The sequence below is a fragment of the Pseudomonas canadensis genome (genome assembly GCF_000503215.1).
Taxonomy (GTDB): Bacteria; Pseudomonadota; Gammaproteobacteria; order Pseudomonadales; family Pseudomonadaceae; genus Aquipseudomonas; species Aquipseudomonas canadensis.
In genome coordinates, this window is sequence record NZ_AYTD01000004.1 from 1 (window position 1) to 55,473 (window position 55,473).

The following is a 55,473-nucleotide window of genomic DNA, read 5'->3' on the forward strand; positions in this document are numbered from 1 at the left end:
AAACTCGCGCCACCGGCCAAGCCACGCTCAAGAATGACGTGCTGCTCGTCGTACCGATAAACCTCGCTTTCGCCTACCGCATTGGTCGCAGAAACCAACCGACCCGCCACGTCATAGGCGTAGGAAACAACGTTCTGCTCCGTCACCCAGACAAACGGACCGTCATCGACGGCCCGCTCAATCTGGTAGTCCACCGCCACAATGCGACCCAACGCATAGCGCAAAAACAACGAGCGCCCGACGCCGTTATCCAGCCGCTCAATCTGCCCCAGATAATTCCGGGAAATGCGCAACCGGTTGTCATACGCATCGCTGATCGCCGTCAGCACACCGTCGCGAAAATGGTAGAAGCGCGCCCCTTGAGACAGGACTAACTCATCGGGCAATGACCCCAAGTAGATCGCCGCTTCGGCCAGGCTGTTGGTAATCGCCGGTCGAGAGTTAGAAGGCAGGGGCAGGGTAGTCGACCGATTCTCATGATCCGTCCACACCACCGAATCCCCGGAAACACTCAACCGATGCGCCAGCGAGTGACTCCAGCCAAACCCCAACCCACAATCCACTTCCACCGCGCTGGTGCGATACAACCGGGTCCACTCAAACGGCAAGATCCCGTCCAGCGCGCCATCGGTGAGCGTCAGCAACTCCTCGCCCGTGACCATCGACACCGGGCAGCCGTTAGTGGCCGTCTTGTCCGACGACGCCGCCGCATCCCCAGCCGGATTCTTCCCAACAGCAGGCGCATCATCCACATGTTCATGGCGCACCAACACCGTCCGCTGGGTCTTGTCCCGCACCACCGGCACCGCGTTGGAAACCACCTGATCCCCAGCCTTCAACGGCACATCCGGAACCGTCCGAATCGGCGTCGCCGAGCTACCCAACAACATGGGCTTGGCCGTTTCGACATGCACGTCCAACCGAGGCCCGACCAACTGATCGGCCAACATCGCCAGCCACTTGCGCACCCGACCCGACTTGATATGCCCCAACACCTGCATACCCAGCCGAACCTGCACTCCCATGCCCCGTGTCGCCCAGATCAAAAACAGATTGATCAGAATCTCGCCGGTAATCTCGCCCACCAGTTCATACATATCCGGCGGCGGTAGCATGCGTGTCCAGGCGACCATTGCCGACAGATAGATGAACAGCAGCGGCTCATCGCTGAGCACCAGCAGGCCATGGGCGATGGCGTCCTTGCCCAGTTTCAGTAGCTCGTCCAGCTCGACCTGGGTGATGTACTTCAGCAACTTCTCGCTATTGGCCTCGAGGTCCGCCAACAGGTCGTACAGCTGTGTGACGTTATCCCAGAGGTTATAGAGCGCCTTGCCAATCCCACCCGCCAACGCCACGCCTTGCATCGCACTGCGCTCGAACGGCGTGGCGTTGGCGAAGTCCTTCCATCGCGGTTTGAAGGTCTTCGTCCATTCATCACGCAAACGCTCTTCCAGCCCGGCGATCACCGACTGATAAGACGCATACAGCGCTTTGACGTGTGCCTTGGAAACGTTGGGGTAAAAAGTGATCTGGTAACGCTGGTCGCGGATGCAATCGTTGACTTCAAGAATGCCGCTGGCGTCGATGGTTCGACGGATAGGGTCACCGAATGGCGTGCCGTCCGACCCGATGGTTTGCAGCATCACCGGCGTATTACCGATGGGCACAAACCGCGTACTTTCAAACATATGCACCAGGGTCAACGAGCCCTGGGCCTTGCAAACGGCCACGGTGCGATTGGGTTTTTTGGAAGACGCGGGAGCGACGAGGGAAACTTCCTGGCCGACCTTGAACACCTGCTCCACGTCCAGCGCCGAGCCGCTCCAGAAGCTCTCGGCCCATTCGTCAAATGAGCTCAAGCACGCGCTGAAGTCACGAAAGACGCTTTCCACGTCCGGCTTTTCGGCATTCATGGGTGACAGGACGAACTGCGCGATAACCGGAATCATGAAACGACCCCATTGGGTGGGGCACTGATAGAAAGGTGCATCGGCGGTCCCTCGCGCTGATTGGTCAGGCGAGAGACTTTGGAGAGGTTGGCTGAGAAAAGAAGTCGGCGTTATTCGCCGGGAGGGCTAGGAAGTTTCGCCAAAACTTCGGGCAAACCGAGGCTATGTTGTAGGCGGTGGATTACAGGGTGAACAGTCCTACAGCTTCAACTGCCCAATCGCTTTGCTCAACTCCCCGGCCAGTGTGGCCAGTTCATTGCTGGTGGTCGCCGAGTCAACGGTCTGTTGCACGGTGTTTTCGGTTACGTCGCGAATGCTGACGACCGCGCGGTTCATTTCTTCGGCCACGTGGCTTTGCTGTTCGGCGGCGACAGCGATCTGGGTGTTGCTTTCGCGCATCTGCGCCACGGCACCGGTGATTTCGGCGAGGGCGGCGCCCGCTTCCTGGGCCTGCTGCACGCAGTCGTCGGCCTTGAACGAGCTTTCCTGCATGAAGTCCACCGCGTCGCGGGTGCCGGCTTGCAGGGCCGAGACCATGCGGGTGATTTCGTCGGTGGAACTTTGCACGCGCTTGGCCAGGTTGCGCACTTCGTCGGCGACCACGGCAAAGCCACGGCCCATTTCCCCGGCGCGGGCGGCCTCGATGGCGGCGTTGAGGGCGAGCAGGTTGGTTTGCTCGGCGATGCTGTGGATCACGCTGACCACGCCGTTGATTTTCTGGCTGTCCTCGGCAAGCTTCTGAATCATTTCGGCGGTTTGTTGCACACCGGTGGACAGGCCGGCAATCGAACGTTGCACGCGGGTGACCACTTCCTGGCCGCTACCGGCAAGGGTGTCGGCGGTCTGGGACAGATCCCTTGTGGCGCCTGCGTGCTGGGCAATGTGATAAACCGTTGCAGTCATTTCGTTGATGGCGGTGGCGGCCTGGTCGGTTTCGCTTTGCTGGCCGAGCATGCCGTGTTGCACCTCGTTCATGCTGCTGGCGAGGCGCGCGGCGCCGTCGTCCAGCTGTTGGGCAGTACGCGCTACGGTGCTGACCACTCTCTGGTAGCCGGCCTGCATTGCGTTGAACGCGCTGGCCATCTGGCCGACTTCGTCCTTGCACGCCAAAGGCACGCGGGCCGACAGGTCGCCGGTTTTCTCTACGTGCAGCATCACGTCCTTGAGAGTGTTGAGTTGGCTGAGCAGGAAGCGGATCAGCAATTGCGAGGCACCGAGCATCGCCAGCATCAGGATCATGACCGCCACCGCATAGTTGGCGAAGCGCTCTTCGAACACCTGGCTCAGGCTGGGCGCGTAGGCAAGGACGGCAGCATATTGACCATCAGGGCGGGCGACGACTTCGGCGCCCACCAGCGGGTTCTCGCCGAAAACAGGCATGTGATTGAGCTCGATCCAGCCCGTGGCGCTGCCAAGGGCTGACAGATCCTGGTCGGCCAGTTGTGGGACTTGGCCGCGTTTGAACGTCAGCCAGTGCTCGCCCTTGGGCAGTGCTTCCCCAGCCGGCCAGGCGCCAAGCAGCCGCGCTTGTGCCTGCGCCGAGGCGTGGGAGGCTGTGCTGCGCGCCTGTTGTTCAAGCTGCACGGCATACAGCACCAGCAGTAGGGTCGTAATGAACGCGACCGCGTTGACGGCCCAGAATTTATATTTCAGCGAGATATTGCTAAGCCAGGCACCCATGGAAGGTTTTCTCTGATAGCGGAAACAGCATTGGCAAGGTGCCATTATTGTGCCGCTATTCAGGGAGACGGTTTTGACGTGGGTCAATGCGCCGCATCAAACCACTTCAGGCAGCCCAAAGAAGCGGCGGGCGCATGCCGTGCTGTTACGGGCGAGGTCTTCCATGCTTTCGTTGCGGTGCAGGGCGACTTCGCGCAGGACTTCCGGCAGATATGCCGGCTCATTCCGGCCATTTTTCGGCTTGGGGCGCAGGGTGCGCGGCAGCAGATAGGGGGCGTCGCTCTCCAGCATCAGACGGTCACGGGGGATTTCCCTGACCAGTGGGTGCAGGTGTGTCCCACGGCGTTCGTCGCAAATCCAGCCGGTGATGCCGATGTACAAGTCGAGGTCGAGGTAGCTGAACAACGCCGCCTGTTCACCGGTGAAGCAATGCACCACGGCGGCGGTGAGGTGGTCGCGGTAGTCCTTGAGAATTTCCAGCAGGCGCTGGTTGGCGTCACGTTCGTGGAGAAACACCGGCAATTTCAGCTCGACGGCCAGGGCCAAGTGTTCTTCCAGGACTTTTTCCTGCTGCGGGCGCGGGGAAAAGTCCCGGTTGAAGTCCAGCCCGCATTCACCCACCGCACGCACGCGGCTTTCGCTGAGCAAAGCGCGCAGACGCTGGGCGCTGTCGCCGTTCCAGTCGCTGGCGGAGTGGGGGTGGATACCGGCGGTGCTGAACAGGCGTTGGCCGCTGTCATCGAGTTTTTCGCACAACGCCAGGGCCTGTTCGCTGCCCTCGATGCTGGTGCCGGTGAGCACTAATTGCTGTACGCCGGCAGCATAGGCGCGGTCGAGTACCGCTTGGTGCTTCTCGTCGAAACTGGGGTTGGTCAGGTTGACGCCGATATCAATGAGTTGCATGGTGCTATCTCCGCCTGCGGCCGGAAAGCATATCAGAGCTGTAGATTTATAAGAAAAACGAAGAACTACAACGAGTTATAGCTGTCTTTGAACGTCGCAAGTGACATTGTGGTCGGCCAGCCGCCTTTCACCCTGCCACCGTTGCGCGCCTTGCCAGCGCATAAAGCGCTCTGTTTCTGACTCCCACCGCCTCGTTTTTCGCGAGGGCGTTGGCCAGTATTCTTTTCCGGAGAGCGGATGATCCGACCCTCGGCGTTGCTTATGTTGTGCCTGACGTTGCTGCTGCCCATGGCGGCGGTCGCGCGTCTGGACGGGCCGCTGGAAGTCACCAAGCCCAGCAAGGTTCGCGACCTGGCGGAGATTCGCTCCAGCCGCACCCTGCGCGTATTGGTCAACCAGAGCCGTAACAGTTCCGGCGAGGTCCAGGGCCAGGCTATTGGTGTCGAATACCATCGCCTGCGCGCTTTCGAGCAATACCTCAATGGTCATGCCCGCGATGGCCAGGAAATCAACCTCAAGATCATTCCCAAGGCCAAGGACCAGTTGCTCGGCGCGCTGGCCCGTGGCGAAGGCGACCTAGTGGCGCCGGGTGAATTGCTCGATGTGAAGGCTGCGCACAAGATCAGCGCCAGCGACCCGATTGTCAGCGATGTACCGCTCTGGCTGGTGGGTGTGAAGGGCGAGCGGCGGTTTACCAAATTGGAACAACTGTCCGGTCGCACCCTGGCATTGACCACCGGCAGCGCGGCGGCGGACGCCATCAGCCAGGTCAACCAGAAACTGGCCCTGCACAAGCAACCGCCGGTGAAAGTGGAGTGGGTGGACCCGACACTGGCGGTGGAAGACGTACTGGAAATGGTCCAGGCCGGCATTTTTCACCTGACGATTGTTGAAAAACCGATTGCTGAACGCTGGTCGAAAATCCTGCCCAAGTTGCGCTTCGATAAGCAGGTGGCGATCAGCGAGCCGGGCGACGAGTACTGGTTCGTGCGCCAGGATGCCTCAATGCTGCGGGCCAGTATTGATCGATTCCTCAAGACCTACCGGACGCCTTCCGACCAGGATGTGGCTTTCCAACGTATCTACCGTCGCCTCTATCAAGTACGCAATCCACTGGCCCGCGTCGACCGTCAGCGCCTGGAAAAACTGCGCCCGGTGTTGCAAAAGCACGCCCGTGAGCAGGGCATGGATTGGCTGAACCTGGCGGCACTCGCTTTCAAAGAGTCGGCGCTTGATCCTGGCGCCCGCAACAGTGGCGGTCCCACCGGCCTGATGCAGATCACGCCCTCGGCAGCGCAGCGAGTGGGAGTCAACAATATCGAGAGCCTCGACAGTAACGTGCAGGCGGGCGCGCGCTACTTGGCGATGATCCGCCGCAAGTTCTTCGCCAGCCCCAAGCTCAACGAGCGCGAGCGCATGGCGTTTGTGCTGGCGGCCTACAACATGGGGCCGGAGCGGGTGCAGGGTATGCGCACCGAAGCCAAGCGCCGGGGGCTGAACCCCAATCAGTGGTTCTTCCAGGTTGAGCGTATTGCCATGGAGCAGGTAGGTATGGGCGGCGTCAGCTATGTTAATAGCGTCAACAAGTACTATTTGGCGTTCGATCGGGAGCGGGAGTCTCTGGAGCCGCCAACGCCGAAAATCGCCTCACGGAAGTAATCGATTTTATCGATGTTAATCAGGCATTTTTTCGGCTTTTATCATTGCCTAAACTGATTAATATAGCGGCCAACCAACCCCTACTTAGAAAAGGATTATCACGATGAGCCCACTGATCAAAAGCATCCTGTCCACCCGCGCCGGTTACGGCCTGACCATTCTACGCATCGTTGTCGGCATAATCTTTGCCGCCCACGGTTCGCAAAAACTCTTTGGCTGGTTTGGCGGCTACGGCCTGGCGGGTACTGCCCAGTGGATGGAAAGCATTGGCCTGGCGCCAGGTACCCTGATGGCATTGCTGTCGGGCGGCACCGAATTCTTTGCTGGTTTGGCTCTGATCATCGGCCTGCTGGCTCGGCCTGCGGCATTGGGCCTGACCATTCTGTCGCTGGTGGCGATCTTCTCGGTGCACATCCATAACGGCCTGTTCATGGCCAACAACGGTTATGAGTTCGCCCTGGCCTTGCTCGGTGGCTCGCTGGCGGTACTGCTGGAAGGTGCCGGCAAGCTGTCTGCGGATCGCGCCATCGCCAACTGATCCCCGTAGAACCTTCAAGAGGCCCGCCCTGTGCGGGCTTTTTGCTGATCGGGATTCTTGACACCGCCCCACCGGCTTCTCTAGGATGCCGCTCATGCGCCGATTTAAACAGCTAATTGCGGGGCGCCATGGGTGATCGTTATCGGTCCCGACAGAAGCATGTTCCATGCTTCGAAATTCCGCTAAAGCGCTGGTTCGGTGTTGCCTCTCACCTGCCCGCAGACTTTTGAGGCAGAGACACGACACAATGAATGCACTACGCCCCCTGATACGCCTGGCCCCGATCACCGCGGACCTCACTCAACGCAATCCTAAAATTCTCTTGGGCGGCAAACACCAGCCGACGCTGTTGCGCTACCTGGACGGCTGGCCGCGTCGTACGGGCCGACCATCCGCGTTCCTGATCCAGTTTGTCGAAGATGGCGATTCTCTTGCGCGGTTTGCCAGCAACAGTTTTGACCTTGCGGTTATCCAGGCGCCCAGTGCTGGCGACGCCGATGAGGTCATCCGTCAGTTGACTCGCATTGCCCGGCAAGGGCTGATCGCCCGTCGTTGAGCGTTCAGTGAATGAGGTTGCCGGCTTTCAGCCGGCGACGGCGTTGGCCCAGAAAGACCAGCCAGGCGATCAGGCATAAGGTCACGGGTATCGCAAAGGTCACCGTCAGTTTTATAACCCACTCCAATCGACGCACCTGGGCATAGGCTTCGTGCTCCAGGGTATGCAGTTCCATGGGCAAGCGCAGACGTTCCTTGTTGAGTGCCTGCAGCTGAGTGGTGGTGTCCACTGCCTGGGTGCCAAGGGCGGTTGTCCACGGACTAAGCCGCTGCCATTCCTGCTCAGTGCGTTGCAGGCGCCGCTCCAGCTCGCCGGCTTTCAGACGATAGGCCTGTTTCGCGACGTTGCGCATGCGCTCCAACCTGTTTGGCGACGTTTCCTGAGGCGCGCGCGGGCGAATGGCGGCGAGTGTGTCGGGGACGGACAGATTGTCGAGGGTATTCAAGACAAACAGCGCGTTGCCGTCGGGCGCCGAATCGTTGACCTTATCCATGAGCATGTCCGTATCGGCAACCACTACAGCATGAATCTGTGCCGCTTTCTGCAAACCGGGCGGCTGCCCCTTGATGCCATCGGGAAACACCGAATAGCTCGGCCCCTCGATACGCGCAGCAATCACATGCTGTCGTTCCTGCTTCGATGCCTCTTCAATCAATGCGTCGATCGCAGCCGCGCTTGTGAGGCCATTAACGTCCAACAGGACAGACTGTTCGGAACTGTGCAGGAGCGGGGTGAAGGTCGTGCGGCTCTTGCTCAAGGGGGAGAGGGCGCCACTGCTCGATACCGTCACCCTGCTGAGGTTCCATGTGCTGATGTCATGGGTGTTCATTGCCTGGCGAGGCAGGTTCAATCGGACCTGATTGGGCGCACCCTGTGTCTCCCTTGGCGTGTAGACGTCGTCCACCACCAGCTGGTCCGCCGGCATCTGGATACCCCAGGCGGCCAGTAACTCGCTCAGCCGAGTGTTGCCTGAAGGGAGGTTTGGGCGTTGTTCAGTCAAAGGGTCGATAAACATCATCAACCTGCCGCCCTTCAATACAAATTGTTCAATGGCATACACAGTTCGCTCAGGCAACACCTGAGGATGCACGACCATCAGTGTTTTGATCTGCTGGGGGACGGATGCGGCAGCCGGTTCCAGATTGACCAGGTCGAATTCCTGCTGCAGTTCCTGCAACAGCCGGCTTGCGGATTTGTCCATCGCTAATCCCGACAATAGCGCGATGACCGGGCGCTCGGGGTGCTGCAATTTATACAGCAGATGGCCGATTTCATACTCAAGCAAGGGCTCCTGGTCGAGGCTGAAGGAGCCAATACGTCGTACACCGTGACCAACACGGGTGCCGATAAGGCCGAGAAACCCAGCATTGTCGTCTAGCCCGGACAGTCGGGCCTTGTAGGCATCCTCCGAAAAAGGGGCCGGCTCAATAAGGTGCAGGTTAATCATGCCGTTGGCCGTTTTCTCGTACTCCTTGAGCAGGTCTTCAATACGCTTGCTGTAGCGTTGCACCGCGTAGCTTCTTTTCGGGTCGTTGCTGGAGTTGAAGTAATACAAGTCCACTGGGTCTTCCAGCGTAGTGAGCAGCTGTTTTACCGCAGGCGCGAAGGTATGAATTTTGTGTTCAGAAAGATCCCACCGTATATCAGGAAGTTTGCCTATCCAAACCAGGTTGAACGCCAGGAAAAGCAGGAAGGTGACGGCGAGTGTCATGCTGGTGCGCAGCGAGGACCGCATTGAGGATTTCCCTTCTCAGCTGTGTGTATAGTTGAGTTTGACTATCGTCGCGGTGAGAAAGGCGAGGATCATACTGATGAAGTAAAGCGTGCCACGAAGTGTGAGTTTCCCATCATCGATGCTGCTGAATCGCAAAGAAGGGCTGAGGGCGGCCAAGCTGTCGATCAATCCGATAGGCGCTTGATGTTCAAGTGAGTCCAAGATGGAAGAAAGACCACTGGCTGTCAGAAGCAGGCCCAGGGTCAGTACGAAGATAACTGTGCGCTGGCGTACAAGCGTACAGATAAAACAACCGACCGACAGATAACTGCCCGCCAGCAACCAACTTGCGAAAAATTGCGAAGCAATAACACTGTTATCGATCCTGCCCAAGTAATTGGCAATGATGACGAGAGGAAGCATCAGCAATAGGGCTGTGCCTACCACCAGCCAGGCAGCGAGGAATTTTCCAATCACCCATTCATAGGTAGTGATGGGCATGGTTTTCATCAGCCCGAGAAACCCTGCACTGCACTCATCCGCCCAGAGTCGCGTGGCCAAGGCGGGAATCAGCAATAAGTACAACCAGGGGTGAAATTGGAAGAATACCTGCAAGTCACTGCTGTTCTGTTCCGGCCACGGGCTCACGTATCTTGCCAATGTCACTGACAGGATGAGAAAGGCGGCGATGTGCAGGTAAGTACTGGGTGTGCAGGCATAGCTGGCGAGCTGGCGCTTTAAAATGATGGGCAGTAGTTTCAAAGGGGCGCCTCCTGGCTCAGGTGGTGGACCACATCATTCAGGCGACCTGGTTCCAGGCTCAATGAGTTGATTTTCCAGCGGCGACTGGCAATCAGCGTGTTGATATGGGGATAGATGGTGTGCCCCGGCATGGCGAGTACCGTCACTGTACCGGGTGCATGTCGATGCTCTTCGATGCCAGCCACGCCGGGCAGTACGGCCAAGGCCAGCAGATCCAGTGGAGTGTCCGCGGCCAGGGTCACTGCCTGGAAATGCCGTGAGTCGCGTTGTAGATCGGGCAGTGGGGTGTCGGCGACCAGGCGACCGCCCGCGATGACGAGTGCGCGTTTGCACAACTCGGACAGTTCATCGCAGTGACGAGAGGCGATGATCACTGTCATTTCTTGCGTCAATGACTGGATAAGTGCCCTGAAGGAATGCTTCTGTTCAGGTGCGAGCCCTTCGGTTGGCTCATCCAGCAGCAACAAGGCAGGGTTATGCAGGACGGCCTGGGCGATGGCGACTTTGCGTTTCCAGCCGATGGAGAGGGCATCGAGGGGGGCATCGAGCACCGGAAACAGATCCAGTCGCGCGACAGCCTGCTCCAGCCGCGCGCGTTTTTCGGCGCCGTGGAAGCCGCGAACGGCGGCGATGAATCCAAGGAACACTTTGACGGACATCGTGGGATGGCCAAGGTCCATGGACAGTTGATAGCCAACGAGTTGCTTTGCTTTAAGTGCACGGGTTTGGATATCCAAACCCTGGATGTTTATATAACCGCTGGACGGCTGCGTTGAACCTGCCATTAGGTCGAGCAGAGTTGTTTTGGCCCTATGATCCTTTCCGAACAATCCCAGGCATTCTTGTTGATTGGCGCTGAATGAAAGGTCGCTGAGTATAGTTGTGTTACCCGTGTGTTTTGTCAGATTGCTTATTTCGATCATTTTTTTACCGAAAAAGTTTGGCATGACGTAGGGGGCGTTAAAAAAGGGTACGGGTAATGGCCGTTTTTGGGAACGCCGATAACTCTTAATAAGAGAAGTCCTACGCGCCAGTTGGGCAGTCCGCTGAAACAATGTGATAGGTTGCGGAATGTCAAATTTTTGAATGTTTATCTGTTATTTAGATAAATTTCTGCCCTGCTCAGTGAGGTCTAATAGCATGATGCTGCTACGTACCCTTGTTCTTGAACGCGATGGCCAAGATGCTCCGGTTAACGGTGCATTGCTCTGTGGCTTTGCCATAGGTCAGACGGCCTCCAACTTTCTTGTCTATAGTCTGGATGAGGAAGTTGAACCGGAAAGTTCCAGGGTTTATATCGCCTCGTTACGTAAGAAAGTTGACCGATACTTCCTGGGTGGAGTTGAGTCAAGAGAAGATTTGCAGTTGGCATTGCATGTGTTTAAGCAAATCCTGACGTTGGCCGCTTCGGGGATGAAGGCGGGCGGAGTGACGGAAACCCAGGTGCTCTATCATTTTGTCGATTTGAAAGGCTGCAAGCTGCCGCCTGCCAGGCCCGAGGACCATCATTCGGTAATCATCAAGAAGGCGCTGGTGATGAAAGTGATCACCCTGGGCATGTCTGCGCCGACACAGCCGGCGATTGAAAACGCCTCAGTGATCGTGCCGTCCATTCGTTTCTCGTCGCAAATGACCTCTCCTCCTGCTAGACGGGGCAGCGCATCCGAGACTCCCCATATGCCTGTGGATGAACATCCCGTTGAGGAGATTCGACAGAGGCCTGTCGAAGCGCCCATCGTCAGGGCGCACGCCTCACCCGCTATCCAGCCTGAACTCGATGTACCTGCGCCACCGAAGCGCTCGCCAGCCGCGGACCACAGCACGTTGTTCGAAGTGGACAGCACGTTGACCAACCTTGCCCGTGTAGCCCAAGAGTTGACCCAGCAAAAACTCGCGGCAATCGAACGGGAGACGGCACTTGAGCAATGGCAGGCGCGATTGCAGCAGGAGCAAGGCCAGTTGGAAGAGAAGGTTCGAGCACTGGAGCAGCGCATCACTCAACTGCAAGAACAGTCGCTCGCGGTCAGCCAGAGAACAGAGTCTTTGAAGGTGATGACGTCGCACGTGTCGGGCTTGCGACAGAACCTGCGGGGCATGCTGCTTGAGCTGGACCAGGTGTTGGATAACTAGACTGGTCTGGCTACTTTCACGGGTTCATTTATCATCAACGCCAGCCAGCCGAAGGCCGGGTTTGAAATCCGGGCGTATCGGCACCTGTGGACACTGCCTGGGGATGTGAGCGTTTGAGTACCAAGCTGATTACCAAAGAAGGTCATGAAGCGCTGAAGAAGGAGCTGGATTACCTGTGGCGCGAAAAGCGCCCGGACACCACGCGCAAAGTGACCTGGGCGGCCTCGCTGGGAGACCGCAGCGAAAACGCCGATTACCAGTACAACAAGAAACTGTTGCGTGAGATCGACCGTCGCGTGCGTTACCTGCGCAAGCGCCTGGAAGACATGCGGGTGGTGGAGTACATGCCCGAGCAAGAGGGCAAGGTGTTCTTCGGCGCCTGGGTGGACATCGAGAACGAGCAAGGTGAGACCAAACGTTTTCGCATCGTCGGATATGACGAAATTTATGATCGCATGGACTACATCTCCATCGACTCACCCATGGCCCGCGCGTTGTTGCGCAAGGAAGTAGACGATGAGGCCATCGTGCAGACCCCGGGTGGAGAAGTGTGCTGGTGGATCACCGGCATCGAGTATGTGAAGTGAGCAAAATCGGTCCGCGTTCAGTGATGAACGCGGACCGACTGTTTCATCCTTCGCGTAGCACGGTCAGCGGGCTGGCGTTGAGTGCGCGGCGAGTGCCGAATACACCGGCACCGCCGATCAATACGGCACCGATTACCGGCAGCAACAACAGCCACGGATGAGGCTGCCAAGCCAGGTCAAACGCATAGCGATACAGTACAAAGGTCACCAGTTCGGTCCCCAGCGCTGCGAGCAGGCCGCTCACGGCACCCAGCAAACCGAACTCAATACGCCTGGCCTTGACCAGCAGCTTGCGTTCCGCGCCCAGTGCACGTAACAGCGCCCCTTGGCGGATACGCTCATCGAGGGTGGCTTGGAGGCCGGAGAACAGCACCGCCATCCCCGCCGCCAAGACAAACAGCAGTACGTATTCCACCGCCAGGGTCACTTGGGCGAGGATGCTGCGCAATTGTTCCAAGAGTGCTTCGACTTGCAGGATGGTCACCGCCGGGAAAGCACGGGACAGGTCGACGATCTGCTGGTCGTGCCCAGGCGCCAGGTAAAAGCTGGTCAGGTAGGTGGCGGGCAGGTCCTTCAAGGTGCCTGGTTGGAAAATCATGAAGAAGTTGGGCTGGAAGTTATCCCAGTTGATGGTCCGCAGGCTGGTCACCCGCGCTTCACGGTTTTCGCCGCCTACCGTGAACACCAGGTGATCATCGAGTTTGAGCTTGAGGCTTTGCGCCACCTTGGCCTCGACCGATACGCCGGGGATTTCATCGGTGGGTTGCTGTGACCACCACGAACCGGCGGTCAGGGCGTTGCCTGGTGGCAGGTCGGCAGCCCAGGTCAGGCTCAGGTCACGTTGTACCGCGCGATCGCCGCTGGAGTCCTTGCTGACGATTTCCTGCACGGGCTCGCCATTGATACTGATCAAGCGACCTGGCACCACCGGATACAACGGCGCGGACTGTGCCTGCAGTTCCAGCAGGCGGGCGCCGAACGCGTCCTTGTCGGCCGGCAGGATATTCAAGGCGAAATAGTTGGGAGCGTCCTTGGGCAGTTGGTTTTGCCAGGTGTCGAGCAGCTCGCCACGCAGCAGGGCGATCAAGCCCATGGAGAGCAGGATCAAACCGAATGCCAGGGATTGACCGGCTGCCGCCAGTGGATGACGCAACAGTTGGCCCAGGCCCAGTCGCCACGGCAACGAGGCGCGCGCCAGCAAGCGACGCAGGCTTTGCAACAGCAGCAGGAGCAGGCCGCCGAGTACCAGCGCAGCCACCACGCCGCCGCCGAGCAGGGCGAAGGTCAGCACCAGGTCGAGGCTCAGGCGCCACATGATCAGGCCCAGGGCAAACAGCGCCGCGCCATAGACCATCCAGGTACTGGAAGGGATCGGCAGCAGGTCGCGCCGCAAGACCCGCAGCGGTGGCACGCGACCCAGCGCAGCCAGGGGCGGTAGGGCGAAGCCGGCGAGGGCGACCAGCCCGGTGCCGATCCCGGCGATTGCCGGTAGCAGCCCGCCGGGAGGTACGTCTGCCGGCAGCAGGTCATGGAGGAAATAGAACAGGCCAAACTGCGCCAGCCAGCCGAGCAGGGCGCCGGTGAGGCTCGCCAGCAGTCCCAGTACGCTCAGTTGCAGGCTGAACAGCAACATGGCTTCACGTCGCGACAATCCCAGGCAACGCAGCAAGGCACTGGCGTCGAAGCGTCGGGTGGCGAAGCGATTGGCCGACAGCGCCACGGCCACACCGGCCAACAGCACTGCCACCAGGCTGGCCATGTTCAGGTAACGCTCGGCCTTGCCCAAGGCACCGCCGATCTGCTGGTTGCCGTCCCGCGAGTCCTGCAAGCGTTGGTTTGCGGCGAGCCCCGGCTTGACCAGGTCACGATAGGTTTGCAGCACGGTGCTGCCCTGTGGCCCGCGCCACAGTTCGCGATAACTCACGCGGCTGCCGGGCTGCACCACACCGGTGGCGTCCAAGTCTGCCAGATTGATCATCACCCTCGGTGTGAGGCTGTAGAAGTTGCCGGCACGGTCCGGCTCGTAGGTCAGCACGCGGGCCAGGCGCAGTGTCTTCATGCCCACATCGATGCTGTCGCCGACCTTGAGGTCCAGTGCCGTCAGCAGTCGCGCTTCCACCCAGGCTTCGCCGGGTTTCGGTCCGCCGCCTGGAGTTTCATCACCAAAGGGCGCAGCCGCGCTTTTCAGTTCGCCACGCAGCGGGTACTGCTCGTTGACCGCCTTGATGCTGGAGAGCTGGATGCCGTTATCGGTGGCAATGACGCTGGAAAATTCCACGACGCGGGCGTGATCCAGGCCCAGTTCAGTGCCTGAGCGGATTTGCTCTGGCCGTGCTGGCGAGCTGCCTTCAAGTACCAGGTCGGCGCCGAGGAACTCGGTGGCGCGCAACAGCATCGCACCATTGAGGCGCGCACCGAAATAGCCGATGGCGGTGCTGGCGGCCACGGCCACCAGCAAGGCGAAGAACAACACGCGCAATTCGCCGGCGCGGGCGTCGCGCAGCAGTTGGCGCATGGCAAGGCTGAACAGGCGCAATAGCGGCAAACGTGCCATCAAGGCTCCAGGGGCGCGACCATCAGGCCGGCTTCAAGGCGGATCAGGCGTCGGCAACGATGGGCCAGGCGCTCGTCGTGGGTGACCAGCACCAAGGTCGTGCCGCTCTCTTTGTTGAGTTCGAACAACAGGTCGCTGATGCGCTCGCCGGTGTGGCTGTCGAGGTTGCCGGTGGGTTCATCGGCAAACAGCACGTCCGGCTCCGCGGCAAAGGCGCGGGCAATGGCTACCCGTTGTTGCTCGCCACCGGAGAGTTGGCGTGGCGAGTGAGTCAGGCGTTGGCCCAGCCCGACACGCTCCAGCAGGTGCCGGGCGCGTTCGCGGGCATCTTTGCGGCCGTCCAGCTCCAGCGGCAGCATGACGTTTTCCAGGGCGTTGAGGCTGTCGAGCAGTTGGAAGGACTGGAACACGAACCCTACGTGCTCGGCACGGATGCGCGCGCGCTGGTCTTCGTCGAGGGTACTGAGCGCCTGTCCAGCCAGGGTGACTTCGCCGCTACTGGGCAGGTCGAGGCCGGCCAGCAGGCCGAGGAGGGTGGATTTGCCGGAGCCGGAGCTGCCGACGATAGCCAGGCTATCGCCCTTGTTCAGTTCCAGGCTCAGTTCGTGCAGGATAGTCAGTTCACCTTCCGCGCTGGGAACCACTTTGCTAAGGTTCCGCGCGGTGAGAATGCTTGCGCCCATGGAGAATCCGATGCGAATGTGGTTTTTGAGTGCTGGCCTGGCCTTGATGTGCATGGCCCAGAACGCAGCGGCGGGTACAGTCCTGATCGTTGGCGATAGTATCAGTGCCGGTTTCGGCCTGGATACCAGCAAAGGGTGGGTTGCCCTGTTGCAGCAACGGCTCAAGCAGGAAGGTTTCGACGATAAAGTGGTCAATGCTTCCATCAGTGGCGATACCAGTGCCGGAGGCCTGGCGCGGCTGCCGGCGGCGCTTGCAGAGCATAAACCGGACGTGGTGGTGATCGAGTTGGGCGGTAACGATGGCCTGCGCGGGCAGCCGCCTGCGCAATTGCAACAAAATCTTGCGTCGATGATTGACCAGTCCAAGGCCGGTGGGGCGAAGGTGTTGTTGTTGGGGATGCAGTTGCCACCCAATTATGGCCCGCGATACACCACTGCATTTGCCGAAGTCTATGGTGTGCTGGCCAAGGAAAAAAACGTTCCACTGGTGCCGTTTTTTCTGGATGGCGTGGGTGGCCACCCGGACCTGATGCAGGCCGATCAACTGCACCCGGCGGTCGGCGCTCAGGGCAAGTTGCTGGAAAATGTCTGGCCGACGCTAAAACCGCTGCTATGACGCTTTTCTACCGGCAGGCTTTCGGCTAAGGTGGCGCCCCCCCGATTTGGAGCCCCTGATGTCGCGTCCTGCCTGGTCCCTGTTTAACTACCAACTGATCGAGCCGGACGAGCAGCTGGATCTGTTCGCCTGCCAGGAAGTGCGGGTGCATCTGGTGGCGCGTCAACTGGAACTGGGCGGCTCCATTGATCGCACACTGTGCGGCACATTATTGCCTGCGCAACCGCGTTGGTCGCGGGTCGATCGTTCGATCTTCCAGGACCAGCGCCTGTGCCCTTTGTGCCGCGCCATCCTGGAGTCCCAGAAGCGGGGCACGCCGCCGATCTGGCCGGAGCTGCGTTTCGAGTTGTAGGGGGCAGCTAGAAGCGCGCTTCACGTATACAATCGATGTTTACCTACCCGTCGTTCTGCGAAGGATTTACCGGATGTTGTCGCGCCTTTCCGTCGTCACCTGCTGCCTGTCTCTCGCTGCACTCTGTGTGGCCGGTTCTGCGTCAGCCCTGCAGTTGCCCTTGCCACCACCAGGTGAAGACATCGTCGGCCAGGTCCAGGTGATCAAGGCCAAGTACGAAGACACCTTTGCCGACCTGGGCACCGCCTATGACCTGGGTTACTCGGAGATGGTCGCGGCCAACCCAGGCGTGGATGCCTGGTTGCCGGGAGCGGGCACCGAGATCGTATTGCCGACGCGCTTCATCCTGCCGCCGGGCCCGCGCGAAGGCATTGTGATCAACCTGGCGGAATATCGACTCTATTACTTCCCCAAGGGCCAGAACGTGGTCTACACGTTCCCGCTGGGGATCGGTCGTGAAGGCTGGGGTTCGCCCATCGCCCACACCAGCATCATTGCCAAGACCCCCAACCCGACCTGGACGCCGCCTGCGTCGATCAAGGCTGAGCACGCCGCCAACGGCGACCCGCTGCCCAACGTGGTGCCGGCCGGTCCGGACAACCCGCTGGGCCCGTTCAAGTTCACCCTGGGTACGCCGGGTTACCTGATCCACGGTTCCAACATGAAATTTGGTATCGGCACGCGTACAAGCCACGGCTGCTTCCGCATGTTCAACAACAACGTGCTGGAGATGGCGGGCATGGTGCCGGTGGGGACGTCGGTGCGCATCATCAACGACGCCTATAAGTTCGGTCGCAGTGGCGGCAAGGTCTACCTTGAAGCGCATACGCCGTTGAATGATGACGGGACGCCGTCGGTGGTCGACAAACACACCGCCGTCATCAACGCTTTGCTCAAGCGTGAAGACTTGGCCAACCAATTGCGCGTGAACTGGGACCAGGTGCGTGACGTGGTTGCGGCGGAAGACGGCTTGCCGACGGAAATCGGCGTGCCTGGCGCAGCCTCGGTGGCCGCCAGTGCGCCGATCGATCTGCAGCAGTAACGCTGTTTGATCAACAGCCCGCTACGGCGGGCTTTTTATTGCCCGCGATTCGGGCACAAACCCCAGGCAATAAAAAAGCCGACCCATAAATGGATCGGCTTGATAACAACCCCGAAGGATTATTACTTGCGGCTAGCTTTTTCAAGCATACGCAGAGCGCGCTCGTTAGCTTCGTCAGCAGTCTGTTGTGCTTTTTGAGCAGCAGCCAGAGCTTCATCAGCTTTACGGTAGGCTTCGTCTGCACGGGCCTGGGAGCGAGCTGCTGCGTCTTCAGTTGCAGTCAGACGAGCTTCGGTTTCTTTGGAGACGCTGCTGCAACCGGTAGCCAGAACTGCGGCCAGAGCCAGAGCAGAGAATTTCAGAACGTTGTTCATCGTGTTCCCCTTCAAGGACTTTCTATTAGATGGCTAGTTCGCCCAGAGTGAGCCAATAGCCGGCGTACATACTACCCATTACTTGTAGTAAGTAAACTGACGTAGCGCAAGAAGCAAAAAAAATTCTCGCGCCGAATCTATTTTGGCTAATCTTTTGGAGGTTTGTATAAAAACCGTCCAATTTTTTTCAAACAGGCAAGAATTGGATCCAGGCTGAAAGGGCCGGCCCGCATGTGTTAAGCCTTGTAAACAGATGAAAATTTATATATCCACGCTGACACTTTCGTTCAGCCTGGCTTTGCGTTGCCCAGCATCTTTTACGCATGTAGAGGTGACTTTAAGAGCGCCTGTTCGTCTTAAGGTTCAACTGCCGGCAATGTTCAGGCTTTCGATCCCAGGTTGATCGGAGCCCTTTCTATATCCACCAGCGGTAGGGGATGACGAGTGCGCCTTGAGCAATTGCAGGATTGGTGCCTACTATTCCCTACGTGCTGGTTGTAAGCGCTCAGGGTTTTCTCGTTGTCGAAACCGGCACGGGGTGGCGTAGATGTTCCTTCGCCGGAAAAACATCGGTAAGGTAGGGGTCAGAAACCAAGACCCGCGAGGAGTAGTGATGAGCGAGGCGTTGTCCATCCACCATGACCAGGCTGGTCATCAGTTCGAGACCAATGTGGACGGTCATCGTGCCTATCTGACCTATATGGACCTCGGCAAACAGACCCTGGATATCTATCGGACCTTCGTGCCTAACGCACTGCGGGGCCGGGGGATTGCGGCGGCACTGACCGAGGAAGCCTTGAAGTTCGCCGAAGAGGCTGGCTACACGGTGATCCCGTCCTGCTCCTATGTCGAACGCTACATGGAGCGCCATCAGCGCCATGCAGCGAAGCTGTAAACCGTAAACAACACCATGAAAAACGCCGGGCTTAGCCCGGCGTTTTTGTGTGCGCAGTTTAAAGTCAGGTGCGTTTGCGTTTAGGCAGAACGTCCTTGAGCTTGGCATGCATGCTGCGCAGCGTGTTTTCGGTGGCGGCCCAGTCGATGCAGGCATCGGTGATCGACACGCCATACTGCAAGTCGGCCAGGTCTTTAGGAATCGCCTGGCAGCCCCAGTTCAGATGGCTCTCGACCATCAGGCCGATGATCGACTGGTTGCCTTCCAGGATCTGGTTGGCGACGTTCTCCATCACCAGCGGCTGCAGGGCCGGGTCCTTGTTGGAGTTGGCGTGGCTGCAATCGACCATGATGTTCGGCTTGATCTTGGCCTTGTTCAGTGCCTGTTCGCACAGCGCAACGCTGACCGAGTCATAGTTGGGCTTGCCGTTGCCGCCGCGCAGCACCACGTGACCGTAGGCGTTGCCCTTGGTGGTGACGATGGACACGCCACCTTCCTGGTTGATACCCAGGAAACGGTGCGGGCTGGAGACCGATTGCAGCGCGTTGATCGCCACGGTGAGGCCACCGTCGGTGCCGTTCTTGAAGCCCACTGCCGAAGACAGGCCGGAAGCCATTTCACGGTGAGTCTGGGATTCAGTGGTGCGTGCGCCGATGGCCGACCAACTGATCAGGTCCTGCAGGTACTGCGGGGAGATCGGGTCCAGGGCTTCGGTGGCGGTGGGCAGGCCCATCTCGGCCAGGTCCAGCAGCAACTGACGACCGATGTGCAAGCCGTCCTGGATCTTGAACGAGTCGTCCAGGTACGGGTCGTTGATCAAGCCTTTCCAGCCGACGGTGGTGCGTGGTTTTTCAAAATAGACGCGCATCACCAGGTAGAGGGTGTCGGACACTTCCGCCGCCAGCACTTTGAGGCGCTCGGCGTACTCGTGGGCAGCCTTGAGGTCGTGGATCGAGCAAGGCCCGATGACGACAAACAGGCGGTGGTCGGTGCCGTCGAGAATGTCACGGATGACTTCGCGGCCCTTGGTGACGGTCTGCAGGGCAGCGTCGCTCAGAGGGATCTCGCGCTTGAGCTGATCGGGCGTGATCAGAGTCTCGTTGGATTCGACGTTTAGGTCATTGATCGGTAAATCAGCCATCGTGTTACTCGTCAGGGTCACGGGTGCCGGCCGCCAGCCATCCCCGTGCGGCGGAGCACAGCATGATTTGAATGCAGGGGGGAGGAACCTTAGCGCGTAACACGGGCCCGCGACAATGGGCAAAGCCCGCTTTAATCCAGCGCTGGCGCCACAAAGGCCTCATGGGAGAACTCGCTGGCATGGCGCGATACCCACTCGCGGGCCAAGGCTTCGAGTTGCTGGGGAGTGGGTTTGGCGTCTTCGTGCTGGCGGCAGTAGCGCTCTATCCGGCATGCTTGTTCACCCATGCGTGCACCAAACAGCGCATGTTCATCGGTAAACGAGACACCCACACGGTAGCCGTTCTCCACCTTGCGGCACCATGCCACGTAGCCCGGATAACGCGCGCTGGCGCCGAGGGAGGGAATATGCAGATCAACCGCCGTGCCTTCGCGCCAGGCACGTGGCCAATGGCAAGCGATGCCGCCCAAACCGGCCGTGTGCAGGCGTTGGCGGGGGATGGCAGGAGAGGGACGTTGGATTAACTCGACAGCGACATCATCAGGGTGAGGTAAAAAACGACCCATGTACACGGACTCCGAGCACCGTCCAATTGACGGCGGTGGCAGCAGTATAGTGAAGGAACTGGAATTGACCGACCTGGATATTGACCAGCAATTGCTGGGATTGCCAGGTATTTCGCTGGTTGTGTTTACAAGCCATGGGTGTTCCAGTTGCCGGTGGGCGCGCCAGCAGTTGCCGGGGTGGCCGTTGCCAGTGGACCGGGTGTGTTGGGTGGACGCCGGGCATAACGGTGGGGCGGTCGAACGCTACCAGATCTTTCATTTGCCGGCGCTGTTCGTGGTGTGCGAGGGTCAATTCCTTGGGCAATTACAGACGCGTCTTACACCTACCCATCTAAACGACTCCATCCATCAAGCGCTTACCCGCACTCCAGAGGATCTGCCATGACCGCACAAGCCCCCCGCATTGGCATCATCGGCACCGGCGCCATCGGTGGTTTTTATGGATTGATGCTGGCGCGTGCCGGTTTCGATGTGCACTTCCTGTTGCGCAGTGAATACGCGGCGGTCAGCGAGCACGGCCTGCAACTGAATAGCACGGTGCATGGCCCTTTGCACCTGCACCCGGTGCAGGCATATGCCCGCGCCGCCGATATGCCGTCGTGCGACTGGTTGCTGGTGGGCACCAAGTCCACCGGCAATGTCGACCTCGCCCCCACCATCGCCCAAGTGGCGGTGCCGGACGCCAAGGTGGTGCTGCTGCAAAACGGCCTCGATGTCGAAGACAGTCTGCGTGAACACCTGCCAGCGTCGCTGCACCTGCTTGGCGGCCTGTGCTACATCGGCGTGCACCGCTCTGACCCCGGCGTGATCGAGCACCAGGCGTTAGGCCGGGTCAACCTGGGTTATCACAGCGGCACGGCGGCCAATCATGAGGATGCGCAAAAGGCGATTGTCGAAGCCGGGGCAGCGCTGTTTCACGCGGCCGGCATCGAGTCCCAGGCCATGGCCAATGTGCATCAGGCCCGTTGGCACAAACTGGTGTGGAACGTGCCCTACAACGGCCTCTCCGTGTTGCTCGGGACAGGCACCACGGCGATGATGGCTGACGAATCCAGCCGCGAGCTGATCCAGGCGCTGATGGCTGAAGTGGTTCAGGGCGCTCACGCCTGCGGCCATGAAATCCCCAAGAGTTACGCCGAGCAGATGTTCACCATGACCGAAACCATGGACGACTACCTGCCGAGCATGTATCACGACCACGTGCACAAGCGCCCGCTTGAACTGGAGGCGATCTACGCAAGGCCACTCGCTGCCGCCAAGGCTGCAGGTTGCGAACTGCCGCGGATGCAGGCGCTGTACCAGGCCTTGAGTTTCATTGATCGGCATAACCGCTGAGTCGGGGGGGACACATTATGGCAAAGGGTTTGGGCGACAAACTGGTGCTGGCGATTTCATCGAGGGCACTTTTCGATTTGAGTGAAAGCCACAAGGTCTACCTGGCCGAAGGGGTCGAGACCTACCGCCAGTACCAGATCGAACACGAGGAGGAAATCCTCGAGCCCGGTGACGCCTTCCCGCTGGTCAAGAAGCTGCTCAGCCTCAATGCCAGCCTCGGCCGTGCCCGGGTCGAAGTAGTGCTGGTGTCGCGCAACAGCGCGGACACCGGCCTGCGCGTGTTCAATTCAATCCAGCATTACGACCTGGACATTTCCCGCGCCGCTTTCGTAGGCGGGCGTAGTCCTTATCCTTATCTGGCGGCGTTTGGCTGTCATCTGTTTCTCTCGACCCATGCTGAAGATGTGCGCAGTGCCCTCGATGCCGGGTTTGCGGCGGCGACGATTCTGTCCGGCGGCCCGAACCGCGCCTCCAGCGAAGAACTGCGCATTGCCTTCGACGGCGACGCGGTGTTGTTTTCCGATGAGTCCGAACGGGTCTATCAGGCTGGCGGACTGGAAGCATTCCAGGCCAATGAACGGGAGTCGGCGCGCCAGCCTTTGCATGGCGGCCCTTTCAAAGGTTTCCTGGCAGCGCTCAACCTGTTGCAGCGCGAGTTTGCGGACGAAGCCTGTCCGATCCGCACCGCGCTGGTCACGGCCCGTTCCGCGCCGTCCCATGAGCGGGTGATTCGCACCTTGCGCGAGTGGGATATCCGCCTGGACGAATCGTTGTTCCTCGGTGGCCTGGAAAAATCCGCATTTTTGGAAGCCTTCGCCGCCGATGTGTTTTTTGATGACCAGGCCGGGCATTGCGAGAAGGCCATGGAGTTCGTCGCCACCGGGCATGTTCCCCATGGCATCAGTAATGAGGTGAAGTGCTAAGTCAGTCGAAGTCAGCAAGGCACTGCTAAGCTGATTTCATCTCCGCCATCCTGGCAGTTCCAGGGGGTTCTATGATCCGTTCGATGCTGTACGCCACAGACCTCGGTCTGTACGCGCCTTATGTGATGCAACATGCGCTGGCGCTGGCCCGAACGTTCAAGGCGGACCTGTATGTGATCCATGTGGTCGAGCCCATTGGGCTGTTCGCCGAATCGGTGCTACAGAGCTACCTTGATGAGAAGGCCCTGAATGAGTGGCAGAGCCAGGGGCTGACCACGGTGATGGCGACGATCGAGCAACGGGTGCTGGACAGTTTTCGCGAGGAGTTGGGGGAAGGCGAGCAAGACCTGAAGTTGATTCGCTCGGTACGGGTGATCCAGGGGGATCCGTGCGAGGTGATTCTCGACCAACTGCGCAAACTTTCCGTGGACCTGTTGATCGTCGGCAGTCATAGCCATGCAACCGCAGCGGCTACCCCGTTGGGGCGCACCGCTGCACGGGTGCTGCAGCTGTCTACGGTGCCGGTTTACCTGGTGCCTTCATTGCAACGTCGCCGCAGTGATGACGTGTGATGGGTGAAAACGATAAAAAGTTCTAGATTTATCCATCGAACCTTTAATATAGTTATATACCGTCGCTGATACCCGTGGCGTCTATCTGCTTTGAGGGACACATATGAAGCTTCAACAACTGCGCTACATCTGGGAAGTGGCGCACCACGACCTCAACGTTTCCGCTACCGCTCAAAGCCTGTACACCTCGCAACCCGGTATCAGCAAGCAGATTCGCCTGCTCGAAGACGAGCTGGGCGTCGAAGTGTTCGCGCGCAGCGGCAAGCACCTGACCCGCGTCACCCCGGCCGGTGAGCGCATTATCACCACCGCTGGCGAGATCCTGCGCAAAGTCGAAAGCATCAAGCAGATCGCCCAGGAATTCTCCAACGAGAAGAAAGGCACCCTGTCCATCGCTACCACCCACACCCAGGCGCGTTATGCATTGCCGCCGGTGATCCGCGATTTCATCAAGCAGTACCCGGATGTGGCGCTGCACATGCACCAGGGCTCGCCGATGCAGATCGCCGAGATGGCCGCTGATGGCACTGTCGATTTCGCCATCGCCACCGAGGCCTTGGAGCTGTTCGGTGATCTGGTGATGATGCCGTGCTATCGCTGGAACCGTTGCGTGGTCGTGCCTCAAGGTCATCCGTTGGCCAAGCTGCCGAAGTTGACCCTGGAAGCCTTGGCTGAATACCCGATCGTGACTTATGTGTTCGGTTTCACTGGCCGCTCCAAGCTCGACGAAGCCTTCAGCCATCGCGGCCTTACGCCTAAAGTGGTGTTCACTGCGGCCGACGCCGACGTGATCAAGACTTACGTGCGCCTGGGTCTGGGCGTGGGTATCGTCGCCAAAATGGCGGTCGACACGGTGCTCGACAAAGATCTGGTGGTGCTGGATGCCAGCGAACTGTTCGAGTCCAGCGTGACCAAGATCGGTTTCCGTCGTGGCACCTTCCTGCGTGGATTCATGTGCGATTTCATCGAGAAATTTGCGCCGCACCTGACCCGTGAAGTCATGGCCAAGGCGATCCAGTGCCACAACAAGCAGGAACTGGAAGCGTTGTTTGATGGCGTTGAGCTGCCCGTTCATTAAGTGAATGAATGCGCTCCTACAGGTTATTTGGCGTCGGTAACCGTGAAGTGTTGCCGAGCGCCCGCCACCAGAATCTCCACCTCATCGCCTTCGAACTTGCCCAGCAGGCTTTTGCCCAGCGGCGAGCGCGGGGTGATGACGGTGACCGGTTGCCCGACCACATCCACTTTCAAACCTGCCGCATCTGGCGCCAAAAACAGCCATTGCTGGCGACCGTTCTCGTCTTCCAGCCCCAGTAGCGCGCCAATTTCTATACCGCGTTGATCATCAAAGGCCCGCAGCTGCATGCTCTGGCATAACGCCAACGCCTGCTTGATCTCCTCCACGCGTTTGGCTTGCCCCGCCGCCAGGTAGGAAGCCTCCAACCCCAGGGTGTCGTATTTGTTCTCCGCGATGTTTTCTTCGTGGGTCGCGGTTTCGTAAGCGGTCTGCGCTGCGCGTTGGGCAATATCGAGATCGAGGGCGAGCTTCTCTAATACAAGCTGGTGTACGGCATGTTTATTCATTGGTCATCAATCGCAGAATTGCAGGACATTGGCCCGGGTCTTTTCGTTGGGGGCGTTCTGGTCCTGTTGCAGCCAGAACTGGCATTTGGGGTTGGACAGGTTGCGCGCATTGTTGCGGGCCTGGTCCAGGGTTTGCTGCTGTTCCTGCTTCTGCAGGTTCTGCTGGTACTGCTCGAACATGCGGTTTGGCGGTTCAGGTGCCACCACCGCAGGCTTGCCCAATTGCTGCACGGCCTGGGCCACCGGCGCCAGGCTTTGCGGGAACAGGTAGCGCGAGGCCAGCCAAGCCGTCAGCGCGAGGGCGATAAACCCCAGCCACACGCCAAACGCGATAGCAGCGCTTAGCTTGAACAGCGATAACGGACGATCGGACATGATGGCCTCCTGGCGGGCATAAACGGCGTGGCGGCGATTGTCGCACAGCCACCGTGCAGAATAATCGCGATCAAGCCTTCTGCATCCGCGCATTTATGCGGACAATCGAGCCTTTGAGCATTGGAGCCCGGAATGAAAGCCCGCTGGGATATTTTTTGTAGCGTCGTCGACAACTACGGCGATATCGGCGTGACCTGGCGCCTGGCTCGGCAGTTGGTGGCGGAGCACGCCTGCGATGTGTGCTTGTGGGTCGATGACCTGCGGGCATTCGAGCGCATGTGCCCGCAAATCGATGTGCAGCAAGACCTGCAATGGCAGGAAGGCGTCGAAGTGCGCCACTGGCCCGCCAAGTGGGTGAAGGTGCCAGCAGCCGACGTAGTGATTGCCGCGTTCGCCTGTCAGTTGCCGCCCGACTATATGGAAGCCATGGCCGAGCGCGAACGTGTGCCGTTGTGGATGAACCTGGATTACCTGAGTGCCGAAGACTGGGTGGTGGGCTGTCATCGACTGCCGTCGGTGAAATTCAAGGGCGTGCAGAAGTACTTCTTCTTTCCTGGGTTCCGACCCGGCACCGGCGGCCTGTTGCGTGAGGCGGGATTGCTGGAGCGGCGTAGGGCGTTTCAGCAGGATGCCGGCGCGCAGCGAGACTTCCTGCAAGCCTTGGGCATAGTTCCCGCACTGGATGCGCGGCTGATCTCACTTTTCGCCTACGAAAACGCGGGGCTCGCCAGTTGGCTGGATGTGTTATCGACGGACGGGTGTGCCACTCATCTGTTGGTCCCCGAGGGACGTATCCTGGGCGACGTGCAGCGCTGGCTCGGTGTGGACCGGCTGGTCGCAGGGGATATCCAGCAACGCGGATCGCTGACGGTGCAGGTCATCGCTTTCGTGCGCCAGGAACAATACGACCGCTTGCTGTGGTGCTGCGACTTCAATGCCGTGCGCGGCGAAGACTCGTTCGTGCGTGCCCAATGGGCCGGGCGTCCGCTGCTCTGGCACATTTACCGACAGGACGAAGACATCCATCTCGACAAACTCGATGCCTTCCTGGAGCTGTACACCGCCGACTTGTCTCCAGCGGCAAGCGCTGCTTTGATCGGTCTCTGGCAGGCCTGGAACACGGAGGGCGACATGGCCCAACCGTGGAAAATGCTGCTGGAACACTGGCCGGAAGTGAATCTGCACGCCGAAGCATGGTGTCTGGAACAGGGTTTGCAGGCCGATCTTGCGACGGCGCTGGTGCAGTTTTATGAAAGTTGGATATGATACGCCACCTTGAATTTTGTAAATCCCATCCAAATTTCGGATATATGCAATGAAAACTGGTAAAGAACTGAAACCCGGTACAGTGATCCGTCTCGAAAACGACCCTTGGCTGGTTCAGAAAGCTGAGTTCACCAAGTCTGGTCGTAACAGCGCAATCATGAAGACCAAGCTGAAGAACCTGCTGACCGGTTACAAGACCGAGATCGTATACAGCGCCGATGACAAGCTGGACGACGTGATCCTCGACCGCAAAGAAGCGACCCTGTCCTTCATCAGCGGCGACACCTACACGTTCATGGACACCACCGACTACACCATGTACGAGCTGAACGCTGAAGACATCGAAGCCGTTCTGCCGTTCATCGAAGAAGGCATGGAAGACGTCTGCGAAGCTATTTTCTTCGAAGAGCGCCTGGTTTCCGTAGAGCTGCCGACCACCATCGTGCGTAAAGTGGCCTACACCGAAGGTTCCGCTCGCGGCGACACTTCGGGCAAAGTCATGAAGCCTGCCAAGCTGGCTAACGGCACCGAGCTGCAAGTCGCTGACTTCATCGAAATCGACGACCTGATCGAGATCGACACCCGCGAAGGCGGTTCGTACAAAGGTCGCGCCAAGAAGTAATTCTGGCCCTGCCGATACGAAAAAAAGCCCGACCTTGAGTCGGGCTTTTTCGTGGGCGTTACGTTTTACTTCAGGTGTTGCTTCAATTCATCCGAGGCCTGGAGCAGTGCCGAACGCACCGCTGGGACTTGGCTGACCACGTTGAGCAAACCGTAGTCGTGGATCATGCCGTTGTAGCGCACGGCGGTCACCGGCACACCGGCGGCGTCCAGCTTGCGGGCGTAGGCTTCGCCCTCATCACGCAGCACGTCGGCGCCGGCGGTCTGGATCAGGGCGGGCGGCAGGCCCTTCAACTGATCAATGCTGGCCCGCAGCGGCGAGGCGTAGATCTCGGCGCGTTGCTTGGCGTCGGTGGTGTAGTTGTCCCAGAACCACTTCATCATGTTGCGGGTGAGGAAGTGACCTTCGGCATATTGGTTGTAGGAACCGGTGTCGAAGTTGGCGTCGGTCACTGGCCATAACAGCACTTGGAACTTGATGGCCGGGGTGCCCTTGTCCTTGGCCATCAGGCTGACCACCGCTGCCATATTGCCGCCGACACTGTTGCCCGCGACCGCTAGGCGCTTGCCATCGACGTTAATCTCTTGGCCATGCTCGGCCACCCATTTTGTGGCGCCGTAGGCCTGGTTGATCGCCACCGGATAATGCGCTTCCGGCGAAGGCGTGTAATTGACGAACACCGCCACCGCCCCCGAACCCACGACCAGGTCCCGCACCAGGCGTTCATGCGTCGGGTAATCCCCCAGCACCCAGCCGCCGCCGTGGAAGAACATGAACACAGGTAAGGTGCCCTTGACCCCGGCCGGACGCACGATGGTCAGGTCCAGCGGCTTGCCATCGACCTGGATGGTCTTCTGGCTCACATCTGCGGCTGGCAAGGTCAGCTTCACACCCGCCTGGGCGCCGGTCAGAACAGCACGGGCGTCCTTGGGCGTCAGTTGTTCCATCGGTTTGCCGGTGCCGGCGTTCAACACATCCAGAAAGGCTTGGGTGTTGTGTTCAACTTCACCTGGCGCCGCAAAGGCGTGGGTGACGGACAGGGCGAGCAGGGTGCCGGTGAGTGCTTTACCAATTGTGTTCATTGCGTTCTCCAGGGGCGGCCGAGGTCATTTAGACAGTCACGTGCAGGCGTACATCGACGTTGCCACGGGTGGCGTTGGAGTACGGGCAGACTTGGTGAGCGGCGTCGACCAGGCTTTGCGCGTCGTCTTGAGCCAGGCCGGGCAGGCTGATGTGCAGGTCAATATCCAGGCCGAAACCACCGGGGATCTGGCCGATGCCGACGTGGGCAGTGATCGAGGCGTCATCCGGGATTTTGCGTTTGGTCTGGCTGGCGACGAATTTCAGAGCGCCGATGAAGCAAGCCGAGTAGCCGGCAGCGAACAGTTGTTCAGGGTTGGTGGCCTGGCCACCGGCACCGCCCAGTTCTTTGGGGGTGGAGAGCTTGACGTCGAGGATGTTGTCGCTGGAAACAGCACGACCATCACGGCCGCCGGTGGCGGTAGCTACTGCGGTATAGAGCGTTTGCATGGTGTTTTCCTTTTTGGTTATTAGCGCTAAATGTTTGCGCGCTAAGTAGTTGGTGAGGCGAATGTATAGCGCTAATGTTTTGCGCGCAAGATAAATTTATAGAAATATTCTGAGGCGGGGACGAACGGTCATTTTCTGCGGGCGCTGCGGACGCGACGCCCTTGATGGGAGAGGTTAAATGTTGCCTTGCAGGTTGGCGCGCAAGGCAATCAGGTCGCCCTGCAACTTGCGCAATTGCTCCAGCTCCAGGCCGCTGGCGCCGAGTATGCACTGGGGTATGCCCATGGCCTTGTCCTGCAGGGCGCGGCCGGCGTCGGTCAATTCCACGACCACCACGCGTTCATCTTCGCGGCTGCGGGTGCGACTGAGCAGGCCTTCAGCTTCCAGGCGCTTGAGTAGCGGCGTGAGCGAACCCGGATCGGTCAGCAGGCGACTGCTGATTTCGCCGACAGTCAAACCATCCTCTTCCCACAGCACCATCATGGCCAGGTACTGCGGGTAGGTCAGGCCGAGTGCTTGCAGCAGTGGCTTATAGACCTTGGTCATCAGCAGCGAGGTGGAGTGCAGGGCGAAGCACAGCTGGTTGTCCAGCATCAGGGATTCGCACGGGTCGGGATTTTTGCTCATGGCGGTGCCTCCGGAAAACGTATCTGTGCTGGAATCTAGCGGGCAAATCTTTAATGCGCCAGATAATTCTGTCCGAGCGGTCAGACCAAGCCACTTTGCAAGGCCAGGTCCCAGGGCGGCACGGGGCTGAAACGGGTTTTGAGGTATTCCAGCAACAAGCGGCTGCGTGCGTTGGGTTGCTGTTCCAGGCGCAGCGCATAGATCCCGGTGGTTTCCGGGCTAGGCAGGCCATTTTCGCAAAACAGTGGTAGCAATTCGCCGCGCACCAGGTATTCACTGGCCAGCCACGTGGGCAGGTGGGCAATGCCCAGTCCGGCCAGGGCGCCGGACAGCAAGGCTTCGGCGTTGTTGGCACTCATGCGGATGCGACGTGGACGATAGGTCGCGCGGCGCCCATCCAGCTCGAAGCGCCAGGCGAACGTGGGCGCCAGGCCATCCCAGTCCAGCCCGTCGTGCTCGCTCAGCTCCCGAGGGTGGTTTGGCGTGCCACGGCTTTTCAGGTAGGCCGGGCTGGCACAGGCGATACGCACGATGCTCGCCAGGGGCGTGGCGATCAGCCGCGTGTCGACGAGATGCCCGGCACGCAGCACCAGATCAACCTTGCCCAGGTGTGCGCCTTGCATGTCCACAAAGCTGTCGATCAGATGCAGGTGCACGTCCAGCCCGGGGTACACATTCAGGAAGTCGGCAATCACTGGCGCCAGGTGCCGTCGACCAAATGCTGCCGGCGCATCCACCCGAATCAGGCCCTCCGGGGCATGGCTCAAAGACACCGCCTCGGCTCGCGCCAACTGCAATTCGCTGACGATCCGCCGCGCCCGCTCGGCAAAGGCCAAACCCGCCGGGGTCGCCACCACCGCGTGGGTGCTGCGCTGGAACAAGCGGCTGCCCACCGAGCTTTCCAGGCTGTCGATACGCCGCGCCACGGCAGAGGGCGTCAACGGATGACGGCGTGCGGCAGCGGAAAAACTGCCGGTTTCCAGCACGTCGAGAAACAGGCTCAGTTGATCAGTCAGGGTATTCGGGTTCATCGAAAGATCGCTTATGCGAGATTGGCACAACCATTGTGCGTTGCTGTGCGTTTCCGTGCCAGCGTCGACTGCGTAGCATGCAATTCCTGGGATTGTGGAGTGACAAGCGGTGTTGGATTTAGCGATGTACCTGGTATTGGGCGCTGCCCTCGGCACGGTGGGCGGCCTGTTTGGCATTGGCGGCGGGCTGATCGCGATCCCGGTGCTGGGCGTGTTGTTCGGCCTGGATCAGCAGTTGGCCCAGGGCACGGCGCTGGTGATGGTGGTGCCTAACGTAATGCTGGCGCTGTGGCGCTACCACCAACGCAACCGTATCGAACTACGCCATGCGCTGCCGTTGGGCGTCATGGGATTTAGTTTCGCCTGGCTCGGGTCGATCTGGGCGGTAGGCCTGGACGCTGGCGCGATGCGCATTGGTTTTATTGTCTTCCTGATGACGCTTTCGGCCTACAACCTGGTGCGCATGTTCACCCGCAATGCGCCACCAACGGCGCAGATGCGTTACTCCTGGCCATGGCTCGGGGTGCTGGGGGCGGCGTCCGGCTCCATGGGCGGTCTGTTCGGTGTGGGCGGCGCAGTGGTTGCTACGCCCGTGCTGACCAGTGTGTTCGGTACTACTCAAGTGGTTGCCCAAGGCCTGTCCCTGGCCCTGGCGTTGCCGAGTACCGGCGTGACACTGGTGACCTACGCTTGGCACCAGGAAGTGGATTGGATGATCGGCGTGCCCTTGGCCGTCGGTGGTCTGCTCAGTATCAGTTGGGGCGTGAAAGTCGCCCATGCCCTGCCAGAGCGCGTACTGCGCGGCCTGTTCTGCGGCTTCTTGGTGGTGTGCGCGGTGATGCTGACCTTTAAAGTCTGAAACCTTCGATGATGTAGTCCGCCAGGCAATCGGTGATGGGCGAATTCATCCGCGTGTTACGCAGCAAATGCAGATTCATTGACGGCAATGGCGGGAAACCCTCGTCGCGGCCGAGTATGCGCAGGTCATCGGTCACCAGGCTCTCCATGCTGACCATCACCGCCAGGCCCGCATTGACCACGGCCTGGATCGCCGACACGTTGGAGCTGTGGTAGGCCAGGCGGTAATCGCGCCCGGCCGCGTCCAGTGCCGAGCGGGCCCACTGGGTGTACAGGCAGTCGGCGCCGGACATCGCCAGGGGCAGCGAGTCGTGCTCATCGCTGCAGAAGCACGGCGCTGCCGCCCACACCATGCGCTCGGTGCGCAACAGTTCACCCATCTCATTGCCAGGCTCGCGGCTGACAACGGTCAGTGCCAAATCCCGGCGCTGCATCAAAACCGTGGACGCCTCGCAGTGCATCTCGATCTGGATCAGCGGGTACGCCTTGGAAAACTGCTTGAGGATGCCCGGCAGGAACCGCATCACGTAGTCGTCTGGTGTACCGATGCGCACCAATCCCACCATGTGCGGCTCACGCAGGGTATTGAACACCTCGCTGTGCAGTTTCAAGATGCGCCGCGCATACCCCAACAACACCTGGCCTTCGGGTGTCAGCCGAACCTGCCGGCCATCGCGCTCGAACAGCTTGCGCTGCAATACGTCTTCCTCCAGGCGCTTCATCTGCATGCTCACCGCCGACTGGGTGCGGTTTACGAGTTCGCCAGCGCGGGTGAAACCGCCTTGGTCGGCGATGGCGACGAAGGTGCGCAGGACTTCAGTGTCGATGCTCGGGAAGCTGGACAATTGATCAATCTCTGAGATGTATTGCATAAGAAACATTCGTTGGATTGATCTTAAGCCCAGGCACACACTTGCGCCATCCCCACTGGAGGGCGAGAAGATGAAAGGTCAAAGAGGTTTTGTGTTGATGGCGAAACGTCCGTTTGCCGGGCTGGTTCACAAGATTGTCCGGTGGCAGGCGCTGCATGAGGAGCGCCAGATGCTGGCGACCTTGAGTGATGATGCGCTCAAGGATATCGGCCTCAGCCGCGGCGATGTCGAGCACGAGCGCCACCTGCATTTCTGGCAGGATCCGCTGCGAAAATGATCGCGGATGCAGTAGGGTAGTCGGCGAGCCCACACGGAGAGCCCCATGCCCGCCGATCTGTCTTTTTCACTCAAGCAAGCTCGACGCATGGCGCTGGCGGCCCAGGGATTTTCCGGGCGCCAGGCGCCGGCACTGATCAAGGCTGTGCACCTCAACCGCATGATCGAACGCCTAGGGGTGTTGCAGATCGATTCGGTCAATGCCGTGGTACGTTCCCATTACCTGCCGCTGTTTTCCCGCTTGGGCAACTACTCCCCGTCGATCCTTGAGCAGGCCGCCTGGAGCCAGGGTCGACGGCGTTCGCTGTTTGAGTATTGGGGGCATGAAGCCTCTTTGCTGCCGATGGCGTTGTACCCGTTGATGCGCTGGCGTATGCAGCGGGCGCAGCAGGGGCAGGGCATCTATTCGCAAATGGCGCGTTTTGGCCGTGAGCAGCAAGCCACCATTCAGCGGGTGTTGCAGACGGTCGAGCAGCAAGGCGCATTGGGGGCTGGCAGTTTGTCGACCCGTGAGGAGCGCGCCGGTCCGTGGTGGGATTGGAGCGATGAAAAACATGCACTGGAATGGCTGTTTGCCGCCGGCTTGGTGACGGTCGCCGGCCGACGCGGTTTTGAACGGCTCTACGACTTGCCGGAGCGGGTCATCCCCAGCGATATCCTTCAAACCGCTGTGACTGAAGCCCAAGCCCAGCGTGGTTTGTTGCTGCACAGCGCCACCGCGTTGGGCGTGGGGACTGAAAAAGACCTGCGCGACTACTTCCGCCTCGATCCGGCCGACAGCCGCATTCGTCTTGCCGAACTGGTGGAGGACGGTCAACTGCGGGTTTGCCAAGTGCAAGGCTGGAAACAGCTGGCTTACTGCCTGCCCGATCCGAAAGTGCCGCGCAAAGTGCCGGCCAGTGCGTTGCTGTCGCCGTTCGATTCGTTGGTCTGGGAGCGCAGCCGTACTGAGCGACTGTTCGATTTCCGCTACCGCCTCGAGATCTACACCCCACAAGACAAGCGGGTGTACGGCTACTACGTGCTGCCGTTTCTGCACAACGAGCGGATTGCTGCGCGTGTGGACCTGCGCGCCGAACGCGCCAATGGGCGCCTCGCGGTGCACGCCGTGCATGAGGAGGAACCGGGATTGGATGATGAGGGGATGGCGGCGCTGGCGTCGAACCTGTTGCAAATGGCCGACTGGCTTGGACTGGAACAGGTCCAGCTCAATTGCCAGCGGCCAAGTGCCGACCGGTTGCGGGTGGCAATGTTGTTGTGAGCGGGCTTTTTGTGGTGAGCGGGCTTGCCCCGCGCTGGGCTGCGAAGCAGCCCCAGTAAGACCACTAAATTTCTTCAGATAGAATCACAGTGACTGGTTTGGGGCCGCTGCGCAGCCCAGCGCGGGGCAAGCCCGCTCACCACAAGAGGCCCGTTCGCTCAAAGGTCAGCGCTTGACTTGCTTTAGTGTCTCGGCAATCAGAAACGCCAATTCCAGCGACTGATCGGCATTCATCCGAGGATCGCAGTGGGTGTGATACCGATCCGACAAGCCATCTTCGGTGATCGGTCGCGCGCCGCCGATGCATTCGGTGACGTTCTGCCCGGTCATCTCGATATGGATCCCGCCGGCATATGTGCCCTCGGCCTGATGCACCTGGAAGAAATCCTTCACTTCACCCAGGATCTGCGCAAAGTCGCGAGTCTTGTAGCCGCTGCTGGCCTTGATGGTGTTGCCGTGCATCGGGTCGGAACTCCATAGCACCTGCTTGCCTTCGCGCTGCACGGCACGGATCAAGCCTGGCAAATGATCACCGACCTTGCCCGCACCCATGCGCGCAATGAGGTTGAGGCGGCCAGGGTCGTTGTCCGGGTTGAGGATGTCGATCAGGCGGATCAGGTCATCCGGGTTCATGCTCGGGCCGACCTTGACCCCGATCGGGTTGTTTACTCCGCGCAGGAACTCGACGTGGGCACCGTCCAGTTGGCGGGTGCGGTCGCCGATCCAGAGCATGTGCGCCGAGCAATCGTAGTAATCGTTGGTCAGGCTGTCGCGGCGCACAAAGGCTTGCTCGTAGTTGAGCAGCAGCGCTTCGTGAGCGGTGAAGAAGCTGGTTTCGCGCAGTTGCGGCGAGCTGTCCATGCCGCAGGCGCGCATGAAGGCCAGGGTTTCGTCGATACGGTCGGCCAGTTGGCTGTACTTCTCGGCCAGCGCGGAGTTGGCGATGAAATCCAGGTTCCATTTGTGCACCTGGTGCAGGTCGGCAAAACCGCCTTGGGCAAAGGCGCGCAGCAGGTTGAGGGTGGCGGTGGACTGGTGGTAGGACTGCAACAGGCGGTCCGGGTCCGGCACACGGCTTTTTTCGTCGAAACCAATACCGTTGACGATGTCGCCACGGTAGGCGGGCAGGGTGATGCCGTCGATGGTTTCATCGTTGGCCGAGCGCGGCTTGGCGAACTGGCCCGCCATGCGCCCGACTTTCACCACCGGGCAGCCGGCGGCAAAGGTCATCACGATCGCCATCTGCAGCAGCACCTTGAAGGTGTCGCGGATCTTCGCCGCAGAGAACTCGGCAAAGCTCTCGGCGCAATCGCCGCCTTGCAGCAGGAACGCACGGCCCTGGGTCACTTCGGCAAACTGACGACGCAACTCGCGGGCTTCCCCGGCAAACACCAGTGGCGGATAGCTGGCCAGGTTCTGCTCCACTTGCAACAAGTGCGCAGCGTCCGGGTACTGGGGTTGTTGCTGGATCGGCAGGGCGCGCCAGCTGTCGGGGCTCCAGGGTTGGCTCATCATGAACTCGATTGGCTGATTGACGGTGGGGCGCCAATGTTATCAGCAATTAGTGCGTGACCTGTTGCCGCCGGTTGGCCGACAATCGCGCTTTTGCCGTGCGGTAAACCCTTTAGGAGTAGTGATGACCGAGGAGCGTGTCGAGCGCCTGCTGGCTGAAGTCCATGATGACTTCGGCATGATCCGTGTGCTCGAAGTGGCCGATTACCGTTTTCTCGAGTTCGGCGATGCCATCGAGCAAAGCTGTGTGTTCACTGCTGACCCGAGCTGGCTGGAGTACGACTACACCCGTGCCATGCTGATCGGCGCGTTGTGCCATGAACAGCCGGAAAGCGCGCTGTTCCTCGGCTTGGGGGCGGGCACGTTGACCCAGGCGTGCCTGAAGTTCCTGCCGTTGGAAGACGTGGAAGCCATCGAGTTGCGCCCCGACGTGCCGCGCCTGGCTATCGAGTACCTGGGGCTGGACGACGACCCGCGTTTGTACATCCGCATTGGCGATGCCCTGCAATTGCTCGACAGTGCCGAATCGGCCGACCTGATCTTCGTTGACCTCTACACCGACGTCGGTCCCGGCGTCGGGCACCTGGCCTGGACCTTCCTGGAAAGCTGCCAGAAAAAACTCAACCCCGGTGGCTGGCTGGTGATCAACCAGTGGGCCACCGATGATGGCAAGCCTTTGGGCGCCGCGTTGTTACGTGGCTTGTATCACCGGCATTACTGGGAACTGCCGGTGAAGGAGGGCAATGTGATTTTGCTGGTGCCGTCGGAGCTGGATCAGGCGCTGGACCTGGGGTCGCTGTCCGCTCGCGCTGAAGCCTTGGCACCGCGCCTTGGGTATTCGTTGCAACCGCTGATCAAGGCGATTCGGCCGGCGACTTAGTCGCCTGTCACGACGATGGCGTTGGTACTGCCAACTCAAATACCTTTGAATACGCCGGGCCGCTTCTCGATCATCGCCCGCACGCCTTCCTTGGCATCTTCGCTGTTGAGCAGTTTATCCACCATCGGCGGCAACGCCGCTGCCGCCACGGTTTCGCCTTCCATCCGCGCCAACCGCGCCGACATCAACGTGGCTTGAACGCCCAGCGGCGCCTGGCGGGCGATGCGGTTGGCCAGTTCGACGGCACGGGGCAGCAGGTCTTCGCTGGCCATTACTTCCTGCACCAGGCCCAGGCGCAGGGCGTCATGGGCGTCGAATTCATCGCCGGTCAGCAGCCAGCGCATCGCGTTGCCCCAGCCGGCAATCTGATGAAAGCGCAGCGTCGCGCCGCCAAACGGAAAGATCCCACGCTGTACTTCCATCTGCGCAAAACGCGTGTTGCTGGCGCAGAGGTTGATGTCCGCGGCCAGCATCAGCTCTATCCCGATGGTCAGGCAGTAACCCTGGGCCGCGACGATCACCGGTTTGCTCACGCGCGGGCCGGCAAATACGCCCCAGGGATCGCAACCTCCCAACGGCGGCTGCCAGCCACCGGCCATCACACCGCTGACATTGGCCAGGTCGAGCCCGGCGGTGAAGTGATCGCCATGGGCAAACACCACCGCGACCCGCGCGTCGGTATTTCGATCAAATTCGCCATACGCCAGGCTCAGCTCATTGAGCAGGTCCAGGTCGAACGCGTTGCGTTTGGCGACCCGGTCCAGACCCAAAAGCAAGACATGACCCTGGAGTTCACGGCTGACGCGGCTGCTACTGACTTGATTCATCGGGTGTGCCCTCGGGCGCGGGAAAAGGTTTCGGACCAAAGGTCTGAGATGTCAGGTGAACCGTTTAAGCGTTATGACCAGCAGGGCCGGGCCTTTGAAAAATAGACCTTGCCGGTGTTATCTGCAAAGACTGTGACACAGCGCGGTTTATCGGTTCTTTCCGATAAAAAAAGCTCCCTTTTTCAGCTATTTCCGGTATAGTGCGCGCCGGCCTTTAACCGGGCCGCGTTTAGGTAGCGCAATTCCCCGAAGTCAGCTTCGGCTGCACGTCCGCACAGCGGACTCTCCCTTGACGAATCTTTTTCATTCATTCGTTTTCGCAAATCCCCGCCGACAAAGCAGCCAGGGCGACTCTTGAGTCTCAACACGGCATGCGCAGCTTTGGAGCATGGGTCTTTGCGGATGCACTTAGAGGCAGACCCATGACCCAGGAAACCGGCGGCTTCGCCGCTTTTAATCTGAACCCGAATATTCTTGCAGCCGTCGCAGCGACTGGCTACGAAGAGCCTTCGGCGATTCAGCAGCAATCGATCCCGATCATCATGGCCGGTAAGGACATGATTGGCCAGGCGCAAACCGGTACCGGCAAAACTGCCGCGTTCGCTTTGCCAATCCTGCACTGCATCGATCCTGCCAAGCGCGAACCGCAAGCCCTGATCCTGGCGCCAACCCGTGAGTTGGCGCTGCAAGTAGCAACCGCTTTTGAAACCTACGCCAAGCAAATGCCAGGCGTAACCGTTGTGGCCGTTTACGGCGGCGCGCCTATGGGCCCACAACTCAAAGCAATCCGTAATGGCGCACAGATCGTTGTTGCCACCCCGGGCCGTCTGTGCGACCACCTGCGTCGTGACGAGAAAGTCCTGTCGACCGTGAACCACCTGGTTCTGGACGAAGCTGACGAAATGCTGAAGCTGGGCTTCATGGATGACCTGGAGGTCATCTTCAAGGCACTGCCACCAACCCGTCAAACCGTACTGTTCTCGGCTACCCTGCCACAGTCGATCCGTGCCATCGCCGAGCGTCACCTGCGCGATCCTGAGCACGTGAAGATCCAGACCAAGACTCAGACCGTTACCGCGATCGAACAGGCTCACCTGTTGGTTCACGCTGACCAGAAGACCTCGGCTGTATTGAGCCTGCTGGAAGTCGAAGACTTCGACGCCCTGATCATGTTCGTGCGCACCAAGCAAGCGACCCTGGACCTGGCCAGCGCCCTGGAAGCCAAAGGCTACAAAGCCGCTGCGCTGAACGGTGACATTGCCCAGAACCAACGTGAGCGCGTGATCGACTCCCTCAAGGATGGCCGTCTGGACATCGTTGTGGCGACCGACGTTGCTGCCCGTGGCCTTGACGTTCCACGTATCACCCACGTGTTCAACGTTGACATGCCTTACGATCCAGAGTCCTACGTTCACCGTATCGGCCGTACCGGCCGTGCGGGTCGCGAAGGTCGTGCACTGCTGCTGGTGACTCCACGTGAGCGCCGCATGCTGCAAGTGATCGAGCGTGTAACCGGTCAGAAAGTTGCCGAAGTCCGCCTGCCGGATGCCCAGGCCGTTCTCGATGCGCGCATCAAGAAACTGACCAACAGCCTGTCGCCGCTGGTGGCTGACGCTGAATCGACCCACGGCGACCTGCTGGACCGCCTGACCGCCGATATCGGTTGCACCCCGCGTGCCCTGGCTGCAGCCTTGCTGCGTAAAGCCACCAACGGTCAAGCATTGACGCTTGCAGCCATCGAGAAAGAACGTCCACTGGTTCCGAACAGCGCGCCACGCGGTGATCGTCCAGAGCGTACTGGCGACCGTCCAGACCGTGGTGATCGTGAGCGTCGCGCTCCGGTGCCATTGGCTGAAGGCCGTGCTCGTTGCCGTACCGCGCTGGGCGCGCGTGATGGTATCGCTGCCAAGAACCTGCTGGGCGCTATCCTCAATGAGGGTGGCCTGGCACGCGAGGCCATTGGTCGTATCCAAGTCCGTGACAGCTTCTCCCTGGTGGAGCTGCCAGAAGACGGTCTGGAAAAACTGCTGGCCAAGCTGAAAGACACTCGCGTTGCCGGTAAGCAGCTGAAGCTGCGTCGCTACCGCGAAGATTGATCTGCCCTTGGGCTGATTGATCGCAAGTAAAAAATCCCCGACTGGTTCGGGGATTTTTTTTGGCTGGCGTTCGGTAGGCGCGCAAGGGCTGCTCACGTGGTGGGGTAGCGCTTCATATGAGGCGTACTCTGGTGACGCAGTTCAGAAAGGTCGGTTTTCGTTGTCAGGTAATGATCAAATCAGGTTTAAGTAAATTCCGAGCGCATGAGTGACCTGTCTGACAGTCTGCTTGTAAGTGAGTCACTACTGTTGATTGATTATTGACTCACTGGAAAGAGGCTGCAGCTGTTATGCGCATTGATTACACACTCCGTCCCCCATCAAGAATGCCTGAGCCTGATATTCATCCTCCCGTGCAACCGTCCATTAATAGGAAGGACGAGCCACGTGTTGATCACTTCCAAGAAGATGAAAATAGTCTTCCGTCGTCAGGGAGGGCTAGCCTATTGAGTGATGCACTAGTGCGTCTGAAAAAAGAAACCAGCCCAGGCGCTGTACCATCATCGATCACGAGCCATAACTCAGCGCTTGATAAGGTGAGCGATCCAAAACTCGAAATCAAGAAAGAAGCCACAGCACCGAATGGGCTGTATGGTGTGAGTTACTCACTTCCCGCACCATCCCCTGGGTTAAACAACATTACGTTTCCAATGAGTATTGATGAAGGTCTTCAAAGAAAAACAGGCAAGGATGCGGGTATTTATTACGCGATGATGTTTGGACTCAATGACGACAGTGGTAAGCCTCTCGGCCGTGGCTATATAGGGCTGCAGCCACGTGGGGACGGCAAAGCGTTGGTGGTGTTTTCTGGACACGGTCCGCATTTCAAAGCGCCACAGGGTCGCGCTGAGTTTGATGGGGAAAAGGGTGCCAGCAATAGCACATTGGTCGATTTCAAGTTTGGGCATAAGTATAATCTGACGATAGTGCGAGACCTTGAAGATCCCCAGAAGTTGAGCGCTTATATCCAGGATGTCACGGATCCGAATAATCCGGGTCCCAAACAGCACGTCAAAGATCTTTATGTCGACAGAAAGGTTGCGCTGGCCGGTAGAGACACTGGGTTTGTCGAACACTATGGCGCAAAGATAAACAAAAGTTCACAGATTGCTCCAACGACCGGCAGTTTTTCAGCGCCCTTTACTACAGATGATAAGGGCGCTGTTAAAGTGGGCGAAATCAACAGTAGCGGTTTATACGGTAGGTATAAGAACTCGATAGTAGGTACCCAGCAGATTACCAAAGACTCGGGTGTAGGAAAGGAAATCCACTTCTCCTTAAAAGGAGTGGGTTATGAGAAGAAGGCCTAGGCCGCGGACTGGGTAGTTGCCGGGCTAGCGCATTAGTGCCTATCACCTGCGGACTGTCCCATTCCTGCGATGGGCGCTGTTAGCCGAAGCGGTAGATATCCATGCCTAGCGCGCCCAGGGTGAAACCTTGGTGCGCGATGCTGAAATCACCACCGGCGCCACGTGCAAAGTACAACGGCAACAGGTGCTCATCACTGGGATGGTTGCGCACGGCATTCGGCGCCTGGCGGCGGTAGTCGTGCAGCGCCTTTTCATCGTCGGCGGCCAGCTTATCGACCACCCAGTCCCGGAAGTCTCGCGCCCAAGGCTCGATGCTCTCGGGCCCCGCACGCCAGTCCAGCTCGCCCAGGTTGTGGGTGATGCTGCCTGAGCCGATCAGAAGCACGTCATGCTCGCGCAGGCTGGCAAGGGCGTGCCCGACGCGGGTCTGCAGGGCAGGGCCCATGCTACTGGGCAACGACACCTGCACCACCGGGATATTCGCCGCCGGGTACATCAGCGACAGCGGCACCCAGGTGCCATGGTCGAAGGGGCGACGGTCATCAGTGCGTGCATTCAAGCCGTCGGCCTTCAACAACTCGACAATTTCAGCGGCCAGTCGCGGGTCACCCGGTGCCGGGTACTGCACGGCAAACAACTCGCGGGGGAAGCCGCCGAAGTCGTGCCAGGTTTCGGGCGCGGCGCTGCCGCTGACCAGGAGTTCGTGACTTTCCCAGTGTGCCGACACCACCACGATTGCCTTCGGGCGTGGCATCTCGGCAGCGAGTCGCTGGAGGGCCGGGCCGCTGGCGCCGGGTTGCAGGGCAAGCATGGGCGAGCCGTGGGAGATAAACAGGCTGGGGAGCATAAGGGGGTCCTGAGCGTTAACATGGGCCCATCTTCAGTCAGATCATTGATCTAAATCTAATATAAGTTTTAGTACCATTTGATCGAATTTTATGGAGGATCTATGGAGCCTGAGTTTTGGCAGGAACGCTGGGCACGCAATCAGATCGGCTTTCATTTGTCCGAGTTCAACCCTTACCTGCAACGACATTGGCCGCAACTGGCGGTTGCTGAGGGCTCCAAGGTGCTGGTGCCCTTGTGTGGCAAGAGCCTGGACCTGGTGTGGCTGGCCAGTCATGGGCTGCGGGTTATGGGTGTGGAACTGTCAGAGCAGGCCGTCGAGGCGTTTTTCAGCGAGCAGAACCTCGTGCCACGTATCACTCGGCGAAGTGCCTTTACGGTGTATCAGGCTGATTTGATCGAAGTGTGGTGCGGCGACTTCTTCGCCCTGGATGCCGAAGCTTTGGTGGGTTGCGCCGCGTTGTATGACCGCGCCGCCCTGATCGCCTTGCCACCGCTGATGCGGGCGCAGTACGCCGAGCATTTGAGCCGCCTGCTGCCGTCGGGTTGCCAGGGGCTGCTGATCACCCTTGATTACGATCAGACGCAAAAGGCCGGGCCACCGTTTGCAGTGACTGATGATGAGGTGAAGGTGTTGTTCGGTTCGGACTGGACCTTGCGGGCGCTGCAAGAGCAAGACGTCTTGGAGGAGAGCTGGAAGTTTGTGCAGGAGGGTGTCACGCGGCTCGATGAGCGGGTTTATCGGCTGACCAAGGCCTAAATTGTGTCCACAAAAAAGGGGCGATCCAATCGCCCCTTTTTTTGCCTTGCGGGTTATCAGCCCATGCGACGCAGTGCGTCGATACGCTCTTCCAGCGGTGGGTGGCTCATGAACAGGCGAGCCATGCCCTGCTTGATGCCGCCGTTGATGCCGAAGGCGGTCAGGCTGTCCGGCATGTGCACCGGCAGGCCTTGCTCGGAGCGCAGGTGTTGCAGCGCCGCGATCATCGCCCCGGTACCGGCCAGGCGGGCACCGGCTTCATCTGCACGGAACTCTCTCTTGCGAGAGAACCACATAGTGATTGCACTGGCCAGGAAGCCCAGCACCAACTCGGCGAAGATGGTCGCCACGAAGTAGGCAATACCGCGTCCACCTTCGTTCTTGAAGATCACTTTATCGACAAAGTTGCCGATGATCCGCGCAAAGAACATCACGAAGGTGTTCACCACGCCTTGTACCAAGGCCAGGGTGACCATGTCACCGTTGGCCACGTGGCCGATCTCGTGGGCCAGCACGGCCTTCACTTCATCGTACGAGAAGCGTTCCAGCATGCCCTGGCTCACCGCAACGAGCGCGTCGTTCTTGTTCCAGCCGGTGGCAAAGGCGTTGGCTTCATAAGCCGGGAAGATCCCGACTTCAGGCATTTTAATGCCGGCTTGGCGGGATAGCTCCTCGACGGTCTGCAGCAACCATTGTTCATGCCGGGTACGGGGTTGGGTGATCACCTGGGTGCTGGTGCTCATCTTCGCCATCCACTTGGAGATGAACAGCGAGAACAGCGAGCCGGCAAAACCAAAGACCGCACAGAAAACCAGCAGCTGATTGAGGTTCAGGTCAACCCCGTTGGCCGCCATGAACCCATTGAAGCCGAAAAGGCTCAAGGTGATGCTGGCAATCAGCACGACCGCAAGGTTAGTGGCCAAGAACAGCAGGATGCGCATCATGGTTGTAGAATTCTCCTCATGCTTAATATGTCGCGTACTGCGGGGTATATAAGGTGCGGCATGGGGTGATTCAACCGAGCGACTATTTCAAACTGTGTCCTACAGCCTGAATGTAGAGCCTTGAAGGGCATTTCCGATAGGGAAAACAGGGCTGAATCGGTTCGCCGGTACCTCGCTGTCCCGTGAATACAGGGGGTCGCTGGCGTTTTCAGTCACGGCGAAGGGCCTGTACGGGGAAAAGCCAAAGAAGTGTTGCTAGATACTCGCTGTACGACCGATTGTCGGCCGTACAGCGTCGTTCGCGTTACTGGCGATAGGACTTGAGGAAGTTGCCGATGCGACCAATGGCCATGTCCAGGTCATCCACGCGTGGCAATGTCACTACACGGAAGTGATCTGGCCACGGCCAGTTGAACGCCGTGCCTTGCACCACCAGCAGCTTTTCCGACAGCAGCAGGTCGAGCACGAATTTCTCATCGTTGAGGATCGGACACACTTTTGGGTCGATCCGCGGAAAGGCATACAACGCACCCATGGGTTTCACGCAGCTCACGCCGGGAATGGCGTTGAGCAGTTCCCAGGTGCGATTGCGCTGTTCCAGCAAGCGGCCTTGAGGCAGGACCAGGTCATTGATGCTCTGGTAGCCGCCCAAGGCGGTCTGGATCGCGTGCTGGCTCGGCACGTTGGCACACAGGCGCATGTTGGCCAGCATGTCGATGCCTTCGATGTAGCTCTGGGCGTTGTGTTTGGGACCAGAGATTGCGATCCAGCCCGAACGGAAACCCGCCACGCGGTAGGACTTGGACAGGCCGTTGAAGGTCAGGCACAGCAGATCCGGCGCCAGGGAGGCGGTGCACACGTGCACGGCGTCGTCGTAAAGGATCTTGTCGTAGATCTCGTCGGAGAACACCACCAGGTTGTGCTGGCGCGCCAGTTCCAGCATGCCCAGCAGGACTTCCTTGGAATACACCGCGCCGGTCGGGTTGTTCGGGTTGATGATCACCAGGGCCTTGGTGTTCGGGGTGATCTTGGCCTTGATGTCGGCCAGGTCCGGGAACCAGTCCGCGCCTTCGTCACACAGGTAGTGCACCGGGTGGCCGCCGGCCAGGGTCACGGCGGCGGTCCATAACGGGTAATCCGGCGCCGGCACCAGCACTTCGTCGCCATTGTTGAGCAGGGCCTGCATGGACATCACGATCAGCTCGGACACGCCATTGCCCAGGTAGATGTCTTCGATGCCGACACCTTCGACCTGCTTTTGCTGGTAGTACTGCATCACCGCCTTGCGCGCGCTGAACAGGCCTTTGGAGTCGCTGTAGCCCTGGGCGGTGGGCAGGTTGCGGATCACGTCCTGGAGGATTTCGTCCGGCGCTTCGAAACCAAAGGGCGCCGGGTTGCCGATGTTCAGCTTGAGGATGCGATGGCCTTCCTCTTCCAGGCGTTTGGCGTGCTTGAGCACTGGGCCGCGAATGTCGTAGCAGACGTTGGCGAGCTTGTTCGATTTGCTGACCTGCATGGCGATGTGATCCTGAAAATGAACGATCCAGACGGTGGGGACACTACCGTACTGCGAATCCTGCGGGGCCCGCACCCATAAATACGTTTGAATGCCGGTAGCGCGGGTGCCAGACTGGCGTTTTGAAGAGGCGCAATCATACGTGCCGCCTGATCCATGGAAAAGACACAGATCAGGCTTTTTCAGTTGCCGAGGTGTACCGATGGAAAAGTTGCAGAAAACCGTTGATGAGTGGAAGGCGATGCTCGATCCAGAGCAGTACAACGTATGCCGTCTCAAGGGCACCGAGCGTCCTTTCAGCGGCAAGTACAATGCCACCAAGACCGACGGTGTGTATCACTGCATCTGCTGCAATGAGCCACTGTTCGATTCGGCTACCAAGTTTGACTCCGGCTGTGGCTGGCCGAGCTTCTACGCGCCGATCGCCGACAGCGCGATGATCGAGATCCGTGACGTCAGCCACGGCATGATCCGCACCGAAGTGACCTGCGCCAAATGCGATGCTCACTTGGGGCACGTGTTCCCGGATGGTCCGCCGCCGACCGGCCTGCGTTACTGCATCAACTCGGTGTGCCTGGACCTCGTTCCGCGATAAACATATCTTCTGTGGCGAGGGAGCAAGTTCCCTCGCCACAGAAGCGGTTATCGTTTGATATCGGGCTATCATTCTGGTCAATTAAATTGCACGCAATTGAATTGATCACTATGTTTATCCTTTCTTTCCGTTATCGAGACACTGCCATGAGCAACAACCTGCTGAGCATCCCTTGCACCACCATCAAAGGTGAGCAAAAGACCTTGGCCGATTTCGCCGGCAAGGCCATCCTGGTGGTCAACACCGCCAGCAAGTGCGGCTTCACCCCACAGTACAAGGGCCTGGAACAGCTCTGGCAGCAGTACAAGGATCAGGGATTGGTGGTGTTGGGCTTCCCCTGCAACCAGTTCGGCAAGCAGGAACCCGGTAACGAAGGCGCGATTTCCGAGTTTTGCGAGCTGAACTTCGGTGTCAGCTTCCCGCTGTTCAAGAAGATTGACGTGAATGGCAGCGATGCCCACCCGTTGTTTGTGCAACTGAAACAACAGGCGCCGGGTTTGCTCGGTTCCAAGGGTATCAAGTGGAACTTCACCAAGTTCCTCATCGGCCGCGACGGCCAGGTAGTCAAGCGCTTTGCGCCGACCACCAAGCCGCAGCACCTGACCCAAGAGATCGAAGCCCTGCTCAAATGACCGTCTCCCTGGCGCTCGATAATCAACTGTGTTTCAAGCTTTACGCCGCCTCCAGGGCGGTGACCCGCGCGTACAAGCCGATGCTCGATCAGTTGGGTCTGACCTACCCGCAATACCTAGTGATGCTGGTGTTGTGGGAGTGGCACGCCACAGCGCCGGCGCAGCCCACGGTCAAGGCGTTGGGGGAGCGCTTGATGCTGGATTCGGGCACGTTGACGCCGCTGCTCAAGCGCCTTGAGCAACTCAGTCTGGTCAAGCGTCAGCGCAGCGCCAAGGATGAGCGGGAGGTGCACCTGAGCTTGAGCGAAACCGGTGTGCGACTGCGTGACCGGACCCATGGCCTCAAGACCCGGCTGCTGTGCGACAGCGGCATCGACCTGAACCAGGCTGACGCCTTGCGCGCGGGCTTGGACCAGTTGCTTCGACAGATCAGAGAGTTGTCGTCTTCGGCACCCACAGCTCAAGCAGACCACTGAGTTCCTCACGACGGAACGGCTTGGCCAGGTAGTCATTCATGCCCGCGGCCCGGCAACGCTCGCGCTCTTCGGAGAGCGCGTTGGCGGTCAAGGCAACGATCGGCAGGTCCGGCCAGCGCCCGCTGCGACGGATCTGCCGACTGGCCTCGTAGCCGTCCATCACCGGCATATTGCAGTCCATCAACACCAGGTCGAAGCGTTGTTCCTCAAGGAATTTGAGCGCCTCGCCACCATGGGCTGCGACGATCACCTCACATCCCAGTTTGCTGAGCATGCCCTTGGCCACCAGTTGGTTGACCGGATTGTCCTCCACCAGCAGGATGCGCGCCCTGTGCGCCAGGGGCACGGTTTCCATCTGGATCGGGTCGAGGATCAGTTGCGTGTCGCTGCGCAGGTTACGGTGCAGGATCTGATACAGCGCATTGCGGCTCAGCGGTCGCGCCTGTTGTTGCAGCGGCGCGAGTGCGGCGACTTCCTCGCTGGGCATGAAGTTGCCATAGGCGGTCACCAGCAAGATTGGCGCGCTGAGGGTGGGGCGCAGGCGAAACAGGCATTCCGGGCAGTCGGTGATCAGCAGGTCCGGGGTTTGCCCGCTCACGTCATCGTCTTGCGAGTAGCAGCGGGGTGTCAGCCCCCAGTGAGGCAGCAGGGTGGTAAGCAGTTCGGTGAGGCCGCTGCCGGCATGGGTAATGGCGATGACCTCACCCTTGAGCGGCAGTGGCTGGACGGCGGGCAAATGGGTTGGCAGCGGCAGGTCGGCGCAGAACTGGCTACCGAAGCCCACTTCCGAGCTGATGCTCAGTCGGCCTTTCATGGCTTCACACAGGTTGTGCGTCAGCGCCAGGCCCAGGCCCGTGCCGCCGAACTGGCGAGTGATGCCGGCGCCGGCCTGGGTGAAGGGCTGGAAGATCTTTACCTGGGCTTCCTGCGCAATGCCGATGCCGGTATCGCAGACCTCGATGCGTACCTGGCCCTCCCGCGCGCTGAGGCGAACATCTACCCGTCCGAAGCGCGTGAATTTGAGGGCGTTGGACAGCAGGTTGCTGACGATCTGTCGCACACGGGTCGGGTCGCCCAGGACCTGGGCGGGAAACTGCGGGTCGATCAGGCACGTCAGTTCGACGCTCGGCGCGGCGTTCTGCGACAACAGGTTCGCGGTGTCTTCCACCAGAGAACCCAGGTCGAACGGGATGCGCTCCAACTCCAATTGGCCAGCGTCGAACTTGGACAGGTCGAGGATATCGTTGAGCAACTCCACCAGCACTTTGCCCGAGTCATGGGCAATGGACAGTTGCTGACGCTGCTCGGCGTTGAGTGGGCTGTCGAGTGACAGCGCGATCATCCCCAGCAGGCCGTTGAGCGGTGTGCGGATTTCGTGGCTCATGTTGGCCAGGAATGCCGCCCGTGCTTGGGCCATGCCAAGCGCGTGGATCTTCGCCGCTTCCAATTCATCGTTGGACTGGCTCAGCCGCTGGTTGCTGGCCTTGAGCTCCAGGGTGCGTGCGGACACGATGTCTTCCAGTTGCCCCAGGTATTCGGTCAGCCGATCTTCGGCGTGGCGGCGTTGCTGGATCTCCGTCTCCATGTTTTCAAACTGCTGGTTGGCAACGTTCACCAACACGCCGATTTCATCGTGCTCGTGGCCGGGCGGGCAGTCCAGGCGTGCCTGTCGGCGGTTGCTCAGCTCGCGGATGATGCGCACCAACGGCTGGGTCAGCATCACGTAGAACAAGCCCAACAGAATGCCGGTCAGCAACAGGCTGCGGACGAAGCCGTTTAGCAAGGTGATCTCGGCACGGCGCAGGAAGCGACTGCCAAAGGCATAGGTGTCCACGTCCAGGCGCAGCACACCGAGGGACTCGTTGGGCATGTGGCTGAGGAACAACCGGTCTTCAAACTGACGGTTGGCGCCGAACAGGAAATCGCTGACGGGGCGGTAAGTGCTTTCTTTACGCGGGCGGTCGACATCGGCCAGCACCACGCCGTTGTTGTCGATCAACTGGGCATGAATGATGGCGGGGGAGTGCAGCAGGCCCAAGGTCAGTTCCTGGGCCAGTTCGGCGTCGATGTTATAGGCGATGCGTGAGGCGGGGTTGTGGCTGATTTCGATCAGCGAGCGAATTTCACGGTTGATGGATGCGTCTTCGCTGGCATAATCAATGCCGATTTGGATCAGGCTGAGCAAGGTTCCCAAGACGAAACCGACCAGCACAGTCAATCTGGCTTGTTTATAAGACAAGCGGTGGGCGAACTTGATATCCATTGAGTGTCGAACCACTTCACGTTTCCCTTCGCCCGGCAAGCATAGCTGAACATCCACAGGCTCTGGCTTACCCGGCATGAATCGTTTTTTTACGCAGCCTCGTGCGGTCTGCCGCAGGGTTGCCAATACGCCATCTTTTGCAAGAACTTGCCAGAGGAATAATTGTGGATTCTCGATTGAGTGCTTTTCTTGAGCGAGCCGATGCAGTGCTCGCCCGCCTGGAACCCCTGTTGCCCGCGCCCCGCCAAACCATCGATTGGAACCAATGCCTGGCTGCCCGCTGGCAGCGTGAAGGGCGCAGTGGTTTCCTGCTGCCGCTGGATGTGAGCCTGGAGATGCGCCTGTCCGACCTGATCGGCGTGGACAAACAACGTGAAACACTGGCGCGCAACACCCAGCAATTCATCGACGGTCTGCCCGCCAACCATGCACTGCTGTGGGGGTCGCGGGGCACCGGTAAATCGTCCATGGTGCGCGCCTTGCTGGCCCAGCACGCCAAGGCCGGTTTGCGCCTGATCGAAATCGAGCGCGACCATTTGGCCGACCTGCCGCGTGTGGTCGAGCAACTGGTCAAGCTGCCGCAGCGGTTTATCCTGTTCTGCGACGACCTGTCGTTCGAGGCCGGCGAAGGTGATTACCGCGTGCTTAAAAGCGTGCTCGACGGCTCCCTGGAGCAAGCCCCGGAAAACGTGCTGTTGTATGCCACCTCCAACCGCCGCCACCTTGTGCCGGAAAACCAGAGTGACAACGATAACTGGAAGCGCGTGGATGGCGAGTTGCACCCAAGCGAAGCGGTGGAGGACAAGATTGCCCTATCCGACCGTTTTGGCTTGTGGCTGTCGTTCTACCCCTTCACACAAGAGCATTTCCTGGATGTGGTGGAGCACTGGATCGGCGAGCTGGCGAACAAGGCTGGTTTGCAGTGGCAGCGCGATGAAGCCCTCGACATCCTGGCCGTACGCTGGGCCACCGGTCGCGGCAACCGCAACGGCCGTTGTGCTTATCAGTTCGCTCGTTACTGGGTGGGCCTCAAATTGCTGGAGCGTCAATCATGATCGACCTACAAAGCGCCGGCACGGGCCTGGACGGCTATGCCATGCTCTGCGCGCAGTTGGAGTCGCTGCTCGCCGATGAACGGGACTTCATCGCCAATAGCGCGCAGTTCTCAGCGTTCCTGTTCAACCAGTTGGATGACTTGAATTGGGCCGGCTTCTATCTCAATCGCAATGAAGAACTGGTGCTCGGCCCGTTCCAGGGCCAGATCGCCTGTGTGCGCATTCCGTTTGGCCGTGGAGTGTGCGGTGCCGCGGCCGCCTCGCGGCAGACCCAGCGCGTGGAGGATGTGCATGAGTTCCCAGGGCATATCGCCTGTGACAGCGCGTCCAACAGCGAGCTGGTGGTGCCCCTGGTCAAGGACGGCAAACTGATTGGCGTCCTTGACCTCGACAGCCCGTCGCTGGCGCGTTTTACCCTCGAGGATCAGACCGGTATTGAACAACTGGCGACGATTTTCCTTCGCTCGACCGACTGCTGATCATGGGAGGGGCGGTTCCCGCCCCTCTACTGTCCCTTCAGACCGTGAAGTTGCATTTTCAGCAACCTCTCCAATTCCAGCATGAGCTTTTCCAGGGATTTCGCGCCGGCTTCGATCAACGCCCAGTCATCGCCGCGGGTACACGCCTGTTCAAGGGTTTCGCACTGCCTGGCAAGGGGACCTGCCTGGACAATGCGTGCAGCACCCTTGATTTTGTGAGCCTGTTCGGTGATCTCCTGAAGCGGGGCGTGAGCGCTGATCAGCGCCGTCATTTCCTGGCGATCGTCCTGACTGCTGCTCAACAGTTCTTGCAGTAAGCGCCAGCTCAACTGCGGGTCGCCGCCGGTCAGCGCCTCGAAGTTGCCAAGGTCCAGGTGCAGGTCAGTGGCTTGCGGGGCTATCTTCGCCAGTTGCCGTTCCAGTGCCGTGAGGCTGATCGGTTTGAACAGGCAGTCGTTCATGCCTGCTTCGGCGCAGCGTTGCTTCTCTTCAGGTTGGGCATTGGCGGTAAAACCCAGTACCACACAGGACGCCAGTTGCTCGCGTTGTTCGAACTCGCGGATCGTGCGACTCAGCTCGTAGCCATTCATGATGGGCATGTTGCAGTCGGCGATCACCAAATCGAAGTGTTCCTGGCGCCAGGCCTGGAACCCGGCGGCACCATTCTGGGCGGCGGTGAACTGATGTCCCAGGTAGCCTAGTTGCTGACACATCAGCAGTCGGTTTGCGGGGTGGTCGTCCACCACCAGCACGTTGAGTACGGGCGCCACTACGGGCGCCTCGGGTTTCTGCTCAGCCGCTGGCTGTTCCGGCTGCAGGCGGGTCATGTTGAGGCTGACATGCGCCTGGGTGCCCACCATGGGCACGCTGCTCAGGCTTAACTGCCCACCCATCATTGCGCAAAGACTGCGGCAGATCACTAGCCCCAGGCCTGCGCCACTCCTGGCCAGTTGTCCGGAGTTGTCGGCTTGGGCAAAGGGTTCGAACAGGCGCAACTGATCATCCCGGCTGATGCCTATCCCGGTATCCTCGACCACCAGTTTCATCTCGACCTGCTGCGCCAAATCGGTAGGCAATACCTGCACCTTGATTTTCACCTGGCCGCGCTCGGTGAACTTGATCGCGTTGCTGACCAGGTTCGACAGTACTTGCTTGAAGCGCAGCGGGTCGATCAGGACCTCGGTGTTATCCAGGTCAGGTAGGAACTCAAGGGACAGGCTGAGGGTTTTCTGACGTGCCAGGCCATCGAAAACACGCACCACCGACTCGATCACTTCTCGCAGATTGACACGCTCCGGCGCAAGGCTCAGGCGGCCTGACTCGATGCGTGCGATGTCGAGGATATCGCCGATCAGCTCTAGCAGGTCCTTGGCCGAGTTGTATGCCACCTCGATAGCGGGGCGATCAAGATGGCCCTGATCGGCTCGCTTGAGCGTCAGTTCGAGCATGCCGATCACTGCGTTCATCGGCGTGCGAATTTCATGACTCATGGTGGCGAGGAACGTGCTTTTGGCTCGATTGGCTTCATCGGCGCGTTCTTTGGCGGCGCGGATTTCATCGAACAGCTGGCGTCGTTCGCTGATGTCGATCCAGCCGCCAATGATGCCTTGCACTTCCCCGGTAGAGTCACGGTAGGGCAGGATCCAGTGGTAGATCGTCAGTTTCTTCCCCTGGATATGCAGGGTGCGGTCCAGGATCAGCGGGTTGCCCTCAGCCATCACCCGCTGGTAATCGGCATGGTACTGCGTCGCGTCGGTTTCAAGGGCCGTGCTCATCTGGAGGGCGTTTTTGCCGATCACGTCTTCGCGCTTGACGTTGAACACCTGCAAGTAGCTGTCGTTGCAGGTCTGCAACAGGCCTTTGCGGTCACGTACATAGATCGGGTGTGGGGTTTCATTGACCAGCGCACGCATGAACTCGAATTGGTCACTGAGGGCGCGCTCGGCCATCTTGCGGTGCTTGATCTGGCGGCGCATGTAGGCGTTCCAGCTCAGGGATATCAACAGTAAAAGCCCGGTGCCGATGATGATACGGGCGATCAATTGGTGATAGTTGCGCCAGTAGCTATCGGAGGCTGCCGTATAACCTCGCCAGCGACTGTTGATGATGCCCAATTCATCCGGAGCGATACTCAGCATGGCCTTGTCGAGAATTGAGCTGAGTTCGGTGGCGTTGCGCGAGGTAGCCAGTGAATAGGTAGCGGGCATCGTGCCGATACTGAAGCTGATCTGGACCTTATCCTGAAAAATGGAGGAAGAGAGGTAATAGTTGGCGATCACCAAGCTGTTTACCGCGCCGTCGACCTGCCCTTGCACCAACAACTCGGCGGCCTTGAAATTGTCGCCTGTTTCCACCAATTGAATCGTTGGTAAGTTCTCGCGCAGGAACCTTGCCATTGGGCTGCCTTGGGTGACGGCCACACGTCTGCCTTCCATTCCCTCCAGACTGGTTGGTGCCTGGTTTTCCTTGCGTGTCAACATCACGTAGGAGTTTTCCAGATAGGGGCGACTGAAGTTTAACTGGGCCTCCCGTTCGGCGGTGGGAATGATAGCGCCGATGATGTCTGCCTTGCCGGCGTCGACCTGTTCGATCATTGACTGAACGACGCGCTCACGCTGGATCTCGAAACGTAACCCTGTACGCAGGCGAACCAGTTCCAGCAAGTCAGCGGTGATGCCGCGAAAGTTGCCGTCGGCATCGAAGAACGTCAGTGGCGCGAAGGTTTCGTTCACGGTCACCTTGACCACCGGGTGGTCCTTCAGCCAGCGCTCCTCACGCGCGGTCAATTGCAGCTTCTGGTCAGTCAGCAGAATATCGCTGCCAGCGCTCCAACGTTTGGCGATCGCTTCCCGTTCGCTGGTGGGCACGGCCGTCAGCACGGCGTCGACAATACTCAACAGCGTCTGCTGGTGCTGGGGCATGGCAAAGCTGAATCCATAGGCCTCATGCTTGCCGAAATTGGCCATGCGGATGTTCTTCAGGTAGCCCTTGTTGATCATGTAATGGGTGGAAATGGTATCGCCCAGGAACACATCCGCCTGGTCGAATGCCACCGCATTCAAGGCATTTTGATAAGAAGGGTAGATGCGGATGATCGCCTCGGGGTACAGCTTTTCCACCTCGCTCAGCGGCAGGTAGTGGTAGACCAGCGCCAGGCGCATCCCGGCCAACCCATTGTTCAGGCTGCGGGTCTCACCTTCGCGGGTGACCAGGACCGGCTGGTCCACTGCGTAGGGCTCGGACAACGTGAGGTTCGGGTTTTCCGCCTCAAAACCGTTGGAAGATCCCAGCAAATCGATATCTCCCGCTTCAAGCGCGCGGATCGCGGCCTCTCGGGAGGGGTAGCGCAAGACTTTCACCGGCAAGGCCAGCGCCTTGGCCAGCAGGCCGGCGTAATCGGCGGTGATCCCCTCATAGTCGCGACCGCTGGAGGTGAGGTCGAAAGGGGGATAATCAGGCGCCGCAGTGCCCAGCACCAACGCGCGCTTGTTTTGCAACCATTGGCGTTGAGCCTTGTTCAGGTGGGTTTCCAGTTGAACCGAGCCTGCACGGCTCAACAAGGAGAAATGTTCCGAGCCCGTCGGCTGGTTCGCAAGTACGACGGCGCTGAAGCACAAGCCGGCACTTAATGTAATCAGATAGTCCTTTATACGCCTGGGCATCCGCTTTCTCACACTAGCGCGTTTCGTTTTGCCATCTCGATAAGTTCTACCAAGGATTTGGCTTGAAGTTTCTGCATCAGCCTTTTTTTATAAGTGCTTACTGTTTTGTTACTTAAAAACATGCCTTTGGCAATTTCCTTGTTGGTTCGCCCTTGTGCAAAAAGTTGCAAGACCATGAGTTCCCGGTCATTGACGGTTTTGAATAATTCAAGTTCTTGGGATTCCACGCCGTCTGCACCATTGGTATTCAGTGCCTGGCTGGGAAAATAGTTGTAGCCGGATAATACCGCGCGAATGGCGCTCAGCAATTCACTCAGGTCGCCTTCCTTGCACACGTACCCGTCCGCGCCGGAGCGCATGCAGCGTGTAGCGAACAGGGTCGGTGACTGGGCTGTCAGGATCAGGGTTTTCATCGGCGTGTTCATGGCATTGAAGCGGCAGAGCACCTCGAGCCCATCCAGCTTGGGAATGCTGATATCCAGAATAATCAGGTCAGGCAGGCATTCGCGGACCATTTGTATGGCGTCGCACCCGTTATCTGTTTCGCCCACTACTTTGTAGCCTTCGTGCTCCAATAACATTCGAATGGCGAGCCGTATAACCGGGTGGTCATCGATAATAAAAACTGAGTTCATGATCACATTCCGTACAAGTGCAAATAAAGCGGGCACATTAGCTCAGAAGAGGAGGGAGGAGCATGAGTCAAGGGCTGAGTAGATATAAAACAGGAAAAGTCCTACATCAAAAAAGGTAACGGCCTACTAGTTTGCGAGGCTTAGTGAAACGCTACCTCACGGCTTTGGACGTGAACAAGCTAGAGGCTGCCGTTGTGGATTTAACTGGCTCTTTGCAGTCATATTTCGTCTGCACATGATGTTTAATTCCTACATTCTTAATTTGAAGAGTGGACGGAGCAAGTGCGCAAACTCTTCCTTGTTCAGCGGTTTTGATAAATAACCGAGTAGAGGCAGGCCACGTTCCATGGCTTGGGTTATCAGGCCGGCAAGTTCTGTCACCGGTAAACCACTCAACAGGATGGCGGTCGTGGTAAGGCGTCGGCGACTGGCGATTTCAATCAGTTCGAGCCCCGGTAAGTCGGGTAGGCATTGGTCACACAAGATAATGTCGAAGGGCACTTCGGCCTGCGACATCAAGCAGATTGCCTGCTCGGCGCTTTCGGCCGGAGTCAGTAGTGCGAACCCGAAGCTTCTGAGCAGGCATTGGGTGGCGAGGAGTTGAAACGGATGATCCTCAACCAGCAGGATACGGAGCGGGTAACTGGGCATTGGGGCCACACGGTGAGTCAAGCGTCGAGGGAGGGCGTGTAGGAACAGTTGGCCCGGATCGCCCAGAGCGTGCGTGATTATTCATCGGGTGGTTGTGCGAATTCGATCAGGCTGCTCTGTTACCGTCGTAGGTCGATTCTCCATTAAGGGGCAGGCAGCTTGATCGTGTTCGTTATTGAGGACTGGAACGCCCGGTCATTTCCCGCGCCATTTCGGTTGCATAGCTGTCGGTCATGCCAGCGATGAAGTCGATCATGCGCAGGAACGAAGTGTGCAACGGCCATTCGGGGTTCGGCGCGTTGTTGCCCAGCAGATCGAGAATACGTCGGTTCTTGAACGACGGCGTGCGTCCGCCATGCTGCTCCAGTGCCGCACCGCAGAACGCATTCAAGAGAATTTCCAGGGTGGTGTAGGCGCCAATCTCATGCAAGGTCTTGCGCTTGTCCTGGAAGATCTTCTTGCGCGCCATGTCTTTGGCATCCAGCACACAGCGCTTGGCTG

Annotated in this window: 56 protein-coding genes (1 of these 56 only partly in view); 28 read left to right on the forward strand and 28 right to left on the reverse strand. The window is 59.3% G+C overall.

Annotation, left to right across the window (positions count from 1 at the left end; genetic code table 11):
* The 3 genes from U367_RS0102690 to U367_RS0102700 form a co-directional block, all read right to left on the reverse strand.
* A partial coding sequence (locus U367_RS0102690; protein WP_028615625.1) for an RHS repeat domain-containing protein occupies nt 1-1,949 on the reverse strand: 1,949 nt, incomplete at its 3' end.
* A gap of 198 nt (nt 1,950-2,147) precedes the next feature.
* Nucleotides 2,148-3,629, reverse strand: coding sequence for a methyl-accepting chemotaxis protein (locus U367_RS0102695; protein WP_028615626.1), 1,482 nt, complete (start codon nt 3,627-3,629; stop codon nt 2,148-2,150).
* A gap of 96 nt (nt 3,630-3,725) precedes the next feature.
* A complete protein-coding gene (locus tag U367_RS0102700; protein ID WP_028615627.1) occupies nt 3,726-4,532 on the reverse strand; it encodes a TatD family hydrolase in 807 nt (268 codons plus the stop codon).
* 237 nt (nt 4,533-4,769) lie between these two features.
* Here U367_RS0102700 and U367_RS0102705 point away from each other — a divergent pair, with 237 nt between their 5' ends.
* From U367_RS0102705 to U367_RS0102715, 3 genes are all read left to right on the forward strand, one after another.
* Nucleotides 4,770-6,191, forward strand: a complete 1,422-nt coding sequence (locus tag U367_RS0102705; RefSeq protein WP_028615628.1) for an MltF family protein — start codon at nt 4,770-4,772, stop codon at nt 6,189-6,191.
* A 103-nt stretch (nt 6,192-6,294) separates the two neighbouring features.
* Nucleotides 6,295-6,729: a DoxX family protein gene (locus U367_RS0102710; RefSeq protein ID WP_028615629.1), complete on the forward strand. Its 435-nt coding sequence runs from the start codon at nt 6,295-6,297 to the stop codon at nt 6,727-6,729.
* 247 nt (nt 6,730-6,976) lie between these two features.
* Complete coding sequence (locus U367_RS0102715; RefSeq protein ID WP_016975361.1) at nt 6,977-7,285, forward strand: hypothetical protein; 309 nt, start codon at nt 6,977-6,979, stop codon at nt 7,283-7,285.
* 4 nt (nt 7,286-7,289) lie between these two features.
* Here U367_RS0102715 and U367_RS0102720 read toward each other — a convergent pair whose 3' ends face one another.
* Genes U367_RS0102720 through U367_RS0102730 form a run of 3 tightly spaced genes read right to left on the reverse strand, consistent with a single transcriptional unit; the run spans nt 7,290 to nt 10,684 of the window.
* The gene (locus tag U367_RS0102720; RefSeq protein WP_028615630.1) at nt 7,290-9,020 is read right to left on the reverse strand and encodes a Gldg family protein; all 1,731 of its coding nucleotides are present in this window, start codon (nt 9,018-9,020) and stop codon (nt 7,290-7,292) included.
* A gap of 15 nt (nt 9,021-9,035) precedes the next feature.
* Nucleotides 9,036-9,761, reverse strand: a complete 726-nt coding sequence (locus U367_RS0102725) for an ABC-2 transporter permease (RefSeq protein ID WP_028615631.1) — start codon at nt 9,759-9,761, stop codon at nt 9,036-9,038.
* On the reverse strand, nt 9,758-10,684 hold the full coding sequence (locus tag U367_RS0102730; RefSeq protein WP_028615632.1) for an ABC transporter ATP-binding protein: 927 nt from the start codon (nt 10,682-10,684) through the stop codon (nt 9,758-9,760). The genes U367_RS0102725 and U367_RS0102730 overlap by 4 nt, the downstream gene beginning before the upstream one ends.
* Before the next feature lie 217 nt (nt 10,685-10,901).
* Between U367_RS0102730 and U367_RS0102735 the strand changes: the two genes are divergently transcribed.
* Nucleotides 10,902-11,891: a hypothetical protein gene (locus tag U367_RS0102735; RefSeq protein ID WP_028615633.1), complete on the forward strand. Its 990-nt coding sequence runs from the start codon at nt 10,902-10,904 to the stop codon at nt 11,889-11,891.
* 113 nt (nt 11,892-12,004) lie between these two features.
* Nucleotides 12,005-12,478, forward strand: coding sequence for a transcription elongation factor GreB (gene greB / locus U367_RS0102740; protein ID WP_016972352.1), 474 nt, complete (start codon nt 12,005-12,007; stop codon nt 12,476-12,478).
* 43 nt (nt 12,479-12,521) lie between these two features.
* Here greB and U367_RS0102745 read toward each other — a convergent pair whose 3' ends face one another.
* Together U367_RS0102745 and U367_RS0102750 are read right to left on the reverse strand one after the other, a co-directional pair.
* The gene (locus tag U367_RS0102745) at nt 12,522-15,032 is read right to left on the reverse strand and encodes an ABC transporter permease (protein ID WP_028615634.1); all 2,511 of its coding nucleotides are present in this window, start codon (nt 15,030-15,032) and stop codon (nt 12,522-12,524) included.
* Nucleotides 15,032-15,715: an ABC transporter ATP-binding protein gene (locus tag U367_RS0102750; protein ID WP_005786391.1), complete on the reverse strand. Its 684-nt coding sequence runs from the start codon at nt 15,713-15,715 to the stop codon at nt 15,032-15,034. Before U367_RS0102750 ends, U367_RS0102745 begins: the two co-directional genes overlap by 1 nt.
* Before the next feature lie 10 nt (nt 15,716-15,725).
* Here U367_RS0102750 and U367_RS0102755 point away from each other — a divergent pair, with 10 nt between their 5' ends.
* The 3 genes from U367_RS0102755 to U367_RS0102765 all read left to right on the forward strand — a co-directional run bounded on the left by U367_RS0102755 (nt 15,726) and on the right by U367_RS0102765 (nt 17,725).
* The gene (locus U367_RS0102755; protein WP_028615635.1) at nt 15,726-16,331 is read left to right on the forward strand and encodes an arylesterase; all 606 of its coding nucleotides are present in this window, start codon (nt 15,726-15,728) and stop codon (nt 16,329-16,331) included.
* A 58-nt stretch (nt 16,332-16,389) separates the two neighbouring features.
* The gene (locus U367_RS0102760) at nt 16,390-16,683 is read left to right on the forward strand and encodes a hypothetical protein (RefSeq protein WP_010211879.1); all 294 of its coding nucleotides are present in this window, start codon (nt 16,390-16,392) and stop codon (nt 16,681-16,683) included.
* 73 nt (nt 16,684-16,756) lie between these two features.
* Nucleotides 16,757-17,725: a L,D-transpeptidase family protein gene (locus U367_RS0102765; RefSeq protein ID WP_028615636.1), complete on the forward strand. Its 969-nt coding sequence runs from the start codon at nt 16,757-16,759 to the stop codon at nt 17,723-17,725.
* A 122-nt stretch (nt 17,726-17,847) separates the two neighbouring features.
* On the opposite strand, the gene oprI is transcribed toward U367_RS0102765, so the two are convergent.
* Nucleotides 17,848-18,099 (reverse strand): outer membrane lipoprotei OprI, encoded by a 252-nt coding sequence (oprI, locus tag U367_RS0102770; RefSeq protein WP_003172710.1) that lies wholly within the window; start codon nt 18,097-18,099, stop codon nt 17,848-17,850.
* Nucleotides 18,100-18,712: 613 nt separating this feature from the next.
* Here oprI and U367_RS0102775 point away from each other — a divergent pair.
* A complete protein-coding gene (locus U367_RS0102775) occupies nt 18,713-18,994 on the forward strand; it encodes a GNAT family N-acetyltransferase (protein ID WP_003189869.1) in 282 nt (93 codons plus the stop codon).
* A 64-nt stretch (nt 18,995-19,058) separates the two neighbouring features.
* Here the strand turns inward: U367_RS0102775 and U367_RS0102780 are convergent, their stop codons facing one another.
* Nucleotides 19,059-20,135 (reverse strand): 3-deoxy-7-phosphoheptulonate synthase, encoded by a 1,077-nt coding sequence (locus U367_RS0102780; RefSeq protein ID WP_016975370.1) that lies wholly within the window; start codon nt 20,133-20,135, stop codon nt 19,059-19,061.
* A 131-nt stretch (nt 20,136-20,266) separates the two neighbouring features.
* The gene (locus U367_RS0102785; protein WP_028615637.1) at nt 20,267-20,701 is read right to left on the reverse strand and encodes a PilZ domain-containing protein; all 435 of its coding nucleotides are present in this window, start codon (nt 20,699-20,701) and stop codon (nt 20,267-20,269) included.
* On the opposite strand from U367_RS0102785, the gene U367_RS0102790 reads away from it, so the two are divergent.
* The 5 genes from U367_RS0102790 to cysB all read left to right on the forward strand — a co-directional run bounded on the left by U367_RS0102790 (nt 20,700) and on the right by cysB (nt 24,609).
* Entirely contained in the window at nt 20,700-21,086 is a 387-nt protein-coding gene (locus tag U367_RS0102790) for a YbbN family protein (protein ID WP_028615638.1), read from the forward strand. The genes U367_RS0102785 and U367_RS0102790 overlap by 2 nt on opposite strands.
* A complete protein-coding gene (locus tag U367_RS0102795; RefSeq protein ID WP_028615639.1) occupies nt 21,083-22,036 on the forward strand; it encodes a putative 2-dehydropantoate 2-reductase in 954 nt (317 codons plus the stop codon). The genes U367_RS0102790 and U367_RS0102795 overlap by 4 nt, the downstream gene beginning before the upstream one ends.
* Before the next feature lie 17 nt (nt 22,037-22,053).
* The gene (locus U367_RS0102800; RefSeq protein WP_028615640.1) at nt 22,054-22,959 is read left to right on the forward strand and encodes a 5'-nucleotidase; all 906 of its coding nucleotides are present in this window, start codon (nt 22,054-22,056) and stop codon (nt 22,957-22,959) included.
* Between the two features lie 71 nt (nt 22,960-23,030).
* Nucleotides 23,031-23,531, forward strand: coding sequence for a universal stress protein (locus U367_RS0102805; RefSeq protein ID WP_028615641.1), 501 nt, complete (start codon nt 23,031-23,033; stop codon nt 23,529-23,531).
* Nucleotides 23,532-23,634: 103 nt separating this feature from the next.
* Complete coding sequence (gene cysB, locus U367_RS0102810; protein WP_028615642.1) at nt 23,635-24,609, forward strand: HTH-type transcriptional regulator CysB; 975 nt, start codon at nt 23,635-23,637, stop codon at nt 24,607-24,609.
* 23 nt (nt 24,610-24,632) lie between these two features.
* Here cysB and U367_RS0102815 read toward each other — a convergent pair whose 3' ends face one another.
* Nucleotides 24,633-25,115, reverse strand: coding sequence for a GreA/GreB family elongation factor (locus U367_RS0102815; protein ID WP_028615643.1), 483 nt, complete (start codon nt 25,113-25,115; stop codon nt 24,633-24,635).
* Between the two features lie 6 nt (nt 25,116-25,121).
* A complete protein-coding gene (locus U367_RS0102820; RefSeq protein WP_028615644.1) occupies nt 25,122-25,490 on the reverse strand; it encodes a hypothetical protein in 369 nt (122 codons plus the stop codon).
* 132 nt (nt 25,491-25,622) lie between these two features.
* Here U367_RS0102820 and earP point away from each other — a divergent pair, with 132 nt between their 5' ends.
* Both earP and U367_RS0102830 read left to right on the forward strand, forming a co-directional pair.
* Entirely contained in the window at nt 25,623-26,756 is a 1,134-nt protein-coding gene (gene earP, locus U367_RS0102825; protein ID WP_028615645.1) for an elongation factor P maturation arginine rhamnosyltransferase EarP, read from the forward strand.
* 49 nt (nt 26,757-26,805) lie between these two features.
* Nucleotides 26,806-27,378, forward strand: coding sequence for an elongation factor P (locus tag U367_RS0102830; RefSeq protein WP_028615646.1), 573 nt, complete (start codon nt 26,806-26,808; stop codon nt 27,376-27,378).
* Nucleotides 27,379-27,443: 65 nt separating this feature from the next.
* Here the strand turns inward: U367_RS0102830 and U367_RS0102835 are convergent, their stop codons facing one another.
* The 4 genes from U367_RS0102835 to U367_RS0102850 form a co-directional block, all read right to left on the reverse strand.
* Nucleotides 27,444-28,460, reverse strand: coding sequence for an alpha/beta hydrolase (locus tag U367_RS0102835; RefSeq protein ID WP_028615647.1), 1,017 nt, complete (start codon nt 28,458-28,460; stop codon nt 27,444-27,446).
* A 28-nt stretch (nt 28,461-28,488) separates the two neighbouring features.
* A complete protein-coding gene (locus U367_RS0102840; protein WP_010176159.1) occupies nt 28,489-28,908 on the reverse strand; it encodes an organic hydroperoxide resistance protein in 420 nt (139 codons plus the stop codon).
* A gap of 174 nt (nt 28,909-29,082) precedes the next feature.
* On the reverse strand, nt 29,083-29,535 hold the full coding sequence (locus tag U367_RS0102845) for a MarR family winged helix-turn-helix transcriptional regulator (RefSeq protein WP_028615648.1): 453 nt from the start codon (nt 29,533-29,535) through the stop codon (nt 29,083-29,085).
* Nucleotides 29,536-29,615: 80 nt separating this feature from the next.
* Nucleotides 29,616-30,566 (reverse strand): LysR family transcriptional regulator, encoded by a 951-nt coding sequence (locus U367_RS0102850; protein ID WP_028615649.1) that lies wholly within the window; start codon nt 30,564-30,566, stop codon nt 29,616-29,618.
* A 109-nt stretch (nt 30,567-30,675) separates the two neighbouring features.
* On the opposite strand from U367_RS0102850, the gene U367_RS0102855 reads away from it, so the two are divergent.
* A complete protein-coding gene (locus U367_RS0102855) occupies nt 30,676-31,425 on the forward strand; it encodes a sulfite exporter TauE/SafE family protein (RefSeq protein WP_028615650.1) in 750 nt (249 codons plus the stop codon).
* Here U367_RS0102855 and U367_RS0102860 read toward each other — a convergent pair.
* Nucleotides 31,415-32,296 (reverse strand): LysR family transcriptional regulator, encoded by an 882-nt coding sequence (locus U367_RS0102860; protein WP_032864125.1) that lies wholly within the window; start codon nt 32,294-32,296, stop codon nt 31,415-31,417. The two genes, U367_RS0102855 and U367_RS0102860, sit on opposite strands and share 11 nt — an antisense overlap.
* Before the next feature lie 70 nt (nt 32,297-32,366).
* Between U367_RS0102860 and U367_RS0102865 the strand changes: the two genes are divergently transcribed.
* Together U367_RS0102865 and U367_RS0102870 are read left to right on the forward strand one after the other, a co-directional pair.
* Nucleotides 32,367-32,573: a DUF1127 domain-containing protein gene (locus U367_RS0102865; protein WP_028615652.1), complete on the forward strand. Its 207-nt coding sequence runs from the start codon at nt 32,367-32,369 to the stop codon at nt 32,571-32,573.
* 45 nt (nt 32,574-32,618) lie between these two features.
* Complete coding sequence (locus tag U367_RS0102870) at nt 32,619-33,833, forward strand: winged helix-turn-helix domain-containing protein (protein WP_028615653.1); 1,215 nt, start codon at nt 32,619-32,621, stop codon at nt 33,831-33,833.
* A gap of 165 nt (nt 33,834-33,998) precedes the next feature.
* Here the strand turns inward: U367_RS0102870 and U367_RS0102875 are convergent, their stop codons facing one another.
* On the reverse strand, nt 33,999-35,345 hold the full coding sequence (locus U367_RS0102875; protein WP_016975387.1) for a class II 3-deoxy-7-phosphoheptulonate synthase: 1,347 nt from the start codon (nt 35,343-35,345) through the stop codon (nt 33,999-34,001).
* Nucleotides 35,346-35,469: 124 nt separating this feature from the next.
* Here U367_RS0102875 and U367_RS0102880 point away from each other — a divergent pair, with 124 nt between their 5' ends.
* Nucleotides 35,470-36,225, forward strand: a complete 756-nt coding sequence (locus U367_RS0102880) for a spermidine synthase (protein ID WP_028615654.1) — start codon at nt 35,470-35,472, stop codon at nt 36,223-36,225.
* Nucleotides 36,226-36,260: 35 nt separating this feature from the next.
* On the opposite strand, the gene U367_RS0102885 is transcribed toward U367_RS0102880, so the two are convergent.
* A complete protein-coding gene (locus U367_RS0102885; RefSeq protein WP_028615655.1) occupies nt 36,261-37,052 on the reverse strand; it encodes a crotonase/enoyl-CoA hydratase family protein in 792 nt (263 codons plus the stop codon).
* A gap of 422 nt (nt 37,053-37,474) precedes the next feature.
* On the opposite strand from U367_RS0102885, the gene U367_RS0102890 reads away from it, so the two are divergent.
* Nucleotides 37,475-39,148, forward strand: a complete 1,674-nt coding sequence (locus tag U367_RS0102890; protein WP_028615656.1) for a DEAD/DEAH box helicase — start codon at nt 37,475-37,477, stop codon at nt 39,146-39,148.
* 446 nt (nt 39,149-39,594) lie between these two features.
* On the forward strand, nt 39,595-40,458 hold the full coding sequence (locus tag U367_RS0102895; protein WP_236639964.1) for a hypothetical protein: 864 nt from the start codon (nt 39,595-39,597) through the stop codon (nt 40,456-40,458).
* Nucleotides 40,459-40,537: 79 nt separating this feature from the next.
* Here the strand turns inward: U367_RS0102895 and U367_RS0102900 are convergent, their stop codons facing one another.
* The gene (locus U367_RS0102900; protein ID WP_028615658.1) at nt 40,538-41,305 is read right to left on the reverse strand and encodes a DODA-type extradiol aromatic ring-opening family dioxygenase; all 768 of its coding nucleotides are present in this window, start codon (nt 41,303-41,305) and stop codon (nt 40,538-40,540) included.
* Between the two features lie 102 nt (nt 41,306-41,407).
* On the opposite strand from U367_RS0102900, the gene U367_RS0102905 reads away from it, so the two are divergent.
* A complete protein-coding gene (locus U367_RS0102905) occupies nt 41,408-42,064 on the forward strand; it encodes a thiopurine S-methyltransferase (protein ID WP_028615659.1) in 657 nt (218 codons plus the stop codon).
* A 56-nt stretch (nt 42,065-42,120) separates the two neighbouring features.
* On the opposite strand, the gene htpX is transcribed toward U367_RS0102905, so the two are convergent.
* Nucleotides 42,121-43,008 carry a protease HtpX gene (htpX, locus tag U367_RS0102910; RefSeq protein WP_016978461.1) on the reverse strand — a complete coding sequence of 296 codons (888 nt, stop codon included), beginning with the start codon at nt 43,006-43,008 and terminating at the stop codon, nt 42,121-42,123.
* 304 nt (nt 43,009-43,312) lie between these two features.
* On the reverse strand, nt 43,313-44,524 hold the full coding sequence (locus U367_RS0102915; protein ID WP_016978462.1) for a pyridoxal phosphate-dependent aminotransferase: 1,212 nt from the start codon (nt 44,522-44,524) through the stop codon (nt 43,313-43,315).
* Between the two features lie 202 nt (nt 44,525-44,726).
* On the opposite strand from U367_RS0102915, the gene msrB reads away from it, so the two are divergent.
* From msrB to U367_RS0102930, 3 genes are all read left to right on the forward strand, one after another.
* Entirely contained in the window at nt 44,727-45,119 is a 393-nt protein-coding gene (msrB, locus tag U367_RS0102920; RefSeq protein WP_028615660.1) for a peptide-methionine (R)-S-oxide reductase MsrB, read from the forward strand.
* 146 nt (nt 45,120-45,265) lie between these two features.
* The gene (locus U367_RS0102925) at nt 45,266-45,751 is read left to right on the forward strand and encodes a glutathione peroxidase (protein ID WP_028615661.1); all 486 of its coding nucleotides are present in this window, start codon (nt 45,266-45,268) and stop codon (nt 45,749-45,751) included.
* Nucleotides 45,748-46,227: a MarR family winged helix-turn-helix transcriptional regulator gene (locus U367_RS0102930; protein WP_028615662.1), complete on the forward strand. Its 480-nt coding sequence runs from the start codon at nt 45,748-45,750 to the stop codon at nt 46,225-46,227. Before U367_RS0102925 ends, U367_RS0102930 begins: the two co-directional genes overlap by 4 nt.
* Here the strand turns inward: U367_RS0102930 and U367_RS0102935 are convergent.
* Nucleotides 46,181-48,490, reverse strand: coding sequence for a hybrid sensor histidine kinase/response regulator (locus U367_RS0102935; RefSeq protein ID WP_028615663.1), 2,310 nt, complete (start codon nt 48,488-48,490; stop codon nt 46,181-46,183). The genes U367_RS0102930 and U367_RS0102935 overlap by 47 nt on opposite strands.
* Nucleotides 48,491-48,654: 164 nt before the next feature.
* On the opposite strand from U367_RS0102935, the gene U367_RS0102940 reads away from it, so the two are divergent.
* Both U367_RS0102940 and U367_RS0102945 read left to right on the forward strand, forming a co-directional pair.
* On the forward strand, nt 48,655-49,545 hold the full coding sequence (locus tag U367_RS0102940) for an ATP-binding protein (RefSeq protein ID WP_028615664.1): 891 nt from the start codon (nt 48,655-48,657) through the stop codon (nt 49,543-49,545).
* Nucleotides 49,542-50,024, forward strand: coding sequence for a GAF domain-containing protein (locus U367_RS0102945; protein WP_028615665.1), 483 nt, complete (start codon nt 49,542-49,544; stop codon nt 50,022-50,024). The genes U367_RS0102940 and U367_RS0102945 overlap by 4 nt, the downstream gene beginning before the upstream one ends.
* 26 nt (nt 50,025-50,050) lie before the next feature.
* On the opposite strand, the gene U367_RS0102950 is transcribed toward U367_RS0102945, so the two are convergent.
* The 4 genes from U367_RS0102950 to U367_RS0102965 all read right to left on the reverse strand — a co-directional run.
* Nucleotides 50,051-53,686: a transporter substrate-binding domain-containing protein gene (locus U367_RS0102950; protein ID WP_032864126.1), complete on the reverse strand. Its 3,636-nt coding sequence runs from the start codon at nt 53,684-53,686 to the stop codon at nt 50,051-50,053.
* 8 nt (nt 53,687-53,694) lie between these two features.
* Nucleotides 53,695-54,321 carry a response regulator transcription factor gene (locus U367_RS0102955; RefSeq protein WP_028615667.1) on the reverse strand — a complete coding sequence of 209 codons (627 nt, stop codon included), beginning with the start codon at nt 54,319-54,321 and terminating at the stop codon, nt 53,695-53,697.
* Between the two features lie 249 nt (nt 54,322-54,570).
* Nucleotides 54,571-54,972 (reverse strand): response regulator, encoded by a 402-nt coding sequence (locus U367_RS0102960; RefSeq protein WP_028615668.1) that lies wholly within the window; start codon nt 54,970-54,972, stop codon nt 54,571-54,573.
* A 172-nt stretch (nt 54,973-55,144) separates the two neighbouring features.
* A protein-coding gene (locus U367_RS0102965; protein ID WP_028615669.1) for a deoxyguanosinetriphosphate triphosphohydrolase crosses the window boundary here: on the reverse strand, nt 55,145-55,473 show its 3' portion. It continues 1,003 nt past the right edge of the window; 329 of the gene's 1,332 nt are visible here — the last part of the coding sequence; the start codon falls outside the window, past its right edge — the gene reads right to left on this strand; it ends in the stop codon at nt 55,145-55,147.

Bases quoted from the DNA above. Each gene is read 5' to 3' on its own strand.
- U367_RS0102695 (WP_028615626.1), bottom strand. From the start codon at position 3,629: ATGGGTGCCTGGCTTAGCAATATCTCGCTGAAATATAAATTCTGGGCC.
- U367_RS0102700 (WP_028615627.1), bottom strand. From the start codon at position 4,532: ATGCAACTCATTGATATCGGCGTCAACCTGACCAACCCCAGTTTCGAC.
- U367_RS0102705 (WP_028615628.1), top strand. From the start codon at position 4,770: ATGATCCGACCCTCGGCGTTGCTTATGTTGTGCCTGACGTTGCTGCTG.
- U367_RS0102710 (WP_028615629.1), top strand. From the start codon at position 6,295: ATGAGCCCACTGATCAAAAGCATCCTGTCCACCCGCGCCGGTTACGGC.
- U367_RS0102715 (WP_016975361.1), top strand. From the start codon at position 6,977: ATGAATGCACTACGCCCCCTGATACGCCTGGCCCCGATCACCGCGGAC.
- U367_RS0102720 (WP_028615630.1), bottom strand. From the start codon at position 9,020: ATGCGGTCCTCGCTGCGCACCAGCATGACACTCGCCGTCACCTTCCTG.
- U367_RS0102730 (WP_028615632.1), bottom strand. From the start codon at position 10,684: ATGATCGAAATAAGCAATCTGACAAAACACACGGGTAACACAACTATA.
- U367_RS0102735 (WP_028615633.1), top strand. From the start codon at position 10,902: ATGATGCTGCTACGTACCCTTGTTCTTGAACGCGATGGCCAAGATGCT.
- U367_RS0102745 (WP_028615634.1), bottom strand. From the start codon at position 15,032: ATGGCACGTTTGCCGCTATTGCGCCTGTTCAGCCTTGCCATGCGCCAA.
- U367_RS0102750 (WP_005786391.1), bottom strand. From the start codon at position 15,715: ATGGGCGCAAGCATTCTCACCGCGCGGAACCTTAGCAAAGTGGTTCCC.
- U367_RS0102755 (WP_028615635.1), top strand. From the start codon at position 15,726: ATGCGAATGTGGTTTTTGAGTGCTGGCCTGGCCTTGATGTGCATGGCC.
- U367_RS0102760 (WP_010211879.1), top strand. From the start codon at position 16,390: ATGTCGCGTCCTGCCTGGTCCCTGTTTAACTACCAACTGATCGAGCCG.
- U367_RS0102765 (WP_028615636.1), top strand. From the start codon at position 16,757: ATGTTGTCGCGCCTTTCCGTCGTCACCTGCTGCCTGTCTCTCGCTGCA.
- oprI (WP_003172710.1), bottom strand. From the start codon at position 18,099: ATGAACAACGTTCTGAAATTCTCTGCTCTGGCTCTGGCCGCAGTTCTG.
- U367_RS0102775 (WP_003189869.1), top strand. From the start codon at position 18,713: ATGAGCGAGGCGTTGTCCATCCACCATGACCAGGCTGGTCATCAGTTC.
- U367_RS0102780 (WP_016975370.1), bottom strand. From the start codon at position 20,135: ATGGCTGATTTACCGATCAATGACCTAAACGTCGAATCCAACGAGACT.
- U367_RS0102790 (WP_028615638.1), top strand. From the start codon at position 20,700: ATGTACACGGACTCCGAGCACCGTCCAATTGACGGCGGTGGCAGCAGT.
- U367_RS0102785 (WP_028615637.1), bottom strand. From the start codon at position 20,701: ATGGGTCGTTTTTTACCTCACCCTGATGATGTCGCTGTCGAGTTAATC.
- U367_RS0102795 (WP_028615639.1), top strand. From the start codon at position 21,083: ATGACCGCACAAGCCCCCCGCATTGGCATCATCGGCACCGGCGCCATC.
- U367_RS0102800 (WP_028615640.1), top strand. From the start codon at position 22,054: ATGGCAAAGGGTTTGGGCGACAAACTGGTGCTGGCGATTTCATCGAGG.
- U367_RS0102805 (WP_028615641.1), top strand. From the start codon at position 23,031: ATGATCCGTTCGATGCTGTACGCCACAGACCTCGGTCTGTACGCGCCT.
- cysB (WP_028615642.1), top strand. From the start codon at position 23,635: ATGAAGCTTCAACAACTGCGCTACATCTGGGAAGTGGCGCACCACGAC.
- U367_RS0102815 (WP_028615643.1), bottom strand. From the start codon at position 25,115: ATGAATAAACATGCCGTACACCAGCTTGTATTAGAGAAGCTCGCCCTC.
- U367_RS0102820 (WP_028615644.1), bottom strand. From the start codon at position 25,490: ATGTCCGATCGTCCGTTATCGCTGTTCAAGCTAAGCGCTGCTATCGCG.
- earP (WP_028615645.1), top strand. From the start codon at position 25,623: ATGAAAGCCCGCTGGGATATTTTTTGTAGCGTCGTCGACAACTACGGC.
- U367_RS0102830 (WP_028615646.1), top strand. From the start codon at position 26,806: ATGAAAACTGGTAAAGAACTGAAACCCGGTACAGTGATCCGTCTCGAA.
- U367_RS0102835 (WP_028615647.1), bottom strand. From the start codon at position 28,460: ATGAACACAATTGGTAAAGCACTCACCGGCACCCTGCTCGCCCTGTCC.
- U367_RS0102840 (WP_010176159.1), bottom strand. From the start codon at position 28,908: ATGCAAACGCTCTATACCGCAGTAGCTACCGCCACCGGCGGCCGTGAT.
- U367_RS0102845 (WP_028615648.1), bottom strand. From the start codon at position 29,535: ATGAGCAAAAATCCCGACCCGTGCGAATCCCTGATGCTGGACAACCAG.
- U367_RS0102850 (WP_028615649.1), bottom strand. From the start codon at position 30,566: ATGAACCCGAATACCCTGACTGATCAACTGAGCCTGTTTCTCGACGTG.
- U367_RS0102860 (WP_032864125.1), bottom strand. From the start codon at position 32,296: ATGCAATACATCTCAGAGATTGATCAATTGTCCAGCTTCCCGAGCATC.
- U367_RS0102865 (WP_028615652.1), top strand. From the start codon at position 32,367: ATGAAAGGTCAAAGAGGTTTTGTGTTGATGGCGAAACGTCCGTTTGCC.
- U367_RS0102870 (WP_028615653.1), top strand. From the start codon at position 32,619: ATGCCCGCCGATCTGTCTTTTTCACTCAAGCAAGCTCGACGCATGGCG.
- U367_RS0102875 (WP_016975387.1), bottom strand. From the start codon at position 35,345: ATGAGCCAACCCTGGAGCCCCGACAGCTGGCGCGCCCTGCCGATCCAG.
- U367_RS0102880 (WP_028615654.1), top strand. From the start codon at position 35,470: ATGACCGAGGAGCGTGTCGAGCGCCTGCTGGCTGAAGTCCATGATGAC.
- U367_RS0102885 (WP_028615655.1), bottom strand. From the start codon at position 37,052: ATGAATCAAGTCAGTAGCAGCCGCGTCAGCCGTGAACTCCAGGGTCAT.
- U367_RS0102890 (WP_028615656.1), top strand. From the start codon at position 37,475: ATGACCCAGGAAACCGGCGGCTTCGCCGCTTTTAATCTGAACCCGAAT.
- U367_RS0102900 (WP_028615658.1), bottom strand. From the start codon at position 41,305: ATGCTCCCCAGCCTGTTTATCTCCCACGGCTCGCCCATGCTTGCCCTG.
- U367_RS0102905 (WP_028615659.1), top strand. From the start codon at position 41,408: ATGGAGCCTGAGTTTTGGCAGGAACGCTGGGCACGCAATCAGATCGGC.
- htpX (WP_016978461.1), bottom strand. From the start codon at position 43,008: ATGATGCGCATCCTGCTGTTCTTGGCCACTAACCTTGCGGTCGTGCTG.
- U367_RS0102915 (WP_016978462.1), bottom strand. From the start codon at position 44,524: ATGCAGGTCAGCAAATCGAACAAGCTCGCCAACGTCTGCTACGACATT.
- msrB (WP_028615660.1), top strand. From the start codon at position 44,727: ATGGAAAAGTTGCAGAAAACCGTTGATGAGTGGAAGGCGATGCTCGAT.
- U367_RS0102925 (WP_028615661.1), top strand. From the start codon at position 45,266: ATGAGCAACAACCTGCTGAGCATCCCTTGCACCACCATCAAAGGTGAG.
- U367_RS0102930 (WP_028615662.1), top strand. From the start codon at position 45,748: ATGACCGTCTCCCTGGCGCTCGATAATCAACTGTGTTTCAAGCTTTAC.
- U367_RS0102935 (WP_028615663.1), bottom strand. From the start codon at position 48,490: ATGGATATCAAGTTCGCCCACCGCTTGTCTTATAAACAAGCCAGATTG.
- U367_RS0102945 (WP_028615665.1), top strand. From the start codon at position 49,542: ATGATCGACCTACAAAGCGCCGGCACGGGCCTGGACGGCTATGCCATG.
- U367_RS0102950 (WP_032864126.1), bottom strand. From the start codon at position 53,686: ATGCCCAGGCGTATAAAGGACTATCTGATTACATTAAGTGCCGGCTTG.
- U367_RS0102955 (WP_028615667.1), bottom strand. From the start codon at position 54,321: ATGAACTCAGTTTTTATTATCGATGACCACCCGGTTATACGGCTCGCC.
- U367_RS0102960 (WP_028615668.1), bottom strand. From the start codon at position 54,972: ATGCCCAGTTACCCGCTCCGTATCCTGCTGGTTGAGGATCATCCGTTT.